42 protein-coding genes, 1 tRNA gene and 2 pseudogenes (1 of these 45 running past the window's edge) are annotated in these 57,671 nt (G+C 70.5%); 26 read left to right on the top strand and 19 right to left on the bottom strand.

The window, feature by feature from the left end; genetic code table 11:
* Window positions 1-94: 94 nt before the first annotated feature.
* From EOE48_RS24985 to hsdR, 7 genes are all read right to left on the bottom strand, one after another.
* A complete protein-coding gene (locus EOE48_RS24985; protein WP_127733601.1) occupies window positions 95-3,037 on the bottom strand; it encodes a DEAD/DEAH box helicase in 2,943 nt (980 codons plus the stop codon).
* A gap of 2 nt (window positions 3,038-3,039) precedes the next feature.
* The gene (locus tag EOE48_RS24990) at window positions 3,040-4,356 is read right to left on the bottom strand and encodes an EH signature domain-containing protein (RefSeq protein WP_127733602.1); all 1,317 of its coding nucleotides are present in this window, start codon (window positions 4,354-4,356) and stop codon (window positions 3,040-3,042) included.
* Window positions 4,353-5,285 (bottom strand): OmpA/MotB family protein, encoded by a 933-nt coding sequence (locus EOE48_RS24995; protein WP_127733603.1) that lies wholly within the window; start codon window positions 5,283-5,285, stop codon window positions 4,353-4,355. The genes EOE48_RS24990 and EOE48_RS24995 overlap by 4 nt, the downstream gene beginning before the upstream one ends.
* Window positions 5,285-7,324, bottom strand: coding sequence for a hypothetical protein (locus EOE48_RS25000; protein WP_127733604.1), 2,040 nt, complete (start codon window positions 7,322-7,324; stop codon window positions 5,285-5,287). The genes EOE48_RS24995 and EOE48_RS25000 overlap by 1 nt, the downstream gene beginning before the upstream one ends.
* A gap of 179 nt (window positions 7,325-7,503) precedes the next feature.
* On the bottom strand, window positions 7,504-9,246 hold the full coding sequence (locus EOE48_RS25005; protein WP_127733605.1) for a restriction endonuclease subunit S: 1,743 nt from the start codon (window positions 9,244-9,246) through the stop codon (window positions 7,504-7,506).
* A complete protein-coding gene (locus EOE48_RS25010) occupies window positions 9,243-10,697 on the bottom strand; it encodes a type I restriction-modification system subunit M (protein ID WP_127733606.1) in 1,455 nt (484 codons plus the stop codon). Before EOE48_RS25010 ends, EOE48_RS25005 begins: the two co-directional genes overlap by 4 nt.
* A gap of 3 nt (window positions 10,698-10,700) precedes the next feature.
* On the bottom strand, window positions 10,701-13,151 hold the full coding sequence (gene hsdR / locus EOE48_RS25015; protein ID WP_127733607.1) for an EcoAI/FtnUII family type I restriction enzme subunit R: 2,451 nt from the start codon (window positions 13,149-13,151) through the stop codon (window positions 10,701-10,703).
* A gap of 542 nt (window positions 13,152-13,693) precedes the next feature.
* Between hsdR and EOE48_RS25020 the strand changes: the two genes are divergently transcribed.
* The 4 genes and pseudogenes from EOE48_RS25020 to EOE48_RS25035 all read left to right on the top strand — a co-directional run bounded on the left by EOE48_RS25020 (window position 13,694) and on the right by EOE48_RS25035 (window position 21,993).
* On the top strand, window positions 13,694-17,251 hold the full coding sequence (locus EOE48_RS25020; RefSeq protein WP_187371539.1) for a TM0106 family RecB-like putative nuclease: 3,558 nt from the start codon (window positions 13,694-13,696) through the stop codon (window positions 17,249-17,251).
* Between the two features lie 82 nt (window positions 17,252-17,333).
* Entirely contained in the window at window positions 17,334-19,889 is a 2,556-nt protein-coding gene (locus tag EOE48_RS30070; protein WP_127733609.1) for an AAA family ATPase, read from the top strand.
* Window positions 19,886-21,169: an McrC family protein gene (locus EOE48_RS25030; RefSeq protein WP_127733610.1), complete on the top strand. Its 1,284-nt coding sequence runs from the start codon at window positions 19,886-19,888 to the stop codon at window positions 21,167-21,169. Before EOE48_RS30070 ends, EOE48_RS25030 begins: the two co-directional genes overlap by 4 nt.
* A gap of 120 nt (window positions 21,170-21,289) precedes the next feature.
* Window positions 21,290-21,993 (top strand): annotated as a pseudogene (locus EOE48_RS25035) (IS5 family transposase).
* A 100-nt stretch (window positions 21,994-22,093) separates the two neighbouring features.
* Here the strand turns inward: EOE48_RS25035 and EOE48_RS30075 are convergent.
* Both EOE48_RS30075 and EOE48_RS25045 read right to left on the bottom strand, forming a co-directional pair.
* Window positions 22,094-22,719, bottom strand: a pseudogene (locus tag EOE48_RS30075) (transposase); the annotation flags it as partial.
* Window positions 22,720-22,921: 202 nt separating this feature from the next.
* Window positions 22,922-22,998 (bottom strand) — tRNA-Met (locus EOE48_RS25045).
* A 221-nt stretch (window positions 22,999-23,219) separates the two neighbouring features.
* On the opposite strand from EOE48_RS25045, the gene EOE48_RS25050 reads away from it, so the two are divergent.
* The 5 genes from EOE48_RS25050 to EOE48_RS25070 all read left to right on the top strand — a co-directional run bounded on the left by EOE48_RS25050 (window position 23,220) and on the right by EOE48_RS25070 (window position 29,058).
* Entirely contained in the window at window positions 23,220-24,491 is a 1,272-nt protein-coding gene (locus tag EOE48_RS25050) for an ABC transporter substrate-binding protein (RefSeq protein WP_425463689.1), read from the top strand.
* Window positions 24,488-25,516 (top strand): cyclase family protein, encoded by a 1,029-nt coding sequence (locus EOE48_RS25055; RefSeq protein WP_127733613.1) that lies wholly within the window; start codon window positions 24,488-24,490, stop codon window positions 25,514-25,516. Before EOE48_RS25050 ends, EOE48_RS25055 begins: the two co-directional genes overlap by 4 nt.
* Window positions 25,517-25,524: 8 nt before the next feature.
* The gene (locus tag EOE48_RS25060; RefSeq protein ID WP_127733614.1) at window positions 25,525-26,649 is read left to right on the top strand and encodes an NADH:flavin oxidoreductase/NADH oxidase; all 1,125 of its coding nucleotides are present in this window, start codon (window positions 25,525-25,527) and stop codon (window positions 26,647-26,649) included.
* 305 nt (window positions 26,650-26,954) lie between these two features.
* Window positions 26,955-27,908 carry a 3-hydroxyacyl-CoA dehydrogenase family protein gene (locus EOE48_RS25065; RefSeq protein ID WP_127733615.1) on the top strand — a complete coding sequence of 318 codons (954 nt, stop codon included), beginning with the start codon at window positions 26,955-26,957 and terminating at the stop codon, window positions 27,906-27,908.
* A gap of 145 nt (window positions 27,909-28,053) precedes the next feature.
* Window positions 28,054-29,058: a glucokinase gene (locus tag EOE48_RS25070; protein ID WP_127733616.1), complete on the top strand. Its 1,005-nt coding sequence runs from the start codon at window positions 28,054-28,056 to the stop codon at window positions 29,056-29,058.
* Between the two features lie 7 nt (window positions 29,059-29,065).
* Here the strand turns inward: EOE48_RS25070 and EOE48_RS25075 are convergent, their stop codons facing one another.
* From EOE48_RS25075 to EOE48_RS25085, 3 genes are all read right to left on the bottom strand, one after another.
* Window positions 29,066-29,566 (bottom strand): winged helix-turn-helix domain-containing protein, encoded by a 501-nt coding sequence (locus EOE48_RS25075; protein ID WP_127733617.1) that lies wholly within the window; start codon window positions 29,564-29,566, stop codon window positions 29,066-29,068.
* A gap of 109 nt (window positions 29,567-29,675) precedes the next feature.
* A complete protein-coding gene (locus EOE48_RS25080) occupies window positions 29,676-31,130 on the bottom strand; it encodes an NAD(P)-binding domain-containing protein (RefSeq protein ID WP_127733618.1) in 1,455 nt (484 codons plus the stop codon).
* Between the two features lie 101 nt (window positions 31,131-31,231).
* Window positions 31,232-32,368, bottom strand: coding sequence for a replication protein RepA (locus EOE48_RS25085; protein ID WP_127733619.1), 1,137 nt, complete (start codon window positions 32,366-32,368; stop codon window positions 31,232-31,234).
* Between the two features lie 842 nt (window positions 32,369-33,210).
* Between EOE48_RS25085 and mazG the strand changes: the two genes are divergently transcribed.
* From mazG to EOE48_RS25105, 4 genes are all read left to right on the top strand, one after another.
* The gene (gene mazG, locus EOE48_RS25090; protein ID WP_127733620.1) at window positions 33,211-34,050 is read left to right on the top strand and encodes a nucleoside triphosphate pyrophosphohydrolase; all 840 of its coding nucleotides are present in this window, start codon (window positions 33,211-33,213) and stop codon (window positions 34,048-34,050) included.
* A gap of 67 nt (window positions 34,051-34,117) precedes the next feature.
* Window positions 34,118-34,624: a MarR family winged helix-turn-helix transcriptional regulator gene (locus tag EOE48_RS25095; protein ID WP_127733621.1), complete on the top strand. Its 507-nt coding sequence runs from the start codon at window positions 34,118-34,120 to the stop codon at window positions 34,622-34,624.
* Window positions 34,625-35,434: 810 nt separating this feature from the next.
* Window positions 35,435-35,779 carry a cupin domain-containing protein gene (locus EOE48_RS25100; RefSeq protein WP_127733622.1) on the top strand — a complete coding sequence of 115 codons (345 nt, stop codon included), beginning with the start codon at window positions 35,435-35,437 and terminating at the stop codon, window positions 35,777-35,779.
* A gap of 409 nt (window positions 35,780-36,188) precedes the next feature.
* On the top strand, window positions 36,189-37,550 hold the full coding sequence (locus tag EOE48_RS25105) for a hypothetical protein (RefSeq protein ID WP_127733623.1): 1,362 nt from the start codon (window positions 36,189-36,191) through the stop codon (window positions 37,548-37,550).
* Between the two features lie 257 nt (window positions 37,551-37,807).
* Here EOE48_RS25105 and EOE48_RS25110 read toward each other — a convergent pair whose 3' ends face one another.
* From EOE48_RS25110 to metG, 3 genes are read right to left on the bottom strand one after another with little or no spacing between them, the layout of a single operon-like run.
* Window positions 37,808-38,617: an MBL fold metallo-hydrolase gene (locus EOE48_RS25110; RefSeq protein ID WP_127733624.1), complete on the bottom strand. Its 810-nt coding sequence runs from the start codon at window positions 38,615-38,617 to the stop codon at window positions 37,808-37,810.
* A gap of 11 nt (window positions 38,618-38,628) precedes the next feature.
* The gene (locus tag EOE48_RS25115) at window positions 38,629-39,414 is read right to left on the bottom strand and encodes a TatD family hydrolase (RefSeq protein ID WP_127733625.1); all 786 of its coding nucleotides are present in this window, start codon (window positions 39,412-39,414) and stop codon (window positions 38,629-38,631) included.
* Complete coding sequence (gene metG, locus EOE48_RS25120; RefSeq protein ID WP_127733626.1) at window positions 39,414-40,967, bottom strand: methionine--tRNA ligase; 1,554 nt, start codon at window positions 40,965-40,967, stop codon at window positions 39,414-39,416. The genes EOE48_RS25115 and metG overlap by 1 nt, the downstream gene beginning before the upstream one ends.
* A gap of 339 nt (window positions 40,968-41,306) precedes the next feature.
* Between metG and EOE48_RS25125 the strand changes: the two genes are divergently transcribed.
* A complete protein-coding gene (locus tag EOE48_RS25125) occupies window positions 41,307-41,621 on the top strand; it encodes a GCG_CRPN prefix-to-repeats domain-containing protein (protein ID WP_246154850.1) in 315 nt (104 codons plus the stop codon).
* Between the two features lie 277 nt (window positions 41,622-41,898).
* On the opposite strand, the gene EOE48_RS25130 is transcribed toward EOE48_RS25125, so the two are convergent.
* The 4 genes from EOE48_RS25130 to EOE48_RS25145 form a co-directional block, all read right to left on the bottom strand.
* Window positions 41,899-42,954: a DNA polymerase III subunit delta' gene (locus EOE48_RS25130; protein WP_127733627.1), complete on the bottom strand. Its 1,056-nt coding sequence runs from the start codon at window positions 42,952-42,954 to the stop codon at window positions 41,899-41,901.
* Window positions 42,944-43,645: a dTMP kinase gene (gene tmk, locus EOE48_RS25135; protein WP_127733628.1), complete on the bottom strand. Its 702-nt coding sequence runs from the start codon at window positions 43,643-43,645 to the stop codon at window positions 42,944-42,946. The genes EOE48_RS25130 and tmk overlap by 11 nt, the downstream gene beginning before the upstream one ends.
* A gap of 59 nt (window positions 43,646-43,704) precedes the next feature.
* Complete coding sequence (locus EOE48_RS25140) at window positions 43,705-44,910, bottom strand: D-alanyl-D-alanine carboxypeptidase family protein (RefSeq protein WP_127733629.1); 1,206 nt, start codon at window positions 44,908-44,910, stop codon at window positions 43,705-43,707.
* A 102-nt stretch (window positions 44,911-45,012) separates the two neighbouring features.
* Entirely contained in the window at window positions 45,013-46,392 is a 1,380-nt protein-coding gene (locus tag EOE48_RS25145; protein WP_127733630.1) for a septal ring lytic transglycosylase RlpA family protein, read from the bottom strand.
* A 450-nt stretch (window positions 46,393-46,842) separates the two neighbouring features.
* Here EOE48_RS25145 and EOE48_RS25150 point away from each other — a divergent pair, with 450 nt between their 5' ends.
* From EOE48_RS25150 to EOE48_RS25200, 12 genes are all read left to right on the top strand, one after another.
* On the top strand, window positions 46,843-47,115 hold the full coding sequence (locus EOE48_RS25150; RefSeq protein WP_127733631.1) for a hypothetical protein: 273 nt from the start codon (window positions 46,843-46,845) through the stop codon (window positions 47,113-47,115).
* A gap of 125 nt (window positions 47,116-47,240) precedes the next feature.
* Window positions 47,241-48,404 carry a cystathionine gamma-synthase gene (gene metB, locus EOE48_RS25155; protein WP_127733632.1) on the top strand — a complete coding sequence of 388 codons (1,164 nt, stop codon included), beginning with the start codon at window positions 47,241-47,243 and terminating at the stop codon, window positions 48,402-48,404.
* Window positions 48,405-48,650: 246 nt separating this feature from the next.
* Complete coding sequence (locus EOE48_RS25160; RefSeq protein WP_127733633.1) at window positions 48,651-49,631, top strand: sulfurtransferase; 981 nt, start codon at window positions 48,651-48,653, stop codon at window positions 49,629-49,631.
* Between the two features lie 10 nt (window positions 49,632-49,641).
* Window positions 49,642-50,853: a YeeE/YedE family protein gene (locus tag EOE48_RS25165; RefSeq protein ID WP_210249598.1), complete on the top strand. Its 1,212-nt coding sequence runs from the start codon at window positions 49,642-49,644 to the stop codon at window positions 50,851-50,853.
* Between the two features lie 177 nt (window positions 50,854-51,030).
* Complete coding sequence (locus tag EOE48_RS25170; protein ID WP_127733634.1) at window positions 51,031-52,062, top strand: ABC transporter substrate-binding protein; 1,032 nt, start codon at window positions 51,031-51,033, stop codon at window positions 52,060-52,062.
* 10 nt (window positions 52,063-52,072) lie between these two features.
* On the top strand, window positions 52,073-52,933 hold the full coding sequence (locus tag EOE48_RS25175) for an ABC transporter ATP-binding protein (RefSeq protein ID WP_127733635.1): 861 nt from the start codon (window positions 52,073-52,075) through the stop codon (window positions 52,931-52,933).
* Window positions 52,930-53,802 (top strand): ABC transporter permease, encoded by an 873-nt coding sequence (locus EOE48_RS25180; RefSeq protein ID WP_127733636.1) that lies wholly within the window; start codon window positions 52,930-52,932, stop codon window positions 53,800-53,802. The genes EOE48_RS25175 and EOE48_RS25180 overlap by 4 nt, the downstream gene beginning before the upstream one ends.
* Before the next feature lie 34 nt (window positions 53,803-53,836).
* Window positions 53,837-55,171, top strand: a complete 1,335-nt coding sequence (locus EOE48_RS25185; RefSeq protein WP_127733637.1) for an LLM class flavin-dependent oxidoreductase — start codon at window positions 53,837-53,839, stop codon at window positions 55,169-55,171.
* Between the two features lie 210 nt (window positions 55,172-55,381).
* Complete coding sequence (locus tag EOE48_RS25190; RefSeq protein WP_127733638.1) at window positions 55,382-55,648, top strand: hypothetical protein; 267 nt, start codon at window positions 55,382-55,384, stop codon at window positions 55,646-55,648.
* A 19-nt stretch (window positions 55,649-55,667) separates the two neighbouring features.
* Window positions 55,668-56,120 carry a hypothetical protein gene (locus tag EOE48_RS25195; RefSeq protein WP_127733639.1) on the top strand — a complete coding sequence of 151 codons (453 nt, stop codon included), beginning with the start codon at window positions 55,668-55,670 and terminating at the stop codon, window positions 56,118-56,120.
* A gap of 113 nt (window positions 56,121-56,233) precedes the next feature.
* Window positions 56,234-56,401: a hypothetical protein gene (locus EOE48_RS29360; protein WP_187371541.1), complete on the top strand. Its 168-nt coding sequence runs from the start codon at window positions 56,234-56,236 to the stop codon at window positions 56,399-56,401.
* Window positions 56,402-56,580: 179 nt separating this feature from the next.
* Window positions 56,581-57,671, top strand: partial view of a caspase family protein gene (locus EOE48_RS25200; RefSeq protein WP_127733640.1) — the 5' portion only. It continues 982 nt past the right edge of the window; 1,091 of the gene's 2,073 nt are visible here — the first part of the coding sequence; the start codon lies at window positions 56,581-56,583; its stop codon lies off the right edge, out of view.

Below are 57,671 nucleotides of genomic sequence, written 5' to 3' on the forward strand. Positions count from 1 at the left end.
ATCGTCGCCCTCGCCTACAACTGCCGGCGCCTCCACCGCTTGTGCCACGCCTGAGACCTCACGGCCCGCGCCACCCCCGCAAACGACACGCCCGTCAGATCAAAATACCAATCCGACAGGCTGCTAGCCTGCGCTTGCGGAGCATCAAGTCGTTGAGCAGGCAGTCGAAAGAGTCCTCCCGATATTCTGGGTGAATCGCCATCGGCACATGGATGGTGACCGGACGGTTCTGGCCGAGCCGATGAACACGGTCGTTGCATTGCTCTTCGACCGCGGGGTTCCACCAGCGCGACAAGTGGATGACGTGCGTCGCGGCCGTCAGTGTCAGCCCCGTGCCCGCTGCCTTCGGGCCGAGGACGAGGAGGTCGAAGGTCTCCTCGCTCGCCAATTGCCGCTGAAACCGGTTGACGATGGCTTGGCGTTGCGTGATTGGTGTATCGCCGTTGATCAGGTCGATGCGGGACAGCCCGAACCGCGCACGGGCAAGCTCGATCAACCGATACTGCATGCGCCGATGCTCGACAAAGACGAGCGCACGCTCGCGCCGCTCGGCGATCGATTCAAGAATGTCGAACACTGCGCTCAGACGCGCCGACGATTCGATGAAGGCGGCATCGTCCTCGGCACCGTCGAGGCCCGGATGAACAGAGACGGTGCGCATATGGTGCAGCATCTTGAGCGCTGCACCCAGACCGCCCTGCGCGAGCTTGAAATGGGCATCCTCGTAGGCCGCGGCCTGGCACTCTGGCATCGGTCTGGGATGCAGACGTCGCTCCTTGTCCGGCAGGTCCCGCGCGACGACGTCCTTGATCCGCCGCAGCGCCAGGGCCGGCAGAGGCGGAGTCGGCGCGAAAACCCGCCGATGAAGCTCGGCCATGTTGGTCGCCTCGGGCGTGCCGTAGCGGTCGCGAAACTCGGGCAGGCTGTCGAGCGATCCCGGCGCGAGCTGATCCATGATCGCCCACAGATCGACCGAGGCGTTCTCGATTGGCGTGCCCGTCAACCCGATGCGGAAATCCGCCCGGACCGAGCGGGCCGCCGCAGCGCGCAGGCTCGCGGGATTCTTGAGCGCCTGGATCTCGTCGAAGACGACCGCGCTGAACGGGATCTGCCGCAGGCTGTGCTGGTAATTGACCAGCGTCGTATAGGTCGTGAGGATCCAGGAGCGGTGGGCCCGTCCCTCATCCAGGGCTTCGCGCAGGAAGGCGAGATCGAGTTTGCTCTCGCCGGTCTCGATGTCGCGCCCGGACGTGCCGGCCCGCTTCCGCGCGCCGATCCCGGAGCCGTAGAGGCGGATGAGGTTCCCGAGCCCTGGCTCCTCGGTGTGTTGGGCGACCTCCTGCTCCCAGTTCACGAGGAGCGAGGTCGGCGCGACGACGAGCACCGGCCCACGGTGGGCCGCCCGCGGATCGGCCGCGTGCTGCTTCAGCCAGGCCAGGAAGGCGATCGTCTGCAAGGTCTTGCCGAGGCCTTGCTCATCCGCGTTGAGGATGCCCGGTAGGCCGGCTTTCCAGGCAGCGACCTGCCAGGCGAAGCTCTCGCGCTGATGGTCCTTGAGCGGCGTGCGGACGATCGACGGCAGCGTGTCGGGCACCGTCATGACGCGCGGCTTGACCTGCGCCACCCATTTGAGCGCGTCGAAATTGACGACCGTCTCGAGGACGAGGGGGTCGGACGGACCGCGCCCCGTCTCACTCTCATCCTCGGGTGCGGCGTCGCTTCCGCGATAGCGCTCGATGAGGGCGAGGGCTTCGGACCGCGCCGGAAGGTCGAGTTCGGCGAACGGGACGGTCGCCGCGCCGGCCACCATCGCGTCGGAGACGCGATGGTGCAGAGCGTCGACCTCCGCCGGCGCCAGGGCTTCGAGGGCGCGGGTGAGCTGCGCCGCGAAGGCTTCCGGCAGCCAGGTCGTGCCGCTGTCCGGGCCGATCTGCAGGTCAGGCTTGCGGAACACCCCGATGCCCGTCACCCGGTCGGCGTACTCCTGAGTCTCGACGAGCAGCGGGAGGGCGGCCGTCTCGATGGCCTCCTCCTCGCCGATCGGATCGAGCCCGTCGAGCCGGCCGTCGCTGCGCAGAGCGGCTTCGACCGCTTGCGCGATGAGGGGCCGCGGGTTGCGCAAGAACGCTTCTCGCTCCGGGACGGGCGCGTGCTGCATCCGGGCCATCACGGACAGGGCCGGTGCGGCGGCGGGATCGACGACGAGGAAGTTGCCGGGCCCGAGGCGATAGGCCGAGAGCGCGCCTCGCGCGCGCACCCGGTCTTGGAAGCCGCGCAGGAGCGGCCCTGCGAGTTCTCCCGCCTCCTCCGGCACGCCGGCCGCCTCGTCATACCCCGCCTTGGCGAGGTTCGGTCCCGAGAACGGGACGACGTCGAAATCGTCTTCGTCCTTGGGCGAGAGGGCGAAGCGGTCCGCGATTCGGACTTCGAGCCCGGCCAGGAAATCGGTCATCGAGACGCGGGCCGCCGGCGTCGAATCCGCGACTCGGACGCCGGGGTCGAGCAGCTGACGGAACCGGGCCAGGGCGTTCCAATGCTGGGCTTCGTTGCGCCCGGGCTCGAACCCTTCCGAGACCGCGACCGCGTCCATGAGCCATTCCGGCAGCCGCCGTTCGCCCGCCGAGGTCTTCAGGATGGCGCCGACGCGCTGCACGGTTTGGCGCTGGCCGTTCTTGAACCACTCGTGGCGCAGGCGGAACGAGGGGGATCCGAGCACCCCTTCGGCGTCCGTGCGCAGCGCCAGGTCGACGGTCGGCGGCAGGCCGATCGCCTCCGCCGTCCTGGCGTCGAGGGCCGCCGCCAGACGATGGGAGAGGCGGATGCGGTCGGCCGTGACCTCGAAGAGTTCGGCAGGCTTCTCGGCGGCTAGCGCACGCAGGTCGGCGATGGCGAGGAGGAGCGTGCGCTCCACGGGCGGCAGACGATCGAGCTCGCGGCGATCCCGCCGGAGCCCCAGCCGCCCGAGGAGGCCGCCGGTCTTCGGCAACGAGAGCGTGACGGTCTCGGGATCGAACGCGAAGGCGAGGGCGGGCGCCATGGTCAGATCCTCTCCTCGACCCAGCCCTGCCAGTTGCCGAGATGCGATTTCGCCTCGGCGCCGGGCGTCAGCCGGATGCGCTCGCAATCGTAGGCATCTCGGTACAGAGCTGGTGCTTGCGGATCTCCCTCGCGGAAGATGTGCACCCGATAATTGTGCGACCCCTCGACGACGATCTTGGCGCCGCATTTGAGGATGAGGAGCGAGGTGTTGGCCCGCGAGCCGCCCGCACGCTGCTCGCCGTAAGCGAGCACGCCCCGGGTCCCGGTTGCAGCGAGCATGCGCTTGGCATAGTCGGTGCCGCTCGGCGAGAAGGCGACCCAGGCCGCGTCGATCCGGCGCTGGGCGTGGAGCTTGAGCCAGAAGCGCCGCCGCGGCTCCCACATGTGGCTCGTCTCGACGGCCGAGACGACATCCAAGAAGAACCGGATGTTCTCGCCCGTGAGCCAGCGCATGATCACCGCGAGGCGATCCGGTGCGACGCCGGCCCAGGCCCCGCCCTGCTGCACCCGCGGATCGCCGTAGAACCCGACGAGGGACTGGGTGATGACGCTGAGATCCGCCTCCGGCGGGTCGCCCGTCGTCCAGTGCCCGAGCACCGCTTCGATCGCTTCGCTGGCCCCCGACGACCGGGCCGCGGCCTGCCCGTCGGGCTTCAGCCAGGCGAAGAGCCGGTCGATCCCGGCCCGTGTCGCCAGGGTCGGTTCGAGCCGGGCGACATAGGCAAGGTGAGCAAAATCCATCAGGCCCGGCGCATGCGGCGAACGGAGGCCCAGAGCCCTCAGGCCCGACCAGGGGGAGGGCATCGCCATCATCGCCTGCGCCACGGCCTCGGGCGCCGCATCCGGCCGAAACACCTCCGGGATCGCCGCGAGGAGGTCGCGCCACCGCGCGCCCAGGCGGTCGCGGACCGCGCTCAAGGCCTGCGCGAGGTCGCGTGTGTGCGGGGCGCCCGGCTCGAAGCTCTCGAGGTAGACCGAGGCCATCGCCCCCAGGAACGTCGGCCGGTGCGAGGCCCGGACCTCGTCGAGGTAGAAGCGGCGCAGGTCCGCCAGATCGGGCCGCCGTCGCCTCCGCTCGTCGAAGGCGGCCCGGCCCACCTGCCCGACGAACGACATCGTCACGTCGTCCCACCTTTCCTGCGCGAGATGGGCCTGCATGCGCCGCACCAGCGCGTCGCGGTCGCGCTCGGGCGGGTCGGGCACGACGTCCGGCCAGCGTTGCACGACCCGCTCGGCGGTCGCCGTCAGAACCTTGAGGTTCGGCAGGGCGGGCGGTTCCGGGAGGCGCAGCCGCGAGAGGATGTCGTCCAGGCTCATCGCAGCGCCGTCCCGGTAAGGCCGCGCCTGAGGCTGTCCTTGATGCGCTCGACCTCCTCGACGTTCTGCGGCGTATACATGATGATCCGCAGGTCGATGCGCCGGTTCGTGGCCTTGCCGCGCTCGGAGGCGTTGTCCGCGACGGGGCGAAGGCGGCCGTAGCCCGAAACGGAGAGGACCGGCTGGCCGGCGCTGTTGAGGTCGTCGAGCAGGGCGGGCTCGCGGCCGCTCATGGCGAACAGGGTCTCGATCGCCCGTTCGGTCGAGAGGCTGAAATTCGAGCGGTCCTGGCCGGAGGCATCGGTGTGCCCCTCGATCTGCACCGCCTCGATCACCGCGCCGGCGGCGTTGCACGCCGCCTGCCAGCGCGCCGCCTTGCCGAAGGTGTAGCACGGCAGAAGCTCGTTCAGCCGGGCCGCGATCGCCGCGACGACCCGGCGCTTGTCGTCGGCGAGCCGGCTCGCGCCGCTGGCGAACAACCCGTCTCCCTTGAAGCGCAGCGCGTCGGCCTCGATGCTGACGATCTCCTTGAGGTCGGGGAAATCCGCCAGCAGCCGGTCGCGCAAGGTCCGCAGGATCCGGTCGCGCTCGTTCGATACGGCGGAGAGGTAGGTCTGGAGGCGGTTCGTGCGCTCCTTGCGCAGTTCCTCCTCCAGGCGCGCCACCTCGCGCCGCAGCTCCGTGGTCTCGGCCGCCAGCCGGTCGCGCTCGCGCTCCAGCGCCTCCTTGCCGGCGCGCAAGACGTTGCGTTCGTCGAAGACCCGCTGGTACTCCGCCACCGGGACCGTCTGGTCGTCCTTCAGTTGCGAGGCGAAGAAGGCCAGCAGGATGATCACGATGAACAGGAAGCTCACCGTGAGGTCCGTCATCGAGACGAACGCCGATTCCTCCTCCTCGTCATGCGCGTGGCGACGGATGGCTCCCCGCATCAGCGCCTCCGGCTCTCGGGGATGAACGGCTCGGCCTGCTCGACGACGGCGCGCAGCGTGTCGAGGGCCGGCGCCAGCTCGGCCTGCATCCGCCGCACGTAGTCGGACAGGGTGTCCACGGCCGCCGCGACCTTCACCGCGTAGAGGTCGAAGGCGGTTCCGAGCTTCTCGTCGAGGCTGTCGAGCTGTGCGCCCTGGCCCTTGAGGCGATCGACCAGCTGTCCGGCGCCGGCGAGCGAGGCCTCGATCGCGCGCGCCTGCCCGCCGAGCGCGGTCTGCGCGGCGGCCAGCGCGTCGGCGGCGCTGCGGGCGGTCTGCTCGGCAGACTGACTGACCGTGCTCGCGACGTGCTGGGTCGCCTCGGCCAGTTGGCGGATTCCCGTCTCGATCCGCTCCGTCGTGGCGCGCAAGGGCACCGCCGCCGAGACCAGGGCCTCCGAGGCGCCGCGGAACTGGCCGGCCGCGCGCTCGGCGGCTTCCGCGCTCGCCCGCACGCCGTCGCCGAGGCGGCCGGTGCCGCCCGCGGCGGCCGCGACGCCGTCGGCGGTCTCGCGCAGGCGGGCGGCGATGCTGTCCAGCGGCGCCAGCAGGTCCCGGGCCGCCTTGGCGCCGACCTCCCGCGTCGCCTCGGCGATGTCGCTCGCCGTCCGGCTGAAGGCGTCGGCGACGGTCGAGCCGGCGGCGCCGATGCGGGCGCTCGCCTCCTGTCCGGCCGCCTGCATCCGGGCCGTGGCGTCGGCCGCCCCCGTGCGGGTCGCCGCTTCCAGTTCGGTGCGGAATCCTTCCGCCGCCGCGCGCATGTCGGCCGCGGCGGCGCCCATCGCCTCGGCCCCCGCGCGGGTGTTGTCGCGGATCTCCTGGAGGGTCTGGTTCATGGCGCCGAGGAGACGGTCCGCCCCGTCGGTGAAGGCATCGTTCGTCGTGGCCGCGGTGGCGCCCATCGTGGCCCGCAGGTCGTCGACGGCCTGGGCGAGCCGGGTCACGGCGGCGTCCATCTCGGAGCCCATCCGGCCGGAACTCCGGTCCATCCGGGTGGACAGCTCGCCGATGCGGTCGCCCGCCTGGACCAGCCGCTCGCTCGCCTGCGCCAGGGCGCGGCCGACGTCGTCGGAGAAGCGGGCCGAGAGGTCCTTGACCATGCTGCCCATGTGATCGGTGCCGAGCTGGCCGACCTGCTGCAGCAGCGGGCCCATCGTCGCGTTGATCGAGTTGGAGATCGCCGCCGGGATGTCTTCGCGCAGGGGCCGGCCGAGCTCCGCCACGAGTTCGAGGCCGATCAGGCGGAAATGCTCCCGCTGCTCGCGGGTCGCCCGCAGCTGCTCGGCGGCGAGGTTCTCCAGGCTGATGAAGCTCAGGCGCTTCTCGATCTCGGCGCAGAGCGTGTGCAGCGCGTGCTCGACGCTGCCGACGCCCCAGCGCAGGACGACCGTGAACACGATCGAGCACAGGAGGCCGGTCAGCGACATGATGAACTTCGCCGAGGCGATCAGCAGCAATTCGCGCAGCGAGCTCTGAACCTTGTCCGGCGTCGAGAGGTCCATCGCGCCGAGCGCCGAGATCAGGCCGAGGAAGGTCAGGAACAGGCCGATCGTCACGAACAGGCCCGGCACCGCCCGCCAGAACCCGGCGCCGAAGCCGAGGTCGTCGGCGTTGAAGAAGACCGCCGGCCGCACCGAGTTGCGCAGGATGACCGCGCCGTCCTCGTCATGCTCGACCAGCGTCTCGCGGTACTTGTCCCAGGCGGTGGCGACCTGCTTGCGCGCGCCCCGGCCGCCCGAGCGCAGGATCTCGGCGTCGAGATCGGCGATGGAGCGCCCGAACGAGGCCTCGTCGGTGGCCCGGCGCACCACGAGGCGCAGCTTGCGGATCGCCGCCACGCGCGCAGCGATGCCCCGGCCGTAGAGGAGCGCGAGGAGCGCCAGGGCGAGCACGAGCGCGACGGCGATGAGCCCCGGAACGGCCTCGCTCTTCAGCAATCCCGCCGCGGCGAGGACGGCGTCGCGGGCGGCGATTCCGAAGGCGAGGATCCAGTCGGTCATAGAAGCAGGAGCCTAGCGACGCTTGAGGGGTGTTTGGTCGCCCGTAGCGTTCGGGCGCCCGTGATGCAGGCTCCACGGGCAAGTACCGGTGCGTCGGCACGGCAAGGGGCTGCAGGCCAATCGGATGTTCACGCCGCCGCGGTTTGCGTCCAACCTTAGCCCGGTGCAATCGCGAAGGATCACTCCGCCGCCTCCACCAGACAATCCTCATCTGGCGCCAGCGCCTCGACGAGCAGCACGTCGAGTAGAAGGCGGCGCATCGCGGCTGCTGTTGTGAGGCTCGCCTCAAGCTGGTCACATATTGACATCAGCGAATCGACCTTGGCGACGATTCGCCGTTGTTCGGCCAGGGGTGGAAGGGGGATTGAAAGCACTTCCCACTTGCCTTTGCTGATAATCGGCAAAGTTCCTGTGCTGGCCTTGCTCCAAGCCAAAGACTGGAAATCCGAAGTCTTTAGGGCGATTGCAACGAAGGCGGTTAAACCATCCAAGTAGGGCGTTAGAGAGTTGATCTGCTGATTGAAGCACACCGGGCGAGCGGTGGTGTTGATTTTTCCCAAAGTCGCACCAATACAGACCATCAATATAGAGTTCTCGGCGGCTAGCCTGGAGTGGGAGATGCCGATCTCTGACAAGCCGGGTCCATCGTAGTTGATATGGTTGCCGTCGAGGTCAGCGGGCTTGATAAAAGGGATGAATTTCCCAAATAGATCAGGGTTTGCCGAGTTTGGGCTCGTGCCGGTTTTCGTCTGTCCGATTTCAGTCAGCCGCGCCCATGACCAGCTGCTCGGCAAGTCGAAACCGTGTTCGCCCCCATAGTGGGGTGGCGATTCGCCCTTGTCCTTTCGAGTCTTGCCTTTTGCCTCGAGCGCAATTCGTGCCTTTTTTAATTGCTTCAGCAATTCTGAGGCCGGTTCGTCGTTCGCGTCCTGCGGCACGAGCTTGCCGCGCACGGCGAGGTTGACGATAGTTTGGCGCAGGGCCTTGATCTGATCGGGCCGCGCCGTGAGAGCCGGCAGGGCGTCGAGGACGAAGCGGGCGTGGTCGGCGAAGGCGTCCTCCGCCTCTCGCGTCGGCGAACTGGTCGCGGCCGGCGTGGTGGATCGAGCCGCCACGTTCGGCGGCGGGTTCGATGCCGATGCGGAGAGGCGCGGCGTGACCGTCTCGGGCGCGGTGAGGCGGGCGAGGCTCGCCGCCGCCAGTTGATCGCGCATCGCCTCGCGGTTCGCCCGTGCCGCCTCCAGCCGGTCGCACAGGCCCATCAATTCATCGACTTTGGCGACGATACGATGCTGCTCGGCGAGCGGAGGAAGAGAGATCAGGACATCTTCAAGCCTTCCCTTTGTGATGTGCTGCAAACCGACGCCGCCATGCGCTTTCGCTATCATCGCGTCGAGGCGGCCGTTGATGGCAATGCGTAAAAACGACGAAATGAAAGCATCTGTTTTGAAATCGCAACGAAAGATATGCTGATTTAGAACAGCCGGCCCACGGTTCCAGATGAAAGCACCAAAGGATGTGCCCGGTGTGCCAGACCAGCTAATCAGGAATGAGCCGTCGTCAATCAACGATCGCTCGCGCGCCTTCCCAGGGTCACAAAAATTGAAAGGCGCGTCGTGATTATTGAGGTTCTGAATTCGGACAATGCGTAAGCCTGACTTGTTCCAGTCTGACGGCTTGAATGCCATGCCATTCAAAAGATCCAGTTGATCGCCAACCCGAAACCAGCACCAGTTGTCGGGTAGATCAAAGGGCAGAACACCGAGCGGTTTATCAGAGCTTTTTAGAGGCCGCTCGTTGGGATGTTGAGGCACCAACTTCCCTCGCACCGCTAGATCAAGAACGAACCGACGCAACCGCGCGACCGCATCCGGCGCATCAGCCACCTGCTCGTAGTACGCCAACAAACGATCCGCGTTCATCGGGCCAGCGCCTCAGCCAGAATCGCCTTCAACTGATCCCGGTAGCCCGCCGTCTTGGCCTCGGCACGGGCGAGACTGGCCAGCAACGCCTCGGGATCGCCCTGGTCCTCGGCCTCTGCATGCGGATTCTTGAAGTCGAGATTGTACCCCCGCGCCTTCACCTCATCGATCGGGACGCGCCACGCCCGTTCCGTCTCCACGCGCCCCTCGCGCGCCGTCCCGCCCCACCAGTCGAGGCAGCCCTGGAAATGCTCCAGCCGGATCGGCTTCGTCATCGAATAGGCCTTCTGGCCCGCGGGCACCCGGTGCTCGTAGAACCACGTCTCGGTCGTCGGCCGACCCTTCTCGAAGAACAGCAGGTTGGTGCCGATCGAGGCGTAGGGCCTGAACACCGAGTTCGGCAGGCGGACGATGGTGTGGAGGTCGCATTCCTCCATCAGGTGTTCCTTCAGCCGGGTCTTGATGCCCTCGCCGAACAGCGTTCCGTCCGGCAGCACCACGGCGGCGCGGCCCTTGTCCTTCAGGAGCCGCACGATCAGCGCGAGGAAGAGGTCGGCGGTCTCCTTGGTGCGGAAGGTCGGGAAATTGTCCTCGATGCCGTCCTCCTCCCGGCCGCCGAAGGGCGGGTTGGTGACGACGATGTCGACGCGCTCGCTCTTGCCCCAGGCGATCAGCGGGCGGGCCAGCGTGTTGTCGTGGCGCACGAAGCTCGGATCCTCGATGCCGTGCAGCAGCATGTTGGTGACGCAGAGCATGTGCGGCAGTTGCTTCTTCTCCACCGCCCGCAAGGCGCCCTGCATCCGCTCGCGCTGCCTGGGCGTGCGGACGTACGACGTCTCCATGTGCTTGATCGCGCAGGTCAGGAACCCGCCGGTGCCGCAGGCCGGATCGAACAGGGTTTCGCCCGGATGCGGGTCGATGCGATCGACCATGAAGGCGGTGACGGCCCGCGGCGTGTAGAACTCGCCGGCATTGCCGGCCGATTGCAGGTCGTTCAGCAATTGCTCGTAGAACTCGCCGAAGTGGCGGCGCTCGTCGAGGTCGTTGAAATCGATCTGGTTGATCTTGTTGACCACCTGGCGCAGCAGCTGGCCGGACTTCATGTAGTTGTAGGCATCCTCGAACACGTCGCGCACGACGCGGCGGCGGTCACCCGGCAGCCCGGTGAGCTTCAAGCCCTTGAGCGTCGGGAACAGCGCGTCGTTGACGAAGTCGAGCAGCGTCTGCCCGGTGATGCCCTCGGGGTCCGCCGCCCAGTTGCGCCACTGGAAGCGGTGCGGAAGCGGCGACTGGTAGCCGGGCTTCGTCAGTTCCAGTTCCTGGTCCTGGTCGTCGATGATCTTGAGGAAGAACAGCCAGGTGAGCTGGCTGATGCGCTGCGCATCGCCGTCGACCCCCACGTCCTGACGCATGATGTCCTGGATCGACTTGACGGTGGTGCGGACGATCATGTCTCAAGCGGTCTCCTGGTAGAGGGCGTCTTGGTAGAGGGCATCCTGGATCGCATGCGCGGCTTGCTCGAAGCCCGCCTTGTCGCCGAACGCCTTCACGAGTTGCACCACGCTGCCCATCGCGGTGAACGGCTGCACCCTCAGCACGTTGGTGTCGTCGAGGGTGAGCACGCCTTCGTCGCGGTACTTGTCCAGCAGCGCGTCGAGGACGGCGCGGGCCTTCGGGCCGTATTGCGTGAACACGTCGCGCTTCCGGACGGTCTCGGCCCGCTCGCGGCGCGTGAGCGGCTTGCGGTCGAAGGCGACGTGGCAGATCAGATCGAACGGATCGAGGTCCGTCTGGCCCAGCTCCCCGGCGATCACGTCGAGCGCCAGACCCTCGGCTTCGAGTTCCTCGAGGATCGCCTGCTTGCGCTCCGCCGACTTCCAGCGCTTGAGGAAGTCGTCGAGGCTCGCGAACCGCTTCAGCAGCGCCGCCTTGGTGAAGTCGCGCAGGGATTCGGTGACGAGCCGGCCGGCCTCGTCGAGATACTCGACCCGCTCGGCCACGATCCGCGCCCCGACGCCGTCGACGTAGACCTTGCGGGTCGGGGTGCCGGACGTTTGCGGTCCGCCCGGCTGGTCGACGATGGTCTCGTCCGGGGGCAGCTCGAACGGCGCCTGCTCGCCCTCTTCGAGCCCGTCGGGCGGGACGATCGGGTCGTCCTCGCCGGGCGCGTAGATCTGCACCGGCTCGCCGTCGAAATCCGGGTCGGCGAAATGGCCGGTTGCGCCGCGGAAGTCGATCAGCGTGAAGAAGAATTTTTTGGTGTCCTCATGCACCCGGGTGCCGCGCCCGACGATCTGCTTGAACTCGGTCATCGAACCGACCGCGCGGTCGAGGACGATCAGCCGGCAGGTCTGGGCGTCGACGCCGGTCGAGAGCAGCCGCGAGGTCGTGACGAGCACGGGGTAGCGCGATTCCGGGTCGATGAAGTTGCCGAGCTGATCCTGGCCCTCCTTGTCGCTGCCGGTGATGCGCATGACGTAGCGCAGGTTCTCGGCCACCAGATCGGCGTTCTCGTTGACGAGGGCTTGGCGCATGCGTGCGGCGTGCTCCTCGTCGACGCAGAACACGATGGTCTTCTGGAAGCGGTCGCCGCTCTCCTTGAGGAACTCGGTGATCTTCCTGGCGGTCAGCACCGTGCGGTCGTCGAGGACGAGGACCCGGTCGAAATCCTTGGTGTTGTAGATGCGGTCCTCGACCTCGTTGCCGTCGCGGTCGCGCTGCCCGATCGCCGGGCGATAGCCCTCGACGTCGCGGTCGATATGGACCTTCACCACCTTGTAGGGCGCCAGGAACCCGTCGCTGATGCCTTGCTTCAGCGAGTAGGTGAAGACCGGCTCGCCGAAATAGTCGATGTTGGACACATACCTGGTCTCCTTCGGCGTCGCCGTTAGGCCGACCTGCGTGGCGCCGGAGAAATGCGTCAGGATCTCCCGCCAGGCCGAATCCTCGGCCGCGCTGCCCCGGTGGCACTCGTCGATGACGATCAGGTCGAAGAAGCCCGGCGAGAATTCCTTGTAGAGCTTCTGCCGCTCCTCCGGGCCGGTGATGGCCTGATAGAGCCCGAGATAGACCTCGAAGGACGGGTCGATCCGCCGCTTCCGGTCGAGGGCGAGGGTGAGGTCGACCGCGGTGCCGTCCTGCCGCTCGATGGTCTTCGCGCTCGTCGAGAGCTTGGCCATCTTTCCGCCGAATGGACGGAAGTCGTTGACCATCGTCTGGTCGATCAGGACGTTGCGGTCGGCGAGGAACAGGATGCGCTTCCTGCGGCCCGCCTTCCACAACCGCCAGATGATCTGGAACGCCGTGTAGGTCTTGCCGGTGCCGGTCGCCATGACCAGCAGCACGCGGTCGCAGCCCTTGGCGATCGCCTCGATCGCGGCGTTGACGGCATTGACCTGATAGTAGCGGGGCGTCTTGCCGCTGCCGTCGTCGAAATAGTCCTGGAGCACGATCTCCTCGGCCTCGGCGTCGAGGCCCTTCCAGGCGCGGTAGCGCGCCCACAGCTCGGCCGGCGACGGGAAGGCGTCGAGCCCGAGATGGGACTCGTTCAGAGCGCTCTGCCCGGTCCGGTCGTGGAACACGAAGCCGTCGCCGTTCGACGAGAAGACGAAGGGGACGTCGAGCGTCGCCGCGTAGCCGAGGCCCTGCTGCAGGCCGTCGCCGACGTGATGCTTGTTGTCCTTGGCCTCGATCAGCGCGATCGGGAGGTTCTGTTTGTAGTAGAGGACGATGTCCGCCTTCTTGGCGGTGCCCCGCGTTACCAGCTTGCCGCGAACGATGATCCGGCCCTTGGTAAAATATACCTCTTCCCGGATCTGAGACATCCCGTCCCAGCCGGCGCTCCTGATCGCTGGAAGGATGAATTTCGTGCAGATATCGCGCTCGGTAAGGCCCTTCTTATCCATCGGTGGAGCAAGCCTCTCGCGCGATCGTGCCCTGCCATTTGTCTCACGGCCTGTACGATTGAAGGCTGCTGGCTCCCACTTCGGGGACTGGGCGGCCTCACTTTGCACCACGACCGCCGTTTCCGCCACTGTTAACCGTTCTTTGTAAACTTGAACGATAGTCGTGTCGCTGTTGTCTATGGCTTGCACGCAACACTCGAACCCGCATCACGCAAATCGCCCTGTCGTGGCGCACAAATGACTGACCGGCCCGCAAGGCGGCTCCACGTCCACGCAGCGCCGCATCAAGCCAGAATAGACCATAGGCCGGGCCCGGGCAGAGCGTCTCGAACGGCCCTCGTTGGCCGAGGCGGGCGTCCCGGGAATGCGGCCATGGCCGTTCGCTCGCGTCACCGAGGGAGGCCGCCCGCGCGGTCCTGTGAGGCCGTCCGGCAACACTCCATGGCAGAAGAGTTGTGCATCCCCGGCGACAGGTTGCGGAGCCGGGGCGAGGGCTTCAGCCTGGGGAGATGACGGGCCGTCATGCCCAGGCCGATCCCCTGATGTTCCAGCCGCCCCTCGTCGATCCTGCCCAGGACCCGATTCATCTCTCGTCGAGCCTGGCCACGGCCTTTCTCGGCTGCCCGGCCTCGGCCGCCTGGACGATTGAGGCGCGGCGCGGGCAGCGGCCCTTTCTCGACGGCTGCGAGGATCCGCACGGTGACCTGATCGCCCGCAAGGGCCGGGCGCACGAGGCGGCTTGCGCGGCGTTCCTGCATGCCCAGCACGGCCCGCCGGTCACGATCCCGCACGGCCCTCACCGCGCCCGCTCCGAGGCGACCCGAGCCGCGATGGACCGGGGGGTGCCGCTCATCCACCGCGGCACGCTCGCCTCCGATCTCTGGCTCGGCCATGCCGGCTTCCTGGTGCGGGTCGAGGAGCCGTGCCCGAGCTGGGCATGGTCCTACGAGCCCTGGGACGCTAAGCTCGCCCGCCATGCGCGGCCCGAGCACCTGTTCCAGCTCGCGATCCACGGTGATCTCCTCGCGGGTCCACAGGGACGCCCGGCGCAACGGGGCGTCCTGATGCTGGCGACTGGTACGGAAGGCCCGGACCATCGCGCCCTGCCGTTCGCCCTCGACGAGGTGCGCTACTACGTCCGGCGCGCGGCCGGGCGCCTCGAAGCCTTCGCCGCCGAGCTGCCGGGCGATCTGACGCCCGATCCCTGTGGCCATTGCGACGCCTGCGCTTGGCTGCCGGACTGCGAGGTGCGCTGGGACGAGGCGGATCACCTCTGCCGCGTGGCCGATCTGACGAAACGGCAGACGGCACGGTTGAAGGCGGCGGGCGTCTCGACCCTGGCAATGCTGGCCGCGCTCGACACCTCCGTGCCGGGCATCGGCGGCCAGACGCTCGCCCGCCTGACGCAGCAGGCCCGCCTCCAGATTGCGAGTGCCGCCTCGGGCGAGGGGAGCTACGAACGCCTGACGCCCGCCCCGGGCCTCGGCTTCGACCGCCTGCCCCGGCCGGACCCGGGCGACTTGTTCTTCGATTTCGAGGGCGACCCGATGCATCCGGGCGGCCTGGAATACCTGTGCGGCGTCCTGTGGCGGGCCGGGCAGGGAGACGGGGAGGGTGATCCGATCCCCGGACACCCGGACCTGCGGTTCGTCGCCTTCTGGGCTCACGACCGGGCCGAGGAGCGGGTCGCCTTCGCGGCGCTCATGGACTTCCTGAGCCGGCGTCTCGCCGCCTCGCCCCACGCCCATCTCTACCACTACGCGCCCTACGAGAAGACCGCCCTGCGCCGCCTCGCCTCGCTGCACGGTATCCGGGAGGCCGAGGTCGACGACCTCCTGCGCCAGGGGCGGATGGTCGATCTCTACCGGGTCGTGCGCGAGGGCCTCCGGATCGGCGAGCGGGGCTACTCGATCAAGAAGCTCGAACGCTTCTACATGCCGGCCCGCACGACGCAGGTGACGTCCGGCGGCGCCAGCACCGTGGTCTGGGACCTCTACCAGCGCTCGCGCGATCCCGGCCTGCGCGACGAGATCCGCGACTACAACCGGGACGATTGTCTCTCGACGCTGCTGCTGCGGGACTGGCTCGAGGCCGTGGCCGGCCCCGGCCGTCCCCGGGCCGCAGCGCCGATGCCGGTGCCGTCCGCACCCGAGACCGACAGGGAGCGGTCGGCGCGTCAGGCGCGCGAAGCCCGGATCCTGAGCCAGGCCGCCCTCGTCGCGCGCCTGACGGAGGATCCAGCGCATCCAGACGCAGCGGCGCGGCAGCTCGCGGCCGACCTCGTCGGCTTTCACGATCGCGAGGCGAAGCCCGGCTGGTGGGCGTTCTTCGATCGCCAGGAGCGCGATGCCGACGAGCACGTCGAGGACGACGAGTGCCTCGGCGCCTGCGCGGCCGCGGGAAAAGACTGGATCGGGCAGGAGAAGGGCAGCCTCACCTTCCGCTTCGACTACCCCGCGCAGGAGACCAAGCTGCGCGTCGGCGACGCAGTCTACATGGCCGCCACGGGCGAACCGGCCGGCACCATCATGGCTCTCGACGAGGGTGCGCGACGAGTCACCCTCAAGCGCGGCAAGGTGAAGGGCCCGCTGCCCGACGCCCTCAGCCTGATGCCGGGCGGCCCCATCGACAGCGCCGTCCTGCGCGACGCGATCCACGACGTCGGCACCGACCTGGCCAGTGGGGGAACCGCGTTCCCGCACATCCGCGCGCTGCTCCGGCGGGATCCGCCGCGGCTCACGGGCCGGGCGCCCGGCGCGCCGATGATCGCTCTCGAGGATCAGGCCGATCCCGGCCGGTTGCTCCAGGCGGCGATCCGAGCCGTCTGCGCCCTCGATCGCTCGTGGCTCGTCATCCAGGGACCGCCGGGCGCCGGCAAGACCTACACGATCTCGCACCTCATCGCCGCGCTGGTCGCGGCCGGCCGCACAGTCGGCATCGCCTCGAACAGCCACAAGGCGATCGACAACGTCCTCCACGCGGTCGAGACACGGCTGCACGAGCAGGGTACGCCACTCAAGGTCGTCGGCCAGAAGAAGGACGGGGGCGGAGACCGCTTCGAGGGGCGCGGCTACATGGTCAGCGAGACCAGGAACGAGGCGCTCGACCCTGGCATCGCGGTCATCGGCGGCACGGCCTGGGTGTTCGCCCGGCCCGAGCTGCGCGCAAGCCGCGACGTGCTCTTCGTTGACGAGGCCGGTCAAGTCTCGCTCGCCAACCTCGTCGCCATGGCGGCGGGGGCGCAGGCGGTGGTTCTCGTCGGCGACCAGATGCAGCTCGCCCAGCCCATCCAAGGCACGCATCCGGGCGACAGCGGCGTCTCGGCGCTCGACCATCTGCTGCAGGGGCAGGCCGTGGTGCCGGCGGCGCACGGGATTTTCCTGTCGCGGACCTGGCGCATGCACCCGACGCTCTGCGCCTTCGTCAGCGCGGCGATCTACGAGGGGCGCCTGGAGGCCGAGGCGGGATGCGCGCGCCAGCGGCTCGTCCTTGGCGCTGACGCGCACCCGGCGCTCAAGCCCGCCGGCCTCGCCTTCCAGGCGGTCGCGCATGCCGGATGCCGGCAGAGGTCGGAGGAGGAGGCGCACACGACGCGCGAGATCCTGGAGAGCCTTCTCGGGCAGGAGGTCTTGGATCGGCACGGACGGCGGCGCGCCGTGACTCTCGACGACGTGCTGGTCGTCGCCCCCTACAACCTGCAGGTCAATCTGCTGCGCGACTCGCTTCCTGAAGGGGCTCGGGTCGGCACCGTCGACAAGTTCCAGGGGCAGGAGGCCGAGGTCGTGATCGTCTCGATGACGACCTCGGGCGCCGAGGAGATGCCGCGCGACGCCGCCTTCCTGCTCTCCCGTAACCGCCTCAACGTCGCCATCAGCCGGGCACGGTGCCTGGCGGTGCTGGTCGCCTCCTCGGGGCTCCTCGATCTCGTGGCGGGGAGTATCGAGGAGATGCGGCTGGCGAACCTGTTCTGCTGGGCCGAGTCCTATTCGGCGAACCGAGAGGCTGATGAGCTGCACCCATTCGCCCAAAATATGATGATGTTCGCTACTAGGCAGTCTGACCATGATCTCGAAAAATCATACTTGATTCGGGCAAATTAAAATCAAATACTAATATTTATTGGTTACTTTTGGTCATTTATAGGTAAATAATTCACCCTTATGTGAAGGAGGCGATTTGCTGATGCAGAACCAGGAGAGTGGGCAGGGATGGTCGGAGATAGAAGCTCGAATTGCTGATAATGATCTGCAGGCGCCAAACGGGAGGCGCCAGCAAATACTCAAACTCATCCGTGACAGCGACCTTATTCCGAATGGCGGCGCGACCAAATACATGGTTGGATTTCTATTTCGGCGACACAACGTCGTCGTCTGGGAGCTTTCGGGGCAGGCTCGAAACTTCTTCGTTGCTGCCAAATGGCAAGGTGCCCTCGAGCGCACCAGCCTGACATGCGAGCCCCGACCCTATGAAAAAGGACAGACGGACGGAGGGCGGCACTCTGCCCTGAATCGATCATGGTCCTTCCCCCAGGAAGACTGTCTTTGCGTGAAAATCAACCAAGATCAGGACTTTCGCAATCTCCTGAGCGTGATCGGGAGTGCGCAATCCGAGCAGGACGGCATCCTCGATCGAAAGAGCGTCGAGGCCGCGATGGACGCAATGGATCAAGGTGGCGACAACGAAGAACGGGTCCGACTATCCGACCGGTTTGACGCGGCTGTCACCACCTGGGTTCGTTCTACGCGCAACCGCAATGGGCGCGTGTATCCGACAATGGCGATCGTGTGCCGTGTCTTGGGGAGTGCCGGATTGACCGACGGCTGGTCCGAGAAGACCGATGCCGCCGCACGGCTGCATAATGCCGGGTTCATCGTCGTGGACGCCGAGAACGACCCGCTCCAGCCTCCGGAAGGTGTCGATCATCTCCTGCGCGACGCCGAGCGTATCAGATTATGCGCCTATCACTACTTCATCGAGCCAGAGCGCGAGAAAAATGCGTCCCAGGTCGAGATCCGCGCCGGGGACCTCGCCAAGGCCATGGGCTTGAAGGATGCTCTGCCCAACGTCTGCCAGGTGTTGGGCGGCAGGAAGTTCCAGCAGCTGGCCCGGGTGCCGGCGCCTTCGCATACCGAACCAAACCCCAGCAGCTCGACGACCTTCACCTTCAGGCTCAAATTTCAACATAAGGCGGTCGAAGTGACGAAAGCGACAGCCGAAGTAGAGCATTCGGCCAACAACCTGATTCTCTACGGTCCACCTGGAACCGGGAAAACCTACACAACAGCCGAGGAAGCTGTGCGGCTGTGCGATGGTGAGCGTCCGACCGCCGAGCCCGACGCCGTGCGCCGTCGCTACGACGAACTGGTCCGAACGGGACAGATCCGGTTCGTGACCTTCCACCAGTCCTACGCCTACGAGGACTTCGTCGAGGGCCTGCGCCCGACCACGGGCGAGACCGAGGATGGTCTGCCATCCGCCGGCTTCCGGCTGGTGCCCAAGCCCGGAATCTTCCGCGAGATCGCGACGCTTGCCGAGCAGGCGCGCAAGGCCGCGGCGGGGGAACGGCGCGGCCCCGTCATCGACCTCGCCGGACGGCAATTCTGGAAGATGGCCCTGGGCGCCAAGGACGCCGAGGAGCACGTCTACCAGGCGGCGGTCGCGGGCGGCTACGTGGCGCTCGGCTGGGGGGGCGACGTCGATTTCAGCGATCCCCGCTTCGCCGAGATCGAGGCCGTGAAGCAGGAATGGCGCACGCACTACGCGGACGACACGACGCCAAGCCACATCAGCCAGCCCTGGACGTTCCGGAACGCCATGAAGGTTGGCGACATCGTCATCGTGCCCTACGGCAACACCGCCTACCGGGCCGTCGCCCAAATCACGGGCGATTACTACTTCGAGCTCGGCGAGGACGGCACCTACAACCACCGTCGGAAGGTCCGGTGGTTGCTCGTCCTCGACGAGCCGCTGCCGCTCGACACCATCGTGGAGGGCAACTTCACGATGCGGACCCTCTATGAACTCCCGCGGCATCGGATCCGGGTGGAAGGCCTGCAACGTCTGATCGGCGGGCCGCCCCAGATCGCGAGTCCCGCGCGTGCCGACCAGTTCGTGCTTATCATCGATGAGATCAACCGGGCGAACGTGTCCAAGGTCTTCGGTGAGCTGATCACGCTGCTCGAGCCTGACAAGAGGTTGGGTCAGGACAATGCCCTGACCGTCACTCTCCCCTATTCGGGCGATACGTTTGGTGTTCCGGACAACCTGCACGTGATCGGCACGATGAACACGGCCGACCGCTCGATCGCGCTGCTCGACACTGCTCTGCGGCGACGTTTCGCCTTCCGCGAGCTCGAGCCGCAGCCGGAACGCCTGCAAAGGGACGTCGAGGGCATCGACCTCACTGCCGTGCTGAGCGCGCTCAACGCCCGGATCGAGTACCTCGTCGACCGCGAGCATCGGATCGGCCACGCCTTCTTCATGCTTTGCCGCACCCGCGCCGACATCGACGCTGTGATGCGGAACCGCGTCATCCCCCTGTTGGCCGAGTACTTCTTTGAGGACTGGGAGCGCATCCGCCTCGTTCTCGGCGAGGGCGAGACTAGGGATCAGGGCGCCTTCCTGAACCGCACGCGGCTCAAGCCACCGCGGGGTCTGGAGGATCACGGCCCCGACCGCTGGTCCTACGCGGTGCGTGAGACGTTCGCCGAGGATGCCTATCTGCAGTTGCTGGCATGATCCGCCGAACGCTCAGGGAATGGGAGTACCTGCCCGTCTCGGCATCGGCAGACGAGACCGGCGTCACTCGCGACCAGGCCGACCGCCTGCTCGCGGCGGCGCGGAGGACAAGTCTCGGCGGCTCGGATGGAGAGCGGGTCCTCGTCGACGGCGGCCGGCGGCTCCGCGCCCAGCAGGTTGTCGGCATCCTCGTCGCGGACGGTGTCACGCTCGAGATCCTGCCGAAGATCGACGCCGACGCCGCGACCACGCGGGCGAGCCTCGTGCACATGCTCGCGGTCGTGTACGATCTCGAGATCGCCGCCGGACCCTCGACAGATCTCGGCTGGCAGTCGCGGGATTTGATCGACATCTTGATCCAGCTATTCTGCGACAAGCTCGCCGCGGTCCTGCGGCGCGGTCTCCCGCGCGCCTACCTGCGCCGGGAGGGGGATCTCGGCGCCCTGCGGGGCCGGCTCGACGTCACACGCCAGTGCACCGTGCTGGCCGTGAGCCCGCAGCTTTTGGCCTGCCGGTACGAGGATCTGGAGGGCGACATTGCCCTCAATCGCGTTCTCAAAGCCACCCTCGTGCACCTCGCTGCCTTGGCGCGCGCGTCCGAAACGCGCCGCCGCCTGAGGGAACTCCTCTTCGTTTACGACGAGGTCGCGCTCCCGGCACGCGCGGCCCTGCCCTCGAGCGAGATCGTGCTCGACCGCTCCAACGCGCCCTGGCGCGAGGTGTTGGGCTTCGCACGCCTCCTACTCGGTGACCGCTTTCAGACGACGTCGGCCGGCGAAGCGCGGGGCTTCGCGCTGTTGTTTGAAATGAACACGCTGTTCGAGGAGTTCGTTGGGCGCACTCTGCGTCGCGCGCTCGCCGGGTCGGGAGCCAGCGTCTCACTGCAAGGACCGCGGCGTCATGCCCTGGTCGATCTCGCGCGGGAGAATAGCCCTGTCTTCGCCACGCGCCCCGACATCCTCGTCAGCTGGAAGGACGGGCTGACCACTGTTCTCGACACGAAATGGAAGCGCCTAACGGACAGGACCGAGGATACCCGTCGCGGCGTCGGGCAGGCCGACATCTATCAGCTAATGGCCTACGCGCAGGTTTACGAGTGCTGCAACCTGATACTGATCTATCCGCACCACATCGGCCTTCCTATGCCAGCGGGGCGTTTAGCAGATTACGGCATCGTTAAGCCCGACGGGGCGTGTCTCACGCTGCTCACAATCGACCTGGCAGCGCCCAACACCATCCGTGATCATTTGCGAGCTCAGGTGACGAGTCCTAGGGTCTAAACCCGTTCAACGCCTTGCAAAGATGATCGAAATGTAATTTGGAGCGCCTCCCAGATGGAGGAGGCCATGGCAGAGCTGTTCTGGCTGTCGGACGAGCAATGGCAGGCGATCGCGCCGTTCATGCCCACCAACCAGCCCGGCGCTCGTCGCAAGGATGACCGCACGATCCTGTCGGGCATCCTGCACGTCATCAAGTCCGGCTGCCGCTGGAAGGATTGCCCGAGCGACTACGGACCGTCCACCACCGTCTACAACCGCTTCAACAGGTGGTCGCGCCGCCGCTTCTGGACCAGCATGCTGGAGGCCCTGGCCAAGGCTGGATGGTCCGGCGAAGCGGCCGCCCTCGACTCAACCTACGTCAAAGCCCAGCGCGCCGCCCACGGCGGAAAAGGGGGGTCCGCAAGCAGGCGATCGGCCCTTCGCGGGCGGGGCCGACCACCAAGATCCACGTCCTCACCGATGTGATCGGTCGCCCGGGCGTCATCCACCCCACGCCCGGCAATGCCAGCGACGTGAAGACCGCGCCCGCCGTGCTGGACCAAGCGCCCGGCCGCGTGCGCCGCCTCATCGCCGACAAGGGCTACGACGCCGACTGGCTGCGCCAGGATCTGCGCCAGCAGGGCATCAGTGTCGTCATTCCCGGCACCCGCGCCCGCAAGCGCAAGATCCGCCTCGACAAGCGGCGCTATCGCGACCGCTGGCGGGTCGAGGCGGTGTTCTGCCGCCTCAAGGACTTCCGCCGCATCGCCACTCGCTACGACAAGCTCGCCAGAAACTTCGCCTCCGCCCTCGCCTTGGCCGCCATCATCGCATTCTGGTGCTGATCGAGTCTCAACTCTAGCGTCACGGGGCGGCAATGGCCATGGTGGGTGCATGGCTGAATGGTCGGCTTTTGGGCAGCAGCTCAAGGTCGGCTCACCACCCTCAGCAGTTCTTCGCACGGGCAAGCTGATTGCGTAATGACCCTAGCAGGCTGTCAAAGGGATCATCGCCGATTGGCGCGATGCTTTTCAGGATCATGTAGCGGCAACGTTGCACGGCCCACTCATCGTTCTGCTCCAGCAGGATCGCACCGACCAGCGTACGGATCGGGGAGCTCGCTGCGGAAGATGCCAATCATCTCGTGCGGCGATTGATCTCGCCGTTGCGGCGCTCCAACAGATCGGTCGAGTGCAGCTTGGCGGGATGGGCAGCTGGGAAGCCCATGTCCAGGACGTCGATCTCGGCAGCGGCGAGATTCGGGATCTCGGGCCGGAGTTAGTCAGCGATCCGCTGCCACTACTGATGGGCCGCCTCAGTGTCCTCGTTCGCGAAGGCGGTGGCCATCAAGGCCGAGGGCCCGAGCGGCCAGCATGGGCCAGGACGCTCCTCATGAAGTGGACCCGGCACCCCTGCCAGGAGGCGGTCATCACCATGGCGACCAAGGCCTTGGTGCCCCCGTAGGCGTCCGAGATCACCAGCTTGACGCCGTGCACGCCACGCCGGGCCAACTTGCGCAAGACTCCGGTCCGGAACGTCTTCGCCTCGGACAGGCCGATGTCGAGCTCCAGCACGTCGGGTCGGTCAACCAACCATTTTCGTTCCCGGTAAAACTCCAGTTCCTTGTTGCAACTGTGTTGCACGGAGCCGCCGCCGTCTGGTTGTAACCCATTGAAAAATTAACGGGCATGTTGCAGTCCACCGCAACACCTATTGGCCAGGAACTAGGCATCAAAAAGCCCGCTAAGCCATTGACCGAGCGGGCTGAACGAGTGGTAGCGGAGGAGGGACTCGAACCCCCGACACAAGGATTATGATTCCTCTGCTCTAACCAGCTGAGCTACTCCGCCGCCTCGGACCGGGCCTCGTCGGGCCCGCCGTCACGGTGGCGCGATATAGGGAAACAGGCGGAAGCCTGTCAAGGAAGGAACGCGGCCCAATGGAACTTGGTCGCGGGCGGCCCCGCCGGGGCATGGCGGGGCTGGCGCGAAACGGCGTTCCGCATCCTTGACAAGCCCCCTCCCGGCGCCGGAGCATGGGTCCGGGCCCGGCAAGAGGCCCCCGACGAAGGATGTCTCGGGTGAGGACGACGCTCCTGGCGGCCGCGATGGTGGCCGCGTGGCACGGTGGCGCCTGCGCGCAGGCGGGCGGCCAAGGTTCTGGCCAAGGTTCTGGCCACGTCTCCGGCCAAGTCTCCGGTAGGATTTCCGACGGCGCCGTGCGCCTCGGCTTCCTGCTCGACATGTCGGGGGTCTATGCCGACGTCACCGGGCCGGGCAGCGCCGCCGCCGCCCGGATGGCGGTGGAGGATGTCGGCGGCACGGTGCTCGGGGCGCCGGTCGAGGTGCTGGTCGCCGACCACCAGAACAAGGCCGACGTCGCCGCCACCACCGCGAGGGCGTGGTTCGACACCGAGCGGGTCGACGCCATCCTCGACGTCGCCGCCTCGGCCACCGCGCTCGCCGCCGCCGACATCGCCCGGGCGAAGAACAAGATCATCGCGTTCAGCGGGCCCGGCGCGGTGCGACTCACCAACGAGGCCTGCGGGCCGACCGCGATCCACTGGGCCTACGACACCTACGCGCTGGCCAACGCCACCGCCCAGGCGACCGTCAAGGCCGGCGGCACCTCGTGGTTCTTCATCAGCGCCGACTACGCCTTCGGGCAGGACCTGGAGCGGGACGCCAGCACCGTCGTCAAGGCGACCGGCGGCACCGTGCTCGGCGGGGTGCGCGCACCGCTCAACACCGCCGACTTCTCGTCCTACCTGCTCCAGGCCCAGGGCTCCGGCGCCAAGGTGGTCGGGCTCGCCAATGCCGGGCGCGACACCACCAACGCGATCAAGCAGGCGGCGGAGTTCGGCCTCGCCCAGGGCGGCCAGAAACTCGCCGGGCTCCTCGTCTACATCAACGACGTCCACAGCCTCGGCCTCGAGGCGACCCAGGGCATGCTGCTCACCGAGGGCTTCTACTGGGACCTCGACGAGGGGACCCGGGCGTGGTCGAAGCGGTTCTTCGAGCGGGTCGGCCGGATGCCGAACATGTCCCAGGCCGGGGTCTACTCCACCGTCACCCACTACCTCAAGGCGGTGGCCAGGGCCGGCACCGACGAGACGGGGGCCGTGATGGCGGCGATGCGGGCGATGCCGGTCGACGACGTGTTCGCCCGCGGCGGGCGCATCCGCGAGGACGGCCGCATGGTCCACGACATGTATCTGTTCGAGGTCAAGAAGCCCGGGGAATCCACCGGCCCGTGGGACCTCTACAAGCGCGTCGCGACGATTCCCGGCGAGCAGGCGTTCCAGCCGCTCTCGGCCTCCCGCTGCCCCCTGGTGAAGAAATGACGCCGCGCTGGACCCGCCGGCCCGAGGGCGCGACCTGGGGCGATTTCGGCGCCGACGACGAGCGCGGCCGGCTCAACCTGCTCACCCCCGAGAAGGTGCGCCAGGGCGTCGCCGAGGTGCGCGAGGGCCTGACCTTCTGCCTCAGCCTGCCGCTCGATTATCCCGGCGGCAACGTGCTGAACCCGCGCCGGCACCCGCCGCAGATCCGCCCGACCGTGCGGGCGACCGGTCGGCCGAGCTACAACTTCCCGGTCTGCGAGGAGGTGCCGGACGCCACCGACGTGGTCAGCGACGACCTCGCGGTGCTGCACCTGCAATACTCGACCCAGTGGGACAGCCTCGCCCATGTCGGCTCGCTGTTCGACGCCGACGGCGACGGGCGGCCCGAGCCGGTGTACTACAACGGCTTCCGGGCCGGCGAGCACGTCACCGGACCGTCGCGGCCGGACGAGGCCGGGGCGCCGTCGCGGGCACGACACCTCGGCATCGAGCGGCTGGCCGAGGCCGGCATGCAGGGCCGCGGCGTGATGATCGACCTGCGCGCCCATCTCGGCGACGCCCGCACGGCGGTCGGGTACGACGCACTGCAACACATCCTCGACGCCGACGGGGTCGCGGTCGAGCCCGGCGACATGGTGTGCCTGCATACCGGCTTTGCCGAGCGGCTGCTCGGCATGGACCGGGCGCCCGACCCGGCGGTGGTGCACGGGCTCTGCGCCGGGCTCGACGGGCGCGACCGCAGGCTGCTGAACTGGATCACCGATTGCGGCCTCGCCGCCCTCATCGCCGACAACTACGCCGTCGAGGTCCACCCGGCCCTGCCGGAGGCCGGCTGCTGCGCCACCCTGCCGCTGCACGAGCACTGCCTGTTCCGGCTCGGGGTCAACCTCGGCGAGTTGTGGCACCTCACCCCGCTCGCCGAGTGGCTGCGGGCGCGGGGCCGCCACCGCTTCCTCCTCACCGCCCCGCCCCTGCGGCTTCCCGGCGCCGTCGGGTCGCCGGTGACGCCGATCGCCACCGTGTAGGACGCCTCATGACCGCACGCCTGTTCGAGCCCGTGAACCTTCGCGGCGTCACCCTGCGCAACCGCGTGGTGGTGCCGCCGATGTGCCAGTACTCGGCCGAGGACGGCGTGGCCGGCGACTACCACCTCGTCCATTACGGCCGCTTCGCGCTCGGCGGCGCCGGCCTCGTCATCCTGGAGGCGACCGCGGTGGTGCCGGAGGGGCGCATCACCCACGGCGATCTCGGCCTGTGGTCGGAGGCCCACGGCGAGGCGCTGGCGCGGATCGCGCGCTTCCTCAAGGCGCAGGGCGCGGCGGCGGGGGTGCAGCTCGGCCATGCCGGCCGCAAGGCCAGCATGCAGCGGCCGTGGTACGGCAACGGTCCGCTCGGCCCCGAGGATCTCGCCCGCGGCGACGCGCCGTGGGAGATCGTCGCCCCGAGCCCGGTGGCGATGGACGAGGGCTGGCTGGTGCCGGCGGAGCTGACGCCGGCCGCGATGGCGGCGCTGACCGGGGCGTTCGCGGCCGCCGCCGGCCGGGCCGAGCGGTCGGGGTTCGACGTCATCGAGCTGCACTGCGCCCACGGCTACCTGCTGCACTCGTTCCTGTCGCCGCTCACCAACCACCGCACCGACGGCTATGGCGGCGACCGGGCCGGGCGGATGCGGCTGCCGCTGGAGATCGCCCGGGCCCTGCGGGCGGCGTGGCCGGCGGACAAGCCGCTGTTCGTGCGGGTCTCGGCGGTGGACGGGATCGAGGGCGGCCTGACCCTCGACGACACCCTGGCCTTCGCGCGGGAACTGGAGGGTATCGGGGTCGACGTGCTCGACTGCTCGTCGGGCGGGCTCGCCGGCTCGGCGACCGCGGCGCGGGTGCGGCGCGATTACGGTTTCCAGGTCGGCTTCGCCGAGGCGGTGAAGCGCGAGACCGGCATAGCCGCGATGGCGGTGGGGCTGATCGTCGACCCGGCCCAGGCCGAGACGATCGTGGCCGAGGGCCGGGCCGACCTCGTGGCGGTGGGGCGCGAGGCGCTGGCCGACCCGAACTGGGCGCTGCGGGGGACGGGCGGCTACGCGGCGTGGCCGCAGCAGGCCGGCTGGTGGCTGGAGCGCCGGGCCGGGGACATCGAGCGGCTCGGCCCCTGGCGGGGGTGACCCCTGGGGATTCCAAGGGGCGAGGAGCCCTTTGGCGGGTGGTCAGGGCGGCGCCCTGACTTCGGCGCAGCCGACAGGGCCGCGCCGGCTTCGGCCAATCGTCGGGGCTGCGCCCCGACTTGGGCCAATCATCAGGGCTGCGCCCCGACTTGGGCCGATCGTCGGGGCTGCGCCCTGAATTGGGCCAATCATCAGGGCTGCGCCCCGACTTGGGCCGATCGTCGGGGCTGCGCCCTGAATTGGGCCAATCATCAGGGCTGCGCCCCGACTTGGGCGCAGCCGACAGGGCACGGAAGGATTCGGCGATGAGGAAAGAGATCGCGGTCGTCGGCGGCGGCCTGATGGGGCACGGGATCGCGCTGGTGCTGGCGCTCGGCGGGCACGGGGTTCGGATCACCGACACCAGCGCCGAGACGCTGGCGCGGGTGCCGGGGCTGATGGCGGCGGCGCTCGGCACGCTGCGCGAGGCCGGCGCGGTCGGCGACGACTGGACGCCCGAGCGCCTCGCCGGCGCGGTGCGGGTGTCGCCCGACCTCGCCGCGACGGTCGATGGCGCCGACCTCGTGATCGAGGCGATCACCGAGAACCCGGAGGCCAAGCGGACCCTGTTCGCCGCGCTCGACCGGCTGCTGCCGGCGGACGCGGTGATCGCCTCGAACACGAGCTACCTCGACGTGTTCCCGCTGATCCCGGAGGCGCGCCAGGGCCGGGCGCTGGTGATGCACTGGTACACCCCGCCCTACATCGTCGACCTCGTCGACGTGGTGCCGGGTCCCGCCACCGATCCGGCGGTGATCGAGGAGGCGCGCCAACTGATCCTCGGCCTCGGCCAGGTGCCGATCGTGCTCAAGCGGTTCATCCCGGGCTACGTCGCCAACCGGATCCAGTCGGCGATCTCGGCCGAGATCTACCACCTGCTCGACGAGGGGATCGCGACGCCGCGCGAGATCGACGACGCGATGATCCACGGGCTGGCGCTGCGCATCCCGGTGCTCGGCCACCTCGCCAAGGCCGACTTCACCGGCATCGAGCTGCTGCGCCACGCGCTGGCCAATGCGAGCTACAGCCCGCCGGAGCCGCGCACCCGCTCGGAGTCCCTCGACGCGCTGTCGGCGGAGGGCCGCACCGGGGTGATGGCGGGCCGCGGCTTCTTCGACTGGGGCGGGCGCGACCCGGCGGAACTGTTCGCCGACCGCGACCGGCGGCTGCTGGCGCTCAAGCGGGCGATGCGCGAGGTCGGGCGGATGGAGGGGGCGTAGCCTCCGATCGGGCGAGCGAGGAGGCGTCGCCGCAAGTCGGGCCGGTGGAGGGAGGGCGTCGCCGCCCTTGGCCGGAGGAGGGGCGTAGCCGCCCTCGGCCGCGGCGCTATAGTGGCGGCCCCGGCCCCGAGAGAGAGACGCCTCCATGTTCGAGTTTCCTGTCCTGCTCGGTGACATCGGCGGCACCAACGCGCGCTTCGCCGTGCTGGAGCGGCCGGAGGGCGAGGCGGTGGTGCTCGACCACGAGCGCACCGCCGACCATCCGGATCCGAGCTCGGCGATCCGGGCGGCGCTGGCCAAGGGCGGCGGCGGGACACGGCCGCGCTCGGCGATCCTCGCGGTGGCGGCCCGGGTCGACGGGCCGGCGGTGCAGCTCACCAACGCGCATTGGGTGGTCGCGGGCGAGCGGATCGGCCGCGACCTCGGGCTGTCCCGCTGCACGGTGGTCAACGACTACGTGCCGGTGGCGGCGGGCGCGGCCGGGCTCGATCCCGCCGGGGCCGACCGCTCGCTGCTGGAGCCGATCGGCGGTTCCTGCACCCCGGGCCGGGGCGCCCGGCTGGTGCTCGGGCCCGGGACCGGGTTCGGCGCCGCCGCGCTGGTGCCCTACGGCCGGCAGCTCGCCATCGTGTCGACGGAGGCCGGCCACGCCGATCTCGGGCCGTGCGACGAGGAGGAGGCGGGGTTCTGGCCGGGGATCGACCGGGTCGGGGGCCGGGTGACCATCGAGGCGCTGCTGTCGGGCCCGGGGCTGGTGCGGCTGCACGCGGCCTTGCGGCGGGCGCGGGGCGGCCCGGAGGAGACCGACCCGGCGGCGATCACCGCCCGCGGGCTCGACGGCGAGCCGCTGGCGCGCGCGACCCTGGAGCGATTCGCGACCCTGCTCGGGCGGGTCTGCGGCAACCTCGCCCTCACCTTCCTGGCGACCGGCGGGGTCTATATCGGCGGCGGCATCGCGCCCCGGATCCTGCCGGTGCTGCAGGCGGGCGGGTTCCGGCGCGCCTTCGAGGACAAGGCGCCGTTCGGAGCGATGATGGAGACGATCCCGACCTGCGTCATCACGGTGGCCGACCCGGCCTTCGCCGGCCTGTCGGCGCTGGCGCGGGAGCCGGCGCGCTTCGCCTACGAGGGGCAGGTGTGGGAGGGGTGAGCGGTCCTCACCCGCGCCCGGCCTCCGACGGCGGGCGCCCGGCCTCCGCGGCGGCGTAGACCGCGTCGCCGAGGCGGCGGACCGGGCCGTTGCCCTGGGCGCGCTTCCACAGCCGGGTGTTGAGCGCCGCGACCGGGTCGTGCCCCGGCAGGGTGAGCCCGCTCGCGGCGAGCCTTTCCCAGATCTCGGCGGCGTGCATCGGCCGGCCGGCGCCGGACAGGACCGCGAGGGCGGCCTCGATCAGGCGCCGCCCCTCCTGCCGTGGGCCGTCCTGGCGCAGGTTGTTTTGGCGCGGGTCGCTTTGGCGCGGGCCGCCGGCCTGCGGCGGGGCGGGTGGCGCCGCCGGGACCGCCTCGGGCGCAGTGGCCGGGGCCGCGACGCCCCCGAGGCGGCGGCCGAGCTCGAGGTAGAGCTCGTGCTCGCCGATCAGCCGGTCGAGGGCGGCCCGCTGGCGCCGCAGCTCCTCCAGCCGCGCCTCGGCCTGCGTCTCGGACGGGAATGACGTCATGGCCCGTGTCCGCTCCTGCCAGCGGGACCGAGTCCCGCCCTGCGCAGAATAGGAATATTCCGTTCGGGGGCAAGACTGGCGCGGGGAATTCCCGTTCTCTCGCAGCCGGCTACCGCTCCGCGCGCGGCACGAAGTACGGCGTCGGCGCCAGCTCGTCGTCCTCGTGGGCGCGCATCCGCTCGGCGTAGCGGTCGGCGTCGGCGAGAAAGAGGTCGCGCACCAGCGCCTGCGCGAGCCGGGTCGCACCGATGCCGAGGCCGGGAATGTCGCCGGCGAGCGCGCCGTGGCTGAGCGTGACGCCCCAGTTGAAGACGTGGATCCGGCTCAAGGCCGGCATCGCCCCGGGGACGCGCTCGCGCAGCTCCAGGCCGTCGCCGAGATACGGGAAGCGGGCGGCCTCCGGGTGGGCGGCGGCCTCGTGCGGGGCGACGCGGTCGCCCCAGGTCAGGATCGCGTCGCGGAAGGCGGCGAGTTCGGGCCGCTGCACGAGGTCGACGTCGAAGCCCGTCGCGACGATCGCCGCCTCGACCGGGTAGCGGCCGCGGGCGGTCTCGACCACGAGCCCGTCCGGTCCCTCGCTCACCCCGGTCCAGCCCTCGCCGAAGCGGATCCGGAAGCCCGGATGGCGGGTGCAGCGCAGGACCGATTCGTGCGGCGGCGGCGTGCCGGCCGCCAGGATGTGGGTGGCGAACCGCCAGCGCGCGTCGTCGTCGAGGCCGGCATAGCCGCGCAGGAAGCCCGGGAAGGAGGCCCATTTCGAGGTGTTGACCTGGGGAAAGTGCCGGCGGCGCACGAACAGCGTCACCTCCGCGGCCCCGGCCTCGAGGGCGGTGGCGGCGTTGTCGACCGCCGAGGCGGAGGCGCCGAGCACCGCGACCCGGCCGCCGCGCAAGGCGGCGAAATCGATCGGGTCGGCGGCGTGCAGCACCCGCCCGCCCCCGCCGAGCTCAGGGCGGCGCCGGCCGCCGGAGCCCTCGCGGCCGCAGGCGAGGACGACCTTGCGGGCGAAGACCGTCTCGGGCCCGGACGGCCCGTCGAGGGCGGCGGCGACCAGGCCGTCGCCCGCGGCCGGCGCCAGCGCCGTGACCGCGACCCCGTTCTCGACCGGGATGCCGGCGGCGTCGCGCACGAACAGCAGGTAGCGCAGCCAGTCGAGGCGCGGGATCTTGCCGAGGTCGCGCCAGCCCGCCTCGCCCGCTTGCGCCTCGAACCAGGCCCGGAAGGTCAGGGAGGGAACCCCGAGATCCGGCCCGGTGAGGTGCTTGGGCGAGCGCAGGGTCTCCATGCGGGCGAAGGTGCCCCACGGCCCCTCGGCGCCGCGGGCGGCGCGGTCGACCACCCGCAGGTTCGACACGCCCTCGCGCAGGAGCGCGAAGGCGGCGGTCTGGCCGCACATTCCGGCGCCGACCACCAGCACGTCGAGGGCCGGGCGCCCGTCCGGCCCGGTCGCCGGCAGCGTCCAGGCGGCCGGCGGGTGGTTGAGGCGCGCGAGGTCGCGCCGGACCTCCCGCGCGAGGCGGGCGAGGCCGTCGGCCGCCCCCGGTCCGGTTTCCGTTCTGGTCAAGGCACCGTCCCCGCTCCGCCCGCTCCCGTGCAGGTTGTGCGCCCGTTCCCGGTCTTCCGAAGGACTATTCCCATCCGGGTATTCCCCCTCCGCCGCGCCGGTCAGGCGCCGGCCGCCGCCGGCTTCCGGGAGGCCGGCCGGCCCGCTCCCCTGCCCGCCCCCTTCGCGGCGGGTCCTCGCCCCGCGGGCCTGGGCGGCACCAGCAGGGCGCCGGGATCGGCGGGCTGGAGCTGCATCCCGGTGTCGTCGAGGGTGAGCGGCAGCTTCGGAAACACCTCCTTGAGGTGGGCGACGTCGGCCTTGAACGCCTGCCGGAAGCTGCGCAGGGAGGCGTTGTCGGCGCCGAACTGCTTGTGGAGGTTGTCCCAGGTCAGGCGCAGAGGGCGCTGGAGGGCGCGCAGGCGGTAGCCGACCCAGAACAGCAGGTCGAGCTTGCGCGCCGAGCCCGAGAAGGCGCGGGCGGCCCGGATGTCGACCGGCAGGGCGTGCCTGATGAGGTTGTCGTAGAAATCCTGGTGGAACTGCACGGTCTTCGACCACGACAGGGCGTCGTCGCCGGTGCGCCACAGGTCGAGCCGGCGGAACGGCGGCATGGTCAGGGTCGAGGAGCGCGCCTGCCCGTCCCACAGGCCGATCTGCATCGTGCAGGCGGCGAGCCGGTTGAGCTGCTCCTTGAACTGCCGGATCGTCCCGCGCTCGCCGCCGGTGACCGCGAAGCCCATCTCGCGCATGAAGCCCGACAGGCTGTCGGCGACCGCGATCGTCGGACTGCGCTGGCGCACCGCCTCGGTGCACAGGTGCAGCAGCACCAGCCGGGCCTTGGGGCCGTAGGGCAGGCCCTGGAACTCCATCGCGCCGGTGGCCGGGTTCTTGATCCGCCCGGCGAGCAGGCTCAGCGTGTTGCGGCCGTACTCGCGGAAGAACTCGTGCTGGTCGCCGGGGTCGCGGTAGGGCAGGCCGCACAGGGCGAGCACCGAATGGATGTGCTGGATCGTGTCCGGCCCGGTCGGCTCGGATTCGATCACCAGCCGCACGGCGTCGCGCCGGCGCTGGTCGCGGCCCATGGCGGCGCGGGCGGCCTCCGACTGCCGCGCCTGCGCGCGCTCGGCGTCGCGCAGGGCCTGCCGGTGGGCGATGTGCTCGACGATGACGGCGAACAGGAAGCCTCCGCGGGCCGCCTCCAGCTCGGCGCGCAGGTCCTCGTCGTGGATCGCCGCGATCTTGGCCTCGATGCCCATCCCGTCCGTCGTGGTTCGCCGCCCCGGCCGACGCCCGGCCCGGATCCCCGGCGCCGGGTCCGAGAGCCCGCCGCCGATTCGCGAAATGCAGCCTGCCCGATTCGGCTCCCGGGATTCCGGTGCCCCCGGCGGGTTTTCCCGGGATTCCCGCGAGTCGTCCCCACAATCCTCGCTCCGGCCCGGTTCGGGGGCCCGCGGACCTTACCCCGCCGCGGATCGCCGCCGCCTGTGGGCGGGGCTGTGGGCGGCCTGTGGGCCGGGCGGGCACCGGCCGGTGGGCCGGCGGTGCGGCGCCTGTGGGCGGGCGGCGCAGAGATCGATACGGGGTCCGGCCGACCAGGGAAACGTCGCGCAGAGTCCGATACGCGAGCGATCCGCCTCGGTGCCGGGATTCCAACGGCTTGGGACGACCCCGGCGCCGAATCCGATGCGCGACCACGCCGAATCCGATGCGCGAGCGCCCGGAATCCACGCAGACTTCGATGCGCACCTGCGCAGAGTCGGATGCGGACCCGCGCAGAGTCGGATGCGTGAACAGCCATCAAGTCATTGTCATAACGGCAGAAATCGCCCCTCCATATAACCTTCATAACGGACTCTCTGAGACTCCTCTTCCGATAGGAAGCCTATAGGGATCCGATTCCGTTCGGTTTGAAGAACATCTGCATGATCCTGGGACAACCCTCGCGATCCCCTGGAATAAGATGGAATACGGCAATTTCATCAATCGCATGGCCGAGCCGCTCCGGACCGGCCTGCGGCCGCTTCCGCGCGGGCTCCCGGATGCGTAAGAGCGGGGACAACCGCGCCGATCGGCGGCGTCGGGACCCAACGAGGCCCGCATGAGCGACGCTGCCAGCGCCCCGATCCCCGGTTCTCCCGCCGGCTCCGAGCGCGGAATCGACCGGATCCTCGCGATCATGGCGCGGCTGCGCGACCCGGAGCACGGCTGCCCGTGGGACCTGGGGCAGAGCCCGGCGAGCATCGTCCCGTTCACGATCGAGGAGGCCTACGAGGTCGCGGAGGCGGTGGAGAGCGGGGATCCGCTGGAGCTGAAGGACGAGCTCGGCGACCTGCTGTTCCAGGTCGTCTTCCAGGCCCGCCTCGCCGAGGAGGCGGCGCGGTTCCGGTTCGACGACGTCGCCCACGCCATCGCCGACAAGATGGAGCGGCGCCACCCGCACATCTTCGGCGGGGCCGAGGCGCTCACCGACCCGGATGCCGTCAAGGCGCAGTGGGCCGAGATCAAGGCGCGGGAGCGCGCCGCCCGCCCGCGCCCGCCGGCCGGGATCCTCGACGGGGTGCCCCTCGCCCTGCCGGCTCTGGCCCGGGCCGAGAAAATCTCGCGCAAGGCGGCCTCGGTCGGGTTCGACTGGCCCGAGACCGCCGAGGTGGTGGCGAAGGTGCGCGAGGAGACCGCCGAGGTCGAGGAGGCGCTGGCCGCCGGCGACCGCGCCGCGGTGGCGGAGGAGATCGGCGACCTGCTGTTCTCGGTCGCCAACCTCGCCCGCCATGCCGGGATCGACCCGGAGGAGGCCCTGCGGCAGGCCAACCGCAAGTTCCAGCGCCGCTTCTGCGCGATGGAGGCCGAGCTGGCGGCGCGCGGCCTCGGCCTCGCCGGGGCGGGGCTTCCCGCGATGGAGGCGGCGTGGGGGACGGTGAAGCGTCGCGACAAGGGCTGAGGCCGCGGCCGGGGCGAGCGCCGTCCCGGCTTGACGATCCGTATGGCGCCATATGATATGGCGCCTGATGATAAGCCTCGATCAGAAATATCGCCTGCTGCTGGAGCACTTGACCGAGACCGGACCGGCCGGGCGGCAGCGGATGCGGCTGTGCTTCGAGGCGCTGGCGCTCGCCGCCGCGATCGACCGCGACGGCGCCGCGCGGCTCGGCCGGCACGGGCTGTCGGAGGGCCGGTTCGTCCTGCTGGTCGTGCTGCTCGACGCGCCGGACGGGCTGTCGCCGCACGCGCTTGCGGAGGCGGCGGGGGTGACCCGCGCCACGGTGACGGGGCTGCTCGACGGCCTGGAGGGCGGCGGCTGGATCCGCCGCGACGCCCATGCCGACGACCGCCGCCGGCTCACCGTCCGGCTCACCCCGGACGGGGCCGCCCGGGCCCGGCGGCTGCGCGCCGAGCACGGCCGCTGGCTCGCGACCCTGGTCGACGGCCTGTCCGACGACGAGCGCCAGACCCTGAGCCGCCTGCTCGGCCGGGTCTTCGCCGGCACCGCGGCCGGGCGGGGGCGGCCGGGGTGACGGCACAGCGGCGCGCCGCCGTGGCGCAGGGCCGGGCGCGACCCCGGCCGTCGATCTCGCGACCCCGGTCGGACCGGTGTTCCCGGACCTCGCCGCGGAGCCGGTCGGTCCCGGCTTCCCCGCCGGGGCCGGCATCCTCGCGCGGATGACCGCGACCGGCGAGCGGCTGCGCGCGCGGCTCGGTCCCGGGGCCGCCGGATTGTTGCGCCATCGAAGTTCTTGCGCCACCGAGTCCCTGCGCCACCCCCCTCCGGCCCCTCGCCGACGAGCGTCAGTTCGGCGTCCGGGAATGGGAGTGGCTCGCGGTGCGGCCGCCGATCCCTCCGAGCGCGTCCGCCGCTTCGTCGGCGAGGCGACGCGGCCGTGCGGGGTATGGTGCCGCCACCTCGCCGGCCTGAAGGCCGACCCGGCGCCGGGCCTCGCGCGCCGCGGGCGGACCCGGCCCGCAGCGTCCAGGACTCGGTCGGCAACCGGCTCGACGATGCCGCCCGCCTCCGGCCCGACCGGGTCCGGGCCGTCGTCGCCGCGTGGCGCGCCGCCGGATCCTGCCCGGCGACCGAGCGGATCGCCCGGCGCGGTCTGCGCTCCTGCGGGCCGACCTGACGGGGTTGGCCCGGCGGCGATCAAAACCCGATCAAAAGATCGGGCCGTGTCGTGTCCCGCCAACCCCTTGAGGGATCGAGGGCCGGAGGCCCGTGCAGGCGGATCCGGTCAAAACCCGATCAAAAGTCCACGCCCAGGTCCGAACGTGCGGTCACGGCGCCGGCGAGGCATCCTGGCAGCTCCGCCTGCACCACGATGGGTCCATCGATGCCCCCTGCCCCCGCCAACCTGCTCTCCCCCCTCCCCCGGCTCCTGCCCGAGGAGGAGTTCTCCGAGATCCTGTCCCGCCCCGACCTGCGGATCGAGCGCATCGTCTCGACCGGGCAGGCGAGCCCGCCGGGCTACTGGTACGACCAGCCCTGGGACGAGTGGGTGCTGGTTCTCGCCGGCGCCGCCCGGCTGCGGATCGAGGGCGAGGCGGCCGACCGCGACCTCGCGCCGGGCGACCACCTGCTGCTGCCGGCACGCACCCGCCACCGGGTCGAGTGGACGGCGCCCGATGCCCCGACGGTGTGGCTCGCGGTGCATTGCCCGCCGACCCGAGCAGGGTGACGAGCCGGTTCGACCGGGGATCGCCCGCCTTCGCCGCGGATGCGTGCGGGCCGATCCCCCGGCGAGGATACGGTTCCGGGGGAGCCCGTTCGCGCAGGCAGGACATGGGCCCTCGAGCTCGCGCGCAGACACGGCGGCCGGCGGGTCATGGGCTGCATCCGCGCTGCGGGGGCGGCGGCAACCTCCGGATGCGAACGATGCAAGCTATGATCGACAGTCGAGATGCCGTCAGTGAGGACGACGAGCAGCCCGAATGGTCGATCGAAATCTTTTCTCGATGATCGTCTTCGAATCAAAACAAGTATCCGAACCGTATAAGCAACTCCTCTCATCATGGCGCTGGTCGTAAAATTACCGGTTGCAATCTCCCTTTTCTGACGCTAGGGAATCGAAAAGGAGGTCGGGGCCAATGTCCGAGGAACATCGTCCGAAGCTGCTATCAGCTCACGGAACATTCGTCGGTTTCGACTCTAACGGCAATTGCCTGGTGGTTTGTACCGATCACCGTGACGCCCGTTGCGTCCGGTTGCACGTGGAAAAAGGAAAGGCTGCCTTCTCTGTCGAAGTGGATGGCAAGATGCGCTACGTCGTGCCGAGCATCGACGGATTTTTGCTTGTTGATGACCTGTCTACGGTTGTTCAGCGGCTCGATGTCATCGGTCAGGAAGGTGGATACGTCTCTCTCGGTCTGAACGGATTTTTCTTCGCCGCGCATCCCGATGGCAGCCTCGATTTCCAGCCCTGGATGCAGATTCACGAGAAGTTCTGGCTGCTGCACGACGACTCGGTCGTGACGCGCATCCTGTCCAATCACTGGCACTCCGAGTCGCTCGATCGATTCGTGCACAGGCGGGACATCGCACTGCGACCCAACTTCGAGATCGGCCTGTCGGACCTGATCGTCACGATCGACGATTTGGTCTTCTATGCCTATTCGGAGAGCGATCGAGAAATATATCTTATATATCAGAAATACAAAGTCGAAAGACTTATCTTATTCAAGCCTTTGATTTATTTCTGTGCTTATGGTGATCAGCGGTCCTTCGATTTGCTGGCCTGTTCGTTGCGGAGTTTCGAGAAATATGGTCGGTTCGATGGTGATTACGCGATCGTGACCGATAAGAGTAGCGATTACATCGAGAAAACCCTGAGTTTCATCGACAGGGAAAGGATCACCGTCATCATGCTTCCCGTTGTCGATGTCATCGACATGGTGAGCGCTCGCTACAAAATCACCGATTGCGCTGTCTTCCAGCATTATCAGCCAATCATCTATTCCGATTTCGATATCGTCTGCAATGCGCCGATCGCGAATCTCTGCGAGCGGGCATTGACGAGCGGCAAGCCTCTGCTGCGATCCGAGGGAACCATCGACTTGGTTCATTACGGGTCCGTCCTGATCCAAGGCGACGAGCATCTCCGGCGCACCAAGGACCTCGGCTTCAACTCCGGCGTCATCGCGTTCAAGAACATCGATGCCGTCAGGGCGTCGTTCCGGATGATCGTCGCTTGCATGTATTCTCACATCAGGAGCGGGTTGCCGCGCTACGATACCACTGCCTACGATCAGTCGGCAGCCAATTACGTGTTCAACAAGATGATCGACTTCGATATTCACGAGATGGACAATTACGTTTTTCCTTGGCCGCCGGCTGAGAATGAACATATTTCCGGCCGCGGGCTGATCCATTTTTGCGGCGGCGTCGGAGCCGGTCACAAAGTCGATCGCATCATCAGTTATTACGAATATCTGGAGCGGCAACCCCGGTGATGCGACGTCCGCTCGCCGGAGCGCGCCGCAGGCTGCCACGGCAAGCCCATCCGGCGATCTGACGAAGTCCCGCTCCCGCACCATCGTCGCTCCTCGGCGATGGCACCGCACTCGTCTCTCGGCCCGACCCCGCAGGGATCGCTTCGCGACGCGGATTTCGGCTTCGCTCAAGCGCCGCGCGGGCCGGCGATGTCGCAGATCAGGCTATCGCGGTCTCGAATCTGCCGTCTCCCGCGTCCCGGGGCAAACCCCGGCCCTCACCCCTCCACCGTCACGCTCAATCCGTCATGGGCCGGCACCACCCCCTCCGGCAGGCGGCGGCGGAGGGTGTCGTAGTCGAGGTCGGTGTGCAGGTTGGTGAGGATCGCCCGGCGCGGGCGCACCTCCTCGATCAGCGCCAGCGCGTCGGACACCGAGTAATGCGTCGGGTGCGGCGTGTCGCGCAGGGCGTCGATGACCAGCAGGTCGAGGTTGCGCAGGCTCGCCTTCGCGGCGTCCGGCATGATGCTGACGTCGGGCGCGTAGGCGGCGTCGCCGAAGCGGAAGCCGAGCGCCGCCTCGTTGCCGTGCTCCATCGCGAACGGCAGAGCCGTCACCGCGCCGCCGGGGCCCTCGATCGTGGTCGCCACCCCCTCGGCGAGGTCGTGCAGGTCGAGGATTGGCGGATAGGCGCTGCCCGGCGGGGTCTCGAAGCAGTAGCCGAACCGGGCGGTCAGCAGTGCCCGGGTGATGGCGTCGGCATGGACCGGGATGCGCCGGCGCATGTGGATCACCAGCGGCCGCACGTCGTCGATGCCGTGGGTGTGGTCGGCATGCGCGTGGGTGAACAGGACCGCGTCGAGCCGGGTCACGCCGGCATCGATGAGCTGCTCGCGCAGGTCGGGCGAGGTGTCGACCAGCACGACGGTGGGTTCGGCGTCGGGCGCGGTCCGGCCCTCGACCAGGATCGAGCAGCGCCGGCGGCGGTTGCGCGGCTCGGCCGGGTCGCAGGCGCCCCAGCCATAGGCGACCCGGGGCACGCCGCCCGAGGAGCCGCAGCCGAGGATGCGCAGGGTCAGGGCGGGCATCGCGGGGAGCCTCAGGAAGCGAAGGGGGCGGCCTTGGCGAACAGGCGATGGAAGTTGGCGGTGGTGAGCGGGCCGATCTCGTCCGCCCCGACCCCGATCGCCTCGGCCAGCACCCGGGCGGTGTGGGCGACGTAGGCCGGCTCGTTGCGCTTGCCGCGATGGGGCTCGGGGGCGAGGAACGGCGCGTCGGTCTCGACCAGCAGCCGGTCCCGCGGCAGGGCGGCGGCGATGTCGCGCAGCTCCTGCGAGCGCCGGAAGGTCAGCACGCCGGAGAACGAGACGGAGAGCCCGAGCTCGATCCCGGCCTCGGCGAGGCGCCGCCCGGCGGTGAAGCAGTGCAGCACCGCGGAAAAACGCCCCCGCGCCATCTCCTCGGTGAGGATCCTTTCCACGTCCGCATCGGCGTCGCGGGCGTGGATCACCAGCGGCAGCCCGCTCTCGCGGGCGGCGGCGATGTGGGTGCGGAACACCCGCGCCTGCACGTCGCGCGGGGACTTGTCGTAGTGGTAGTCGAGCCCGGCCTCGCCGATGCCGACGCAGCGCGGGTGGCGCGACAGCGCGACGATCTCGTCGGCCGGAACGTCCGGCTCCTCGGCGGCCTGGTGCGGATGGGTCCCGACCGTGAACAGCACCTCCGGATGCGCCTCGCTCAAGCGCCGGTAGGTCTCGAACGCCCGCACCCGGGTCGAGATCGTCAGCATCCGGGTCACCCCGGCCTCCCGGGCCCGGGCGAGGATGTCCGGCAGGGTCTCGGCGAAGTCCGGGAAGTCGAGGTGGCAGTGGCTGTCGACCAGCATCACGCCTCCGCCGCCGGCTCGACGTAGCGCGGGAAGATCGGCGCCGGCGCCGGCAGGGCGGTGCCGGGGACGAGGCGGTGGGCCGGCCCGGCCCGGTCGAGGGTCCGGGCCCCGGCCGGCACCGCCAGCAGGTCGAGGAGTTTCTCCGCCGCCGCCGGCACGAAGGGCTGGACCAGCAGGCCGACCGCCCGCAGCACCTCGGCGGTGGTGTAGAGCACCGCCGCCATCCGGGCCGGATCGGTCTTGCGCAGGGTCCAGGGCTCCTGGCCGGCGAAGTAGCGGTTGGCCTCGGCCACCACCGCCCAGATCTCGGCGAGCGCGTGATGGATCGCGAGCTCGTCCATCGCGGCCCTGGCCTTGCCGGCGAGCGCGTCGGCCTGGGCCAGCAGCGCGCGGTCGGCCTCGGCGGGAATGCCGGGCTCGGGCACCCGTCCGTCGCAGTTGCGGGCGATCATCGTCAGCGAGCGCTGGGCGAGGTTGCCGAGGTCGTTGGCGAGGTCGGCGTTGATCCGGTTGACGATCGCCTCGTGGGAGTAGTTGCCGTCCTGGCCGAACGGCACCTCGCGCAGCACGAAGTAGCGCAAGGGGTCGGCGCCGTAGACCTGCACGAGGTTCATCGGGTCGACGACGTTGCCGACCGACTTCGACATCTTCTCGCCCTTGTTGAGCAGGAAGCCGTGCCCGAACACCGTCTTCGGCAGCGCCAGCCCGGCCGACATCAGGAAGGCCGGCCAGTACACCGCGTGGAAGCGGATGATGTCCTTGCCGATGACGTGCAGGTCGGCCGGCCAGTGCCGCCAGCGCGGATCGGCCTCGTCGGGAAAGCCGCAGGACGTGATGTAGTTGGTCAGCGCGTCGACCCAGACATACATCACGTGGCCCGGCGCCCCCGGCACCGGCACGCCCCAGTCGAAGGTGGTGCGGCTGACCGAGAGGTCCTGCAGGCCGGCACGCACGAAGCTCGTCACCTCGTTGCGGCGGGTGTCCGGCCCGATGAAGCCGGGATTCTCGGCGTAATGCGCCAGCAGCCGCTCGCCATAGGCGGAGAGGCGGAAGAAGTAGCTCTCCTCCTCGACCCACTCGACCGGCGTGCCGGTCTTCTCCGCGATCCTGCCGCCGTCCGGGCCGGCGACGAGCTCGGATTCGTCGTAATAGGCCTCGTCGCGGACCGAGTACCAGCCGGCATACTTCGACAGGTAGATGTCGCCGTTGGCCTCCATCCGCCGCCACAGCGCCTGGCTCGACGCGATGTGGTCGGGGTCGGTGGTGCGGATGAAGCGGTCGAACGAGCAGTTCAGCGCCTCGGCCATGGCGCGGAAGCGCGGCGCCATCCCGTCGACGAAGGCCCGCGGGGTGATGCCGGCCTTGGCGGCGGTCTGCTGGATCTTCAGCCCGTGCTCGTCGGTGCCGGTGGTGAAGAACACCTCGAAACCGTCGATGCGCTTGAACCGCGCGATCGCGTCGGCGGCGATCACCTCGTAGGCGTGCCCGATATGCGGCACCCCGTTGGGGTACGAGATCGCGGTGGTGATGGTGTAGGGCTGGCCCGCCACGCTGCTGGTTTCCCGGGAACTCGAAGGCCGGGCGCGCGGGGCGCCCCTGTGTGAGACAGCCTTAGAGCAAATTTGGGCGCGGGGGGACAGCCCCCGGGGTGCCGGGCCGGCGTGCCGGTTCCGCCGGCCGAAGACCCGCCCTGCCGATCGTCGCCGATGTGATATGATTACGTTTCCGGGCGTGATGTCCTGCTGAATACTGGAACATTGCCGAATTGTCATGCAACTGTGCTGACAACGGCGTGTTGATAGCACAGCCGCCAAGACGATCGGACAAGACGATCACCGGATCGACCATCCCCGAACGGGATCTTCCGGACGGCGGCGGAGGACAGGATCATGAAGACGTTCGTGTCGCTGCTCGCGGCCGGGGCTGCCCTGGCCGTTCTCCCGCTCGCCTCGGCCCAGGCGATGCCGATCAACACCGGCGCGACGGTCGCCGCGCCGATCACCCTGGTGTCGGACGGGTGCGGCCCGGCCGGCTGGCGCGGCCCCTGGGGCCATTGCCGGGACACGCCCTATACGGGCCCCCTCCCCGGCGGCGGCTTCGCGGTGCAGGGCAACGGCTGCCCGGCCGGCTTCTGGCGCGGTCCGTGGGGCCATTGCCGGGACACCGTCTTCCACGGGCGGCTGCCCGGCGGGGGCTTCCAGTAGGAGGCGGGGCGCGCCGGCTCGAACTTCGAGCGACCGGCTTGCCAAGAAATCTCCGTCCCTTTCCCGGACGACTGGAACGCAGTGGAAGGAGATCCGGGAACCAGACGCCAGAAGCGCCGCGAAGCGGCTCCGTGTGCCGGCAACGTCGCCATCCACGGACGCTTCGCGACTTCTTGTGCTGGTTCCCGGATCTCCTTCCGCTGACGCTTCAGTCGTCCGGGAAAAGGGGTGCTTCTCACCCCCGATCCTGTGGCAGGGCCGTGCCGTCCGCGGCCCCCTACCCCAACGCCGCCATCTCGCCGAACGCGCCGAGCAGCACCGGGCGCTTGTCGAGGTTGTAGGTCTGCGCCTCGCGGGCGGCCCGGGCGATGCGCTCGCTCGCCTCGGCGAGCGCCGCCAGCTCCCCCGGCGGGGCGGCGAGGCGGCGGCCGATCTCGGCGGAGAGGTGGCGCTGCAGCGTGTCGAGGGCGACGGCGTAATGCGCCTCGGCCTCGCGGGCCGACAGGCGCTCGGCGAGCGACAGCACCCGGCGCCAGTCGGTCCGGCCGCCGCCGGCGATCAGCGCCTCGACCTCGTCCACCACCGCCAGCGTGCCGGGATCGAGCAGGTCGACCGCGCGGGCGACCGAGCCCTCGCTGAGGGCGGCGGCGCGGGCGAGCGCCTCGGGCGCCTGGGCGCCGCCGGGCGGGTGGAACCCGGCGAGGACCCGCAGCACCTCGGCCTCCGCGAGCGGGCGCAGCGCCAGCCGCCGGCAGCGCGAGCGGATCGTCGGCAGCAGCCGGCCGGGGGCGTGGCTGACGATGAGGAACAGGGCGCGCGGCGGCGGCTCCTCGATGAGCTTGAGCAGCGCGTTGGCGCTGGCGAGGTTCAGCTCCTCGGCGCAGTCGACGACGCAGATCCGGTAGCCGGCATCGGCCGAGGTCTCGGCGAACAGGTGCAGCGCCCGGCGCGCCGCGTCGACGGTGATCTGGGTGCCGACGGTCTTGGCGCCGGGCGCCCGCTGGCGGCGCAGCAGCACGAGGTTGGGATGCGACAGCCCGGCGACCTGCCGCGCCACCGGGTGCCCGGCCGGCACGTCGAGGCTGTCCGGCGTGCCGCGGCCGGCGCCGTGGGCGAGCAGGTGGCGGGCGACCCGGAAGGCCAGCGTCGCCTTGCCGATGCCCCGCGGCCCCCCGAGCAGCCAGGCGTGGTGCAGCCGGCCCGAGCCGATCGCCTCGCGGAAGGCGCGCTCGGCCGACTCCTGGCCGACCAGGGCGCCCTGCTCGCGCGGCCGCGGCAGGCCCGCGACCTCGCCCGGCTCCAGTTCGTCGGCGTCGCTTCTCTCAGGCGGCATCGCGGCGGATCCCGGCGGCGAGGTGGGGCAGGCGGTCGACGACGGCGGCGCGCACCGCCTCGGCGACCGCGTCGGGCTCGGCGGCGGCGTCGACGAGCACGCAGCGCCCCGGCTCCGCCGCCGCGATGGCGCGGAACGCCGCGCGCAGGCGCTGGTGGAAGCCGAGCGCCTCGGCCTCGAAGCGGTCCGGGGCCTCGCCGGCGGCGCGCCCGCGCCGTCCGGCCCGGGCGAGCCCGGTCTCCGGCGGCAGGTCGAGGATCAGGGTCAGGTCCGGCCGGGTCGGCCCGACCACCACCCGCTCCAGGGCGTCGAGCCCGGCCTCGTCGACGCCTCCGGCGGCACCGCCGCCCGCTGCCCCCTGGTAGGCCCGGGTCGAGTCGCAGAAGCGGTCGCACAGCACCACCGCGCCGCGGGCCAGCGCCGGGCGGATCACGCCGTCGAGATGGTCGAGGCGGGCGGCGGAGAACAGCAGCGCCTCGGCGAACGGCCCGTAGGGCTTGGCGGCGCCGGCGAGCAGGGCGGCGCGGATCCGCTCCGCCCGCGGCGTGCCGCCGGGCTCGCGGGTCGTCACCACCTCCCGGGGGCCCGGCCGCAGCAGGGCGGCGAGGCGGGCGATCTGGGTCGACTTGCCGGCCCCCTCCCCGCCCTCGAAGGTGATGAAGGCGCCCGGCCCCGTCCCCGCGTCGGTCACGGCCGGTCCGTCACGACTTCCGGTTGAGGTCACGACTTGTGAGGTCACGACTTGTGAGGTCACGACTTGCCGGTGAGCTTGGCGAAGGCGCCGCGGACCCAGCCGCCGCCGACCTCCACCGCCGCGTCCATCGCCCGCTGGGTCATGGTGCCGGCGGGCACCTCCTCGGCGGTCTGGAGCGGCATGTCGAGCACGACCGCGTCGTTGCGGGTCACCCGCAGGCGCGCGACCTCCTTGCCCGCCGCCACCGGGGCGATCAGAGGGCCCTGGTAGACCACCCGGGCGCTGATGCGGTCGCCCGAGCCGCGCGGCAGCAGCAGCCGCACCGGCTTCTTCGCCACCAGCGGCACCCGGCCCTTGCCGCCGCCGAACACCTCGGCCTCGGCCACCGTCTCGCCGGGGGCGAAGACCTGCCGCGCCTCGAAGGCGCGAAACCCCCAGTCGAGCAGCTTGCGCGATTCCGCCGCCCGGTCGCGGGCGGTCTTGAGGCCGCTCACCACCAGCACGAGGCGCTGGCCGTTCTGCACCGCCGAGCCGGTCAGGCCGTAGCCGGATTCCTCGAGGTAGCCGGTCTTCAGCCCGTCGGCGCCGATGTCGAGGGCGAGCAGCGGGTTGCGGTTCTGCTGGCGGATCTTGTTCCAGGTGAACTCGCGCTCGGCAAAGAGCTTGTACTCCTCCGGATAGGTCTCGATCAGGTGGATCGCCAGCTTCGACAGGTCGCGGGCGGTGACCTTCTGGTCGGGGGCCGAGTAGCCGGTGGCGTTGCGGAAGGTCGACTTGGTCAGCCCGATCTCGCGGGCGTGACGGTTCATGATCTGGGAAAAGTTCTCCTCGGTGCCGGCGACGCCCTCGGCGGCCGCGATCGAGGCGTCGTTGCCGGACTGCACGATGATGCCGCGCAGGAGGTCGGACAGCTTCACCTTGCTGTTGAGCTGGGCGAACATCGACGAGCCGCCGCCGCCGGCCCCGCCGCGCCGCCAGGCGTTCTCGCTGATCGTGAACTCGGTGTCCGGGCTGAGGCGGCCCTGGCGGATCTCGTCGAACAGCACCTCGACGGTCATCAGCTTGGCCATGCTGGCCGGGGAGAACAGCTCGTCCGCCGCCTTCTCGAACAGCACCGAGCCGGTATCGGCGTCGATCAGGATCGCGTGCGGGGCGATCGTCTGGAAGCCCTGCGCCCGGGCCGGCCCGAGGCAGGCCAGCGCCAGGGCCACCCCCGCGGCGAGGCCCGCGATCCCCCGGCGCGTCGTCCCTGCCCTCGCCATGCCGCCACCGTCTCCTGCTGCCGACCCACCGTCACTGTGCCGCCCCGGACGGGCCGGCGCAACCGCGCTCGCTGCATCGCGGCACGGGGCCGCGCACCCGCGTCAGAGCATGCCCGCGACCTTGGCGCGCTTGCTCGCCGCGCCCTTGCCGGCGTCGGGCTTGCCCGACTCGGACTTGGCCGACTCGGACTTGCCGGCATCCTTGCCGGTCTCCGCCTTCGCGAGCGTGCCGCCGGCGGCCGGCTTGGCCCCCTGGACGGTCCTGATCGCCGGCCCGGCGCCGCGCTCCGGCGGGGCGCCGCCGAGGCGCAAGGGCGGTGCCAGGGGCAGCGGACCCGGGCCGCGGGCGCCGGCCTTGGCCGCCGGCGCCGGGGCCTGCGCCACCACGAGGCGGCCGGACTTGGCCGCAGCGGCGGCGGGAGCCGTGCCGGCCGCCGCGCCCTTGGCGGGCGCGCCGGGCTTGGCCGCGAGGCCCGCGACCTTGACCGGGACGCCGGCCGGCGCGGCGCCGGGCTTCCCGCCGGGATGCGAGGCGAAGGCCAGGGCCCTGTCGGCGGACGGCGCAGCGGACGGTGCGGCGTACTTGGCCGCCGCGACCCGGACCGCAGCATGCGAGACTGGTTTCGCGGGAATCGGCTCGGCCTGGGCCAGCCGCACCGGCGCCGGGGCGCGGCGGGGGGCGTCGCCCTCCTCCGAGGCCGGGCGGTAGGCGAGCGGCCGGGTCTCGGTCTCGGCCTCGGCGACCAGGATGCTCGTCGGCGCCCGCTGGCCGCCGTCGCGCAGGGTCGCCATCAGCACCCGGTCGTCGCTGCCGGCCACCGGCGCCTTGCCGACATACTCGACCCGCACCCTGGTGGTGCCGCGGCGGTGGAAGCCGAGGGCCTCGGACACGGCCTGCGACACGTCCATCAGCCGGTCGGCGTGGTAGGGGCCGCGGTCGTTGACCCGCACCACCATCGAGCGGCCGTTGCTCACGTTCGTGACCCGGGCGTAGCTCGGCAGCGGCAGGGTCGGGTGGGCGGCCGCCACCGCGAAACGGTCGAACACCTCGCCGTTGGCGGTCATGCGGCCGTGGAAGGCGGTGCCGTACCACGAGGCCAGCCCCTCGCGCACGTAGCCGCGGGCGTCCTGGCGCGGCACGTAGGTCTTGCCGGCGACGACGTAGGGCTTGCCGGTCATCGGCCGGCCGCCGCCCTTCGGAATCGGGTCGTTCTCGCCGTAGAGCCGCGGGCTCGGGGCGACGCCGTATTTCGGGTCGACCTCGCGGGTGGCGCTGCGCGTGCCGCCGCTGCCGACGCTCGGGGGCGTGCCGGCGCAGTTCGCCACCGCCAGCGCGAGGCCGGCGGCCCCGGCGATCCGCCACAGCGGCGAGGGCGACCACGACAGCCGCGGGGCACCCCAGGCCGGCGCCCGGTGCCGGGGGGACTCGGAGGCGCCGGTCGGGTCCGGGGCGGCTCGGCTCGGGGGATCGCGGTCCGTCATGGCGCCACCCTGCCCCGAGGCCGTTAACGACGTCTCACTGTCGCGGCGGTTTTCAACCGCCGATTCCGGCCCCGGCCGGGTGCCGGATGCCGGCCCGGCGGCGGCCGGGTTCCGGGCCAAGGCCCTGATCCGCAACCCGGAACCGGCGCCGGGCCGCCGCGCGGCCGCGGCAGGCCGGGCCGGCGGGCGGCGAGGGCGCCGCCGCGGCAGGGTCAACGGGATCGCTCGAATGCGCGGCGATCCCGGATCGTCACCGGTCCGCACAGTCTCGGTGGTGTCCGGTTCATGACGAGCCATGTTTCTTCGACGAAACGATAGTGCGATTTTACGGTTTATGCCGGCAGGTGTAGGCAGAATGCCGTTTTGACGGCCGGACGGATCCGCGTCATCTTCTTCTCAACGCAGCAAGGACGCTGCGTCACCGCCTCTTCACCCGCGTTGGAGGACACCATGATGAAGTCCGTGATGATCGCCGGCCTGCTCACCCTCGGTCTCGCCGGCTCCGCCTCGGCCGCCGGGCTGCGCCTCGACGACGGCGTCTACGATCCGGGCCGGGACGCCCCGCAGACGGTCGCGGCCGCCTGGATCGGCCGCTACGGCCAGGTCTGCGTGCCCGGCCCGGTCTGGCTCCCGGCCTGCCACGCCACCGACACCCCGGGCGTCTACATCCCCGGCCACTGGAACCCGATGCACACCCAGTGGATCCCCGGCCACTACTCCTGACCGGGGCCGGCACTGCCGTCCGTCACAGCGAACAGAATCCTGTTGATTGCTCGTTTCGTTCTTTTTAGAGAACGACATCGCGTCGGCACAGGCCGGCGCCCGGGCTTCAGTGCAGGAGGACGACCGTGGCGGACGAGACGAGGCGCGCGGAGACGATCGCGGCCGCGAACGGGATCGGGACGGACACCGCCTTCGGGGCCGTGGCTCCCCCGCTCCACCTGTCGACGACCTACGCCTTCGCGGGCTTCGAGCAGCCGCGGGCCTACGACTATTCCCGGCTCGGCAACCCGACCCGCGACCAGCTCGCCGACACCCTGGCCAAGCTGGAGGGCGGCGCCAGTGCGGTGGTGGTGGCGAGCGGCATGGCGGCCCTCGACCTCGCCCTGTCGCCCCTGCGGCCCGGCGACCTCCTGGTGGCGCCGCACGATTGCTACGGCGGCACCCACCGGCTCCTGTCCCTGCGCGCCGCCCGCGGCCATTACCGCGTCGCCTTCGTCGACCAGACCGACGAGGCCGCCCTGGCCGGGATCCTGGCCGAGGGGCCCCGCCTCGTCCTGACCGAGACGCCGAGCAACCCGCTGATGCGGATCGTCGACCTGCGGCGCACCGCCGGGCGGGTGCGGGCGGCCGGTGCCCTGTTCGTCGTCGACAACACCTTCCTGTCGCCGGCGCTGCAGCAGCCGATCGCGCTCGGCGCCGACCTCGTGGTCCATTCCACCACCAAGTTCCTCAACGGCCATTCCGACGTGATCGGCGGCGCGGTCGTGGCCGCCGACGCGGGCCTCGGCGAGGAGCTGGCGGCCTGGGCCAACACGGTCGGGGTCACCGGCTCACCCTTCGACGCCTACCTGACCCTGCGCGGCATCCGCACCCTGTTCGCCCGCATCGAGCGCCAGCAGCGCAGCGCCGGCGCGATCGCGGCGTTCCTGGCCGGGCATCCGGCGGTGGCGCGCGTCCACTATCCGGGCCTGCCCGACCACCCGGGTCACGCCATCGCGCGGGCGCAGCAGAGCGGCTTCGGCGCGATGCTGAGCGCCGAGATCGCCGGCGGGCGCGACGCGGTCCGCCGGCTGGTCGAGGCTTGTCGGGTGTTCACCCTCGCGGAATCCCTCGGCGGGATCGAGAGCCTGATCGCCCATCCGGTGACGATGACGCACGCCGCGATGGACCCCGAGGCCCGCGCCCGGGCCGGCGTCGGCGACGGCCTGATCCGGCTCTCGGTCGGGCTCGAAGCCGAGAGCGACCTGCTGGCCGACCTCGCCCGGGCCCTCGACGCCGCGCGCGGGTGAGGGACGAACCACGCACGGGACGCCGGGATCATCCCCGTCGTTCTCGCGCCTGACGCAGCAGCAATCTTCTCGACGACTGCCGAAATAAGAACATCGCTTTCATTGACGCCGGCCGACTTCCCCGGACATCATCCCCGGACTTGGACGATCCGACCCGGATCTCCGAGGCGATCGATCATCACCCTCGCATCCCGCCGGCGCGCCCCGCCGGCCCGAGAGGATGCGCGCGAGCGGGGACCCACCACGATGCACGGCAGCCCTTTCCGGAGACCGGCCCTGGCCTGCGCCGCCCTGGCGGCGGCGTGGCTCCTGCCGGCCGCGCCCGCCCTGGCCAATGCCGGCGCGGCGCCCGCGCCGGCGGTGCGGGACGAGGCGAAGAGCCCGCTGGTCTCGACCGAGTGGCTGGAGAAGAACCTCGCGGCGCCAAAGCTGCGCATCGTCGAGGTCAGCGTCGATCCCGGAATCTACGAGCGCGGCCACATTCCCGGCGCCCACACCGTCGCCTGGCACACCGACCTCGTCGAGACGGTGAGCCGCGACATCGCCGGGCCGGAGAAATTCGCCGCCCTGGCGCGCCGCCTCGGCATCGACCGCGACAGCACGGTGGTGCTGTACGGCGACAACAACAACTGGTTCGCCGCCTGGGGCGCCTGGGTCTTCGCCCAGTACGGCCTCGTCGAGAACGTCAAGCTGCTGGATGGCGGCCGCAAGAAGTGGGAGGCCGAGAAGCGCCCGCTCGACACGACCACGCCGGAGGTCGCCGCCTCGACGTTTCCCGTCACCCCGGCCGCCGGCACCCTGCGGGCCCGCTTCGCCGACGTGCTCGCCGTGGCGCGCAAGGAGAAGGACGAGAGGATCCTCGACATCCGCTCGCCCGACGAGTTCTCCGGCAAGGTCATCGCCCCGGCCGGGGTGCAGGAACTGGCGGTGCGGGCCGGCCACATCCCGGGCTCGGTCAACGTGCCGTGGGGCAGGGCGGTCAACCCGGACGGCACCCTCAAGCCGGTGGCCGAACTGAGGAAGCTCTACGCCGAGGCCGGGATCGACGGCTCGAAGCCGGTCATCACCTCCTGCCGCATCGGCGAGCGCTCGAGCCATTCGTGGTTCGTGCTGAGCCGGGTGCTCGGCTACGACGCCCGCAACTACGACGGCTCGTGGACCGAGTACGGCAACGCCGTCGGCGTGCCGGTGGTCAACCTCGCCGGCACGGTCTGGGGCGGCAAGTGAGGGCGGGCCAGTGAAGGCGAGCGCGGCGGCCGTCCCCGCCGCGGCGCTCCCCGCCGGGACGGCCCTGCGCGTCGGCCTCGCCGCCGCGCTCGCCGCCGGGCTGGCCGGGGGCGCGTGGCACCTCTCGGGCGAGGCCGGCGGCGGCCGCCTCGCCCTCTCGCTCGTCTTCGGGGCGCTGTTCGGCTTCGTGCTCCAGCGCTCGCGCTTCTGCTTCCTGTGCCTGTGGCGCGACCTCCTCGACCACGGCGACCCGCGCGGGGCGCTCGGGGTGCTCGCCGCCCTGGCGGCGGGGCTCGCCGGCACCACCGTGCTGTTCGGCGCCTGGCTGCCCGACCCGTCCGGAACGCGGCTGCCGCCGGGCGCCCATATCGGCCCGGTCGGCCCGGTCCTGGCCCTGGCCGGCCTCGCCTTCGGGGCCGGCATGGCGGTGTCGGGCTCGTGCATCGGCGCCCATCTCTACCGCCTCGGCGAGGGCTCGCCGACGGCGCCCTTCGCGCTCCTGGGCGCCGCCCTCGGCTTCGGCCTCGGCTTCGCGACCTGGAACCCGCTCTACCTCGCCGGCGTGGCCGAGGCCCCGGTGGCGTGGCTGCCGCGCCATCTCGGCTATGGCGGGGCCCTCGTCGCCGGGCTCGCGGTGCTGGGCGCCATCGCCCTGTGGCTGCTGCGGCGCCGGCCGCTCCCGGCCGCGCCGGCACCGGCGTCCCGGGACCCGCTCCACGCGGTGTTCGTGGCGCGCTGGCCGGCCTGGCTCGGCGGGCTCGCGGTCGGGGCGATCGCGACGCTCGCCACCCTGCGCGTCGCCCCGCTCGGGGTCACCGCCGAGATCGGCGGACGCAGCCGGCAGGCGGCGGCGTCCCTCGGCCTGCTGCCGGAGCGGCTGGAGGGGCTCGACGGCCTGCGCGGCTGCGCCACGGCCTTGCGCGAGGGCCTCGTCACCCCCAACGGGCTGTTCGTCGGCGGCCTCGTGCTCGCCTCCCTGGCGGCGGCGCTCGCCGCCGGCCAGTTCCGGCCGGCCCGGCCGCGGCGCGGCCACGTCCTGCGCGGGCTGTCCGGCGGGATCCTGCTCGGCTGGGGGGCGATGACCGGGCTCGGCTGCAGCATCGGCACGCTGCTGTCGGGCATCATGGCCGGGGCCGTCTCGGGCTGGGTGTTCGCGGCCGCGATGCTCGTCGGCGCCACCGTCACGCTCCGCCTCGGCCGCCGGCTCGGCTGGCTCGCCTGAGCGCCGCCCGGCGCGAAGAAAAATAATCTTTCGGGAACGCGTGCGCCGCGAGATCATCGATCTCGCGGTGTACCGCCAAACAAAACAACGTTCTGGTTGACGACGACATCGTAGAACGACAGATTTCCCGCCAATCGAGCGGCGCGGCCGCGCACCCTTCAACGACGAGAGACCGTGATGACCACGCGACGCATCCTGCCGTCCCGCAGGCAGGCCGCCGCCCTGCTCGGCGGCCTCGCCCTGCTGGCCTCCGGCGCCGCGCCGGCGGCCGCCGAGGAGGGGCGCCTGCGCATCGCCAAGCAGTTCGGCATCGTCTACCTGCTGCTCAACGTCGCCGAGGATCAGGGGCTGATCGAGAAGCACGGCCGCAAGGCCGGCCTCGACATCAAGGTCGAGTACGTCCAGCTCTCCGGCGGCTCGGCGGTCAACGACGCGCTCCTGTCCGGCAGCATCGATGTCGCCAGCGCCGGCATCGGCCCGCTCTTCACCCTGTGGGACCGCACCCGCGGCCGGCAGAACGTCAAGGGCGTCGCCTCGCTCGGCAACTTCCCGTACTACCTCGTCAGCAACCGGCCCGAGGTGACGTCGATCGCCGATTTCGGCGACAAGGACCGCATCGCCCTGCCGGCGGTCGGCGTGTCGGTGCAGGCGCGCATCCTGCAATGGGCCGCGGCCAAGCAATGGGGCGACAAGGAATTCGCCCGGCTCGACCGGATCAGCGTGGCGCTGCCGCACCCGGAGGCGGCGGCCGCGATCATCAAGGGCGGCACCGAGATCACCGGCCATTTCGGCAACCCGCCGTTCCAGGAGCAGGAACTGGCCGAGAACCCGAACGCCCGCATCGTCCTGAACTCCTACGACGTCCAGGGCGGCCCCGCCTCCTCCACCGTGCTCTACGCGACGGAGAAGTTCGTCGCGAGCAGCCCGAAGACCTACGCGGCCTTCGTCGACGCCCTCGACGAGGCGGCGCGGTTCATCGCCGCCAATCCGGAGCAGGCCGCCGACATCTACATCAAGGCCACCGGCAGCCGGACCGACCGCGCCCTGCTGCTCAAGGTCATCCGGAACCCCGAGGTGACGTTCAAGGTCGAGCCGCAGAACACCCTCGGGCTCGGCCAGTTCATGCACCGGGTCGGCGCGATCAGGAACGAGCCGAAGGCCCTGGGCGACTACTTCTTCGCCGGGCCGCGGACGGGAGCGGGAAGCTGAGGAGCCGCGGATGACGCTGTTGGCCGAGCGCGAACCGGTCGCCGCGACGCGGCCCCCGGTCCTGCCCGTGGACGAGGTCCCCGCACCGCGCGCCCTGCCGGCGCCGCTGCTGCGCATCGCCGGCGTCTCGCTGGAATACCGCACGCCGGAGCGGGTGGTGCGCGCCGCCCACCGCATCGACCTCGACGTCCACGAGGCCGACCGCTTCGTCCTGCTCGGGCCGTCCGGCTGCGGCAAGTCCACCCTGCTCAAGGCGGTGGCGGGCTTCATCGCGCCGGTCGAGGGCACGATCACGCTCGCCGGCGCGCCGGTGCGCGGGCCGGGCCCCGACCGCATCGTGGTGTTTCAGGAATTCGACCAGCTTCCGCCGTGGAAGACCGTGGTCGAGAACGTCGCCTTCCCGCTGCGCGTCGCCCGCGGGTTCGGCCGCCGCGAGGCGCTGGAGCGCGCCCGCGCCACCATCGACAAGGTCGGCCTGTCGGCCTTCGCGACGAGCTACCCGCACCAGCTCTCCGGCGGCATGAAGCAGCGCGTCGCCATCGCGCGGGCGCTCGCCATGCAGCCCCGCGTGCTGCTGATGGACGAGCCCTTCGCGGCCCTCGACGCGCTCACCCGGCGCCGGATGCAGGAGGAACTGCTGGCGCTCTGGGACGAGTCCCGCCCGACCCTGCTGTTCGTCACCCACTCGATCGAGGAGGCGCTGGTGGTCGGCAACCGGATCGCCGTGCTCTCGCCCCATCCCGGCCGGGTCCGGGCGGAGGTCAACGCCCACGAGTTCGACCTGTCGAGCCTCGGCAGCCGCGCCTTCCAGGCCGCGGTCCAGCGCCTGCACGCGCGGCTGTTCGAGCCCGCCGCCGAGGCGCCGCGATGAGCCGGCTCGCCGTCCCGCCGATCCGCCCCGAGATCGACCGGATCCTGCCGCCCTTCGTCGAGGCGCCGGTCGCGCGCGCCCGGCCGTTGTCGGAGCGGCTATGGCAGCAGGGCTGGCTGCGCCGGGGCCTGATCCTCGCCGCCCTGGCGCTCGCCTGGGAGGGGCTGGCGCGCTGGCAGGACAACGACCTGCTGCTGCCGGGCTGCCTCGCCACCCTGTCGGCGCTGGCCGACGGCGTGGCGAGCGGAGAGATTCTGGACCGGGTGCGGATCTCGCTCACCGTCCTGGCCCAGGGCTACCTCGCCGGAATCGTCCTCGCCTTCGGGCTGACCTCGCTCGCGGTCTCGACCCAGTTCGGCCGCGACCTGCTCTCGACTTTGACCGCGATGTTCAACCCGCTGCCGGCGATCGCGCTGCTGCCGCTGGCGCTGCTGTGGTTCGGGCTCGGCACCGGCAGCCTCGTCTTCGTGCTGATCCACGCGGTGCTGTGGCCGCTGGCGCTCGCCACCTATGCCGGCTTCCAGGGCGTGCCCGAGACGCTGCGGATGGCCGGGCGCAACTACGGCCTCACCGGCCTCGCCTATGTCGGCCGCATCCTGGTCCCGGCGGCGCTGCCGGCGATCCTGTCGGGGCTCAAGATCGGCTGGGCCTTCGCGTGGCGGACGCTCATCGCGGCGGAACTCGTGTTCGGCGCCGCCTCGGGCCGCGGCGGCCTCGGCTGGTACATCTTCCAGAACCGCAACGAACTCTACACCGACCGGGTCTTCGCCGGCCTCCTCCTCGTCATCGCGATCGGGCTCGTGGTCGAGACCGTCGTGTTCGCGAGCCTGGAGCGGGTGACGGTCCGGCGCTGGGGCCAGGTCCGCTGAACAGCCGGCGCTGGTCCCCCTATCGAGTGAAACGATGACCCACGACACCCTGCGCCTCGGCGCCTTCTTCTACGCCACCGGCCACCACGTCGCCGGCTGGCGCCACCCGTCGAGCGAGGCCGACGGCGGCATCACCCTGAAGCGGTACATCGGCTGGGCGCAGCGGGCCGAGGCGGCGAAGTTCGACCTCGTGTTCCTGGAGGACGGCACCGGCATCCGCGACGGCGACCTGCGCTCCAGCGAGCGCACGGCGCGCTCGACGCATTTCGAGCCGGTGACGCTGCTCTCGGCGCTCGCCGCCGTCACCGAGCGGATCGGCCTCGTCGCCACCACCTCGACGAGCTTCAACGAGCCCTACAACGTCGCCCGCCGCTTCGCCTCCCTCGACCATCTCAGCGGCGGCCGGGCCGGCTGGAACCTCGTCACCTCGGCCACCGACCTGGAGGCGGCGAATTTCGGCAACGACCGCATCGCCCGCCACGCCGATCGCTACGAGCGGGCGGAGGAATTCGCCGACGTCGTGCTCGGCCTGTGGAACACCTGGGACGACGACGCGGTGGTGATCGACCGCGCGAGCGGCCAGTTCTCGAAGCCCGACGGCTTCCGGCCGCTCCACCACAAGGGCAAGCACTTCGAGGTCCGCGGCCCGCTCAACCTCTCGCGCTCGCCGCAGGGGCAGCCGGTGCTGGTCCAGGCCGGCTCGTCCGGCCCCGGCAGAGATCTCGCGGCGCGCACCGCCGAGATCGTGTTCACCGCCCACCAGACGCTGGCCGAGGCGGTGGAATTCTACGGCGACCTGAAGGCCCGCCTGCCCCGCTTCGGCCGGGCGCCCGGCGACCTCAAGGTGATGCCGGGGCTGTTTCCGGTCGTCGGGCGCACCGAGTCCGAGGCGCGGGCGAAGTTCGAGGAGTTGCAGGCGCTGATCGACCCGGTGGTCGGCCTCGCGCTGCTCGGGCGCATGGTCGGCGGCCACGACCTGTCGGGCCACGACCCCGACGGACCGGTGCCGGAACTGCCCGAGACCAACGGCGCCAAGTCGCGCCAGCAACTGATGGTCGACCTCGCCCGCCGCGAGGGTCTGAGCCTGCGCCAGCTCTACCTGCGCATCGCCGGGGCGCGGGGCCACTCGCAGGTCGTCGGCACCCCGGCCCAGATCGCCGACGAGATGGAGGAGCGGTTCCGCGCCGGCGGCGCCGACGGCTTCAACATCATGCCGCCGACTCTGCCCGGCGGGCTCGACGACTTCATCGAACTGGTGCTGCCGGAACTGCGCCGCCGCGGCCTCTTCCGGCACGAGTACGAGGGCTGCACCCTGCGCGAGCACATCGGCTCGCGGCCACCGGCCGGGTTCGGGCCGGCCAGGGCGTGATCCTGCGCGACGGCGACGTTCGCCGGCCATTCGGAGACTGTTCCGGTTCTGGTCGACGCGCCGCCGGCCCGGACCTGAAAAGGGCAGCACTCCTTACCCATATGCGCGTTGACAGCGGCACCGATTGGCGGAACATGCGTTCCTCGCCGGTGTTCGAACGAACCATCCGCCAACCGCGGCTTCGTCACTCATGGAAGCCTGGACGCTGCCATGTCCACGATCACGGCACCTGGAAGAAAGACACGGCCCGACATGCGAGTCCCTGCGACGTGGCGGACATTCCTGACGATCGTGACGATCGGCAAGGGCGCCCTCGCAGGCGCAGGGGCGGCCATCGCTCTGCTCGGCCTGTACGACGTTGCGGCTGCCGCCACGGCTCAGGAGTGGCTGCACCAGCTCAGGCCCGCCTCCATCGATGCCGCAACGGCAGGCGGCGGCGTGATCGGCGCCGCGATCACCTGGTTCGTCAACCGGTAGCTGCAACGACGCGACCGGCATGGAGACGCTGTCAAACGGGCTCGGCGCTCTGCTCGGCGCGGCCTCGGTGTTCGTCAAGCATGCGTTTTTCCCATCCGACGTCAACCAGATGACGGTGTTCTACCTCATCTGGATCGGCTTGTTTTTCATCATCAACACGGTTTGGGATATCGTCACGGACAAGACGCCGGCGTTCCACATCGCGACGATGAAGGACAAGATGGATGTCCTCTATGGGGCGTCCACGTTCTGCTCGAGCCTGCTCATCCTGATCGGATTGGTCAGCCCCGAAGTCGGAAAACTCTCCAAGGACACGATCCTGCCCCTCGTTCTGGCCGGTGGAGCCGGAATCCTGCGCGGCTTGCCGGCGCTGTGCCCCTACAAGCCCGAGATCGAGCGCAAGCCGGGCGAGAGCGCGGCGGACGGCAAGCCCCAGCCGCCCTCCCTTCAACCTCCGCCGGTCGTCCCTTAGCCCGCGGCCGGCACGCGCGATCCCATTTTCCTGTCGGCCCCTCGGCGAAACCCGCTCTGGCGCGCCCATGACCCTGGCGAGGGCGAAGCGATGCCCCGACCAGGGAGACCGACATGACCCGCACGATCCGTCAGATGCCCGCCGGCTGGCCCCTCCCGTCCGACGCGGACGGCCACGGCTCCGCCCTGGCGTGGTCGGACGGTCGCGCGATGCTCCTCACGCTGTCGCCGCTCCATCTCGTCGTGCTCAGCCTCGTCGTGGCGCTGTTCGCCGGCGGCTGAGATCTTGGCCGCGGCCGGAAGCTTGGCCGCGAACACTGCCCGAGACCCGGCAGAAGACTTGGCCCGAACGGATTGTTTCCGTCGCCGCCCGCGGCTAACCCTGTGCCGCGCCCGGGAGCGGGCGTGCCCCGTTTCGAGGACGACAGCCGGCCCGCGAGCCGGACAGGAGGACGACGCGCATGCCGAGACCGGCCCCCGCCCCGTGGCGACACCTTCGCTTCGCCGCCACGCTTCTCGGAGCGGTCCTCCTCGCCCGCGCCGTCCCCGAGGCGGCGGCCTTCGCCGACAACGCCGAGTCGGTCGCGGTGGTGATCGGCAACCGCAGCTACAAGCAGACCGTGCCGGTCGACTTCGCCCACAACGACGCCGAGGCGATCCGCAGCTACCTCGTCCAGCGCCTCGGCTACCGCGAGAGCAACGTCTTCGTCCTCAGGGACGCGACGCTCAACGAGTTCAACCAGGTCTTCGGCACCGAGCGCAATCCGCAATCGGGCCGGCTGTGGCGCAGCGTGCGCGAGGGCCGCTCGAACGTGTTCGTGTACTATTCCGGCCACGGCGTGCCGGACCTCGCGACGCGGCAGCCGTTCCTGCTGCCCGAGGACGGCAACCCCAACCAGGGCGAGAGCGGCTACGCGCTGGAGACGCTCTACCGCAACCTCGACCTCGTGAAGCGCAAGATCGGCCCCGGGCGCCAGCTCGTCGTGATGGTCGATGCCTGCTTCACCGGCGAGACCGGCCGCAAGGGCGAGAGCCTGCTGGCGGTCTCGGCCCCCGGCTTCGCCCCGGCCCGGCCGAAGACCGAGGCCGGCATCGTCCGGCTCGTCGCCACCTCCGGCGCCACCCCGGCGAACTGGGACGAGGCCAATCGGCTCGGCCTGCTCACCAGCCGGTTCCTGATGGGGGTGTCGGGACAGGCCGACGCGGCCGAGCAGCAGGGCGACGGCGACGGGCAGGTGCAGTGGCCCGAGCTCAAGCGCTACCTGCGCCGCGAGGTCGAGGAGGCGGCCCGCCGCGCCTCGGGCCGCGAGCAGGTGCCGGAGATCGACGACGCGCCGATCGTGCTCCAGGCGTCGCTGCCCGTCGAGGCGGTGGCGAAGGGCGTGGCGGCGATCCGCGACGAGGCGGCGTGGCGGCGCGCCGAGGCGCTCGGCACCCGCGAGGGCTTCGAGGCCTATGTCGGGGGCTGCGGCGAGGTCTGCGCCTACCGGCCCCAGGCGATGGACCGGCTGCTCGCCGGGCGGCGCCGGGACGCGGCGGCGGTCGACGGGGA

Origin of the sequence: Methylobacterium oryzihabitans, from assembly GCF_004004555.2 — a bacterium.
Classification (GTDB): domain Bacteria; phylum Pseudomonadota; class Alphaproteobacteria; order Rhizobiales; family Beijerinckiaceae; genus Methylobacterium; species Methylobacterium oryzihabitans.

Bases quoted from the DNA above. Each gene is read 5' to 3' on its own strand.
- EOE48_RS24985 (WP_127733601.1), bottom strand. From the start codon at position 3,037: ATGGCGCCCGCCCTCGCCTTCGCGTTCGATCCCGAGACCGTCACGCTC.
- EOE48_RS24990 (WP_127733602.1), bottom strand. From the start codon at position 4,356: ATGAGCCTGGACGACATCCTCTCGCGGCTGCGCCTCCCGGAACCGCCC.
- EOE48_RS24995 (WP_127733603.1), bottom strand. From the start codon at position 5,285: ATGCGGGGAGCCATCCGTCGCCACGCGCATGACGAGGAGGAGGAATCG.
- EOE48_RS25000 (WP_127733604.1), bottom strand. From the start codon at position 7,324: ATGACCGACTGGATCCTCGCCTTCGGAATCGCCGCCCGCGACGCCGTC.
- EOE48_RS25005 (WP_127733605.1), bottom strand. From the start codon at position 9,246: ATGAACGCGGATCGTTTGTTGGCGTACTACGAGCAGGTGGCTGATGCG.
- EOE48_RS25010 (WP_127733606.1), bottom strand. From the start codon at position 10,697: ATGATCGTCCGCACCACCGTCAAGTCGATCCAGGACATCATGCGTCAG.
- hsdR (WP_127733607.1), bottom strand. From the start codon at position 13,151: ATGGATAAGAAGGGCCTTACCGAGCGCGATATCTGCACGAAATTCATC.
- EOE48_RS25020 (WP_187371539.1), top strand. From the start codon at position 13,694: ATGTTCCAGCCGCCCCTCGTCGATCCTGCCCAGGACCCGATTCATCTC.
- EOE48_RS30070 (WP_127733609.1), top strand. From the start codon at position 17,334: ATGCAGAACCAGGAGAGTGGGCAGGGATGGTCGGAGATAGAAGCTCGA.
- EOE48_RS25030 (WP_127733610.1), top strand. From the start codon at position 19,886: ATGATCCGCCGAACGCTCAGGGAATGGGAGTACCTGCCCGTCTCGGCA.
- EOE48_RS25050 (WP_425463689.1), top strand. From the start codon at position 23,220: ATGTCTCGGGTGAGGACGACGCTCCTGGCGGCCGCGATGGTGGCCGCG.
- EOE48_RS25055 (WP_127733613.1), top strand. From the start codon at position 24,488: ATGACGCCGCGCTGGACCCGCCGGCCCGAGGGCGCGACCTGGGGCGAT.
- EOE48_RS25060 (WP_127733614.1), top strand. From the start codon at position 25,525: ATGACCGCACGCCTGTTCGAGCCCGTGAACCTTCGCGGCGTCACCCTG.
- EOE48_RS25065 (WP_127733615.1), top strand. From the start codon at position 26,955: ATGAGGAAAGAGATCGCGGTCGTCGGCGGCGGCCTGATGGGGCACGGG.
- EOE48_RS25070 (WP_127733616.1), top strand. From the start codon at position 28,054: ATGTTCGAGTTTCCTGTCCTGCTCGGTGACATCGGCGGCACCAACGCG.
- EOE48_RS25075 (WP_127733617.1), bottom strand. From the start codon at position 29,566: ATGACGTCATTCCCGTCCGAGACGCAGGCCGAGGCGCGGCTGGAGGAG.
- EOE48_RS25085 (WP_127733619.1), bottom strand. From the start codon at position 32,368: ATGGGCATCGAGGCCAAGATCGCGGCGATCCACGACGAGGACCTGCGC.
- mazG (WP_127733620.1), top strand. From the start codon at position 33,211: ATGAGCGACGCTGCCAGCGCCCCGATCCCCGGTTCTCCCGCCGGCTCC.
- EOE48_RS25095 (WP_127733621.1), top strand. From the start codon at position 34,118: ATGATAAGCCTCGATCAGAAATATCGCCTGCTGCTGGAGCACTTGACC.
- EOE48_RS25100 (WP_127733622.1), top strand. From the start codon at position 35,435: ATGCCCCCTGCCCCCGCCAACCTGCTCTCCCCCCTCCCCCGGCTCCTG.
- EOE48_RS25105 (WP_127733623.1), top strand. From the start codon at position 36,189: ATGTCCGAGGAACATCGTCCGAAGCTGCTATCAGCTCACGGAACATTC.
- EOE48_RS25110 (WP_127733624.1), bottom strand. From the start codon at position 38,617: ATGCCCGCCCTGACCCTGCGCATCCTCGGCTGCGGCTCCTCGGGCGGC.
- EOE48_RS25115 (WP_127733625.1), bottom strand. From the start codon at position 39,414: ATGCTGGTCGACAGCCACTGCCACCTCGACTTCCCGGACTTCGCCGAG.
- EOE48_RS25125 (WP_246154850.1), top strand. From the start codon at position 41,307: ATGAAGACGTTCGTGTCGCTGCTCGCGGCCGGGGCTGCCCTGGCCGTT.
- EOE48_RS25130 (WP_127733627.1), bottom strand. From the start codon at position 42,954: ATGCCGCCTGAGAGAAGCGACGCCGACGAACTGGAGCCGGGCGAGGTC.
- EOE48_RS25140 (WP_127733629.1), bottom strand. From the start codon at position 44,910: ATGGCGAGGGCAGGGACGACGCGCCGGGGGATCGCGGGCCTCGCCGCG.
- EOE48_RS25145 (WP_127733630.1), bottom strand. From the start codon at position 46,392: ATGACGGACCGCGATCCCCCGAGCCGAGCCGCCCCGGACCCGACCGGC.
- EOE48_RS25150 (WP_127733631.1), top strand. From the start codon at position 46,843: ATGATGAAGTCCGTGATGATCGCCGGCCTGCTCACCCTCGGTCTCGCC.
- EOE48_RS25160 (WP_127733633.1), top strand. From the start codon at position 48,651: ATGCACGGCAGCCCTTTCCGGAGACCGGCCCTGGCCTGCGCCGCCCTG.
- EOE48_RS25170 (WP_127733634.1), top strand. From the start codon at position 51,031: ATGACCACGCGACGCATCCTGCCGTCCCGCAGGCAGGCCGCCGCCCTG.
- EOE48_RS25175 (WP_127733635.1), top strand. From the start codon at position 52,073: ATGACGCTGTTGGCCGAGCGCGAACCGGTCGCCGCGACGCGGCCCCCG.
- EOE48_RS25180 (WP_127733636.1), top strand. From the start codon at position 52,930: ATGAGCCGGCTCGCCGTCCCGCCGATCCGCCCCGAGATCGACCGGATC.
- EOE48_RS25185 (WP_127733637.1), top strand. From the start codon at position 53,837: ATGACCCACGACACCCTGCGCCTCGGCGCCTTCTTCTACGCCACCGGC.
- EOE48_RS25190 (WP_127733638.1), top strand. From the start codon at position 55,382: ATGTCCACGATCACGGCACCTGGAAGAAAGACACGGCCCGACATGCGA.
- EOE48_RS25195 (WP_127733639.1), top strand. From the start codon at position 55,668: ATGGAGACGCTGTCAAACGGGCTCGGCGCTCTGCTCGGCGCGGCCTCG.
- EOE48_RS29360 (WP_187371541.1), top strand. From the start codon at position 56,234: ATGACCCGCACGATCCGTCAGATGCCCGCCGGCTGGCCCCTCCCGTCC.